Raw genomic sequence first — 55,338 nt, 5'->3', positions numbered from 1 at the left:
CGACCGGCTGAACTGGGAGTTCAGCGGGCCGCACTTCCGAATGAACGCGATCTACTCCGTTTCCGTCGACCGCCGCGACGGCCGGGTCAGACTGCTGGTCGGTGCCGACAGCAGCCACTGGGGCCCGTCGGTCTGGCGCTCGGACGACCTCGGCGCGAGCTGGTTCGAGCCACCGAAACCCGCGATCCGCTTCCCCGAGCACACCGGCGCCTCGCTCACCCGGGTCTGGCAGCTCCAGCCGGCCGGCGCCGAGGCACCCGGCGTGGTCTACGCGGGCACCGAACCAGCCGCGCTGTTCCGCTCCGAGGACGGCGGTGAGAGCTTCGAACTGGTCGAATCACTCTGGTCCCACCCGCAGCGGGCCCAGTGGGGCGCCGGCTACGGCGGCCAGGGCCTGCACACCGTCCTCACCGACCCGCGCGACCCCGAACGGCTGCTGGTCGCCGTCTCCAGCGGGGGCGTCTACCGCAGCAAGGACGGCGGCGACAGCTGGCAGCCGTCCAACACCGGCCTGCGCGCCGAGTTCTTCCCGGAGGAGAGTCAGTACCCCGAGTTCGGCCAGTGCGTGCACAAGATCGCCCGGGACGCCGTCAACCCCGACCGCCTCTACCTGCAGAACCACGGCGGCGTCTACCGCAGCGACGACGCGGGTGCGAACTGGCGGTTCATCGCCGACGGCCTGCCCGCCAACTTCGGCTTCGCCGTCGCCGCCCACCCGCGCCGCGCCGACACCGCGTACCTGTTCCCGCTCGGCGGCGCCGACGACCGGATCCCGCCCGGCCGCCGCTGCCGCGTCTTCCGCACCGAGGACGGCGGCGGCAGCTGGCAGTCCCTCGCCAACGGCCTGCCCGGCGAGGACCACTACGGCATCGTCCTGCGCGACGCCCTGCGCACCGACGACGCCGAACCGGCCGGCATCTACTTCGGCAACCGCACCGGCGATGTCTACGGCAGCCACGACGAGGGCGAGAACTGGTCGCTGCTCGTCTCCCACCTGCCGGACGTGCTCTGCGTACGGGCCGCGGTGGTCGCGGGCTGAGGACAGCGGAGCCGCGGTGGTGACGGAGGTCGATCCGGGGTGTCAGGCCCGGGTGGGCAGAACGCGCTTCCCACTTCTCGCGGGTCCTTGCGAGAATCCTCGGTGTGGCCCAGTTCTCCGTAGACCGCGACAGCGGTGACCATCCTTTCTCCGAGATCGGCGATCCCGTCCTGGCCGTCGCCGACAAGCAGCGTGGCCTGCTTGCGGTGGCGGGCGCGCACGAGTACGACGAAGCGAAGACGATCGGCGTCTTCAGCGTCACCGACCGCGCTCGCCGCCGCTGGCTCCTGCGCTCCGACTTCCCTGTGCACGCGATGGCTTTCCACCCGTCCCTTTCCCTGCTCGCTGTGGGGTCCGGCGAGTACGACGGTGGCTACCACTTCGAGGGGGAGCTCCTTCTCGTCCACCTGGAGACCGGCACCGTGCTGTCGCTGATCGAGCACGACTTCGGCCGGCAGGTCCTCGGGCTGGAATGGCTGAACGACCGGGACCTTCGCGTCCTGATGGCGCCTCCCGACGACTGGGAGGACGAAGAAGCCCACGTGGAAGGCCACGTCGCCGTGGTGAGCCGCGTCGACTGGACCACTGTCGGCGCCAAGTCCCTCACTGGCCGGGACCTGGCAGGCCCGCGGGTGCCGGTGCCCCGCCCGGACGGCCGTACGGCTGCCCGGCACGTGGTCGCCGGGCTGATGTCGCCGCAGAAGCGGCGACATCACGCGATCTGAGCGGGAGCACCGTTCCAGTGGGCTCGAATACGCTCAACAGCCGGGCGCCGCAAGCGGCTCAGGTGTCGTACTCGCCGTCCCACGGGGCGTGGAAGCCGAGGCCGTCCGGGTAGAGCTCCGCCCAGTCGTCCTCGCCCTCGGCTTCGCCCTCGCTGTCGCCCGCGCCGTGCTGTTCCACGACCAGGCCGAAGAGGCACCCCTCCTCGTGCACGGCGAAGGGCGCGATCGCGATGTCGCCGTACGTGCGATCCGGCAGTTCGTCCAGCCACTGGTCCAGCAGCTCGCAAGCGACGTCGATCACCTGCCGCTCGCCGTCCGCCGTCGTGCCCGTGCACCGTATCCGGGAGCCCAGGTGCTGCCCGGCCTCGTCGAACCGGTGCAGCACGGCGAACCAGCGCTTGTTCTCCGGCCAGTCCTTGCCGGACCACCCTTCGGGGAAGGCGGCCGTGACCGAACCGAAGAACTGCCCGCCCAGGCAGTGGCCGATGGTACTGGTCCGGTAGTCGGGCTCGTACTTGACCGGGATCACGGAAGGGACGCTCATGGCACGAAGCTATGAGGCCCCTCTGACAATCGGGCCGTGCCCTGCCCTGGTCAGCACAGGGCGCGGAAGAACGTCCGGATGTCGGCGACGAGCAGGTCCGGAGCCTGGAGGGAGGCGAAGTGGCCGCCGGTGTCGTACGCGGACCAGTGGGTGATGGTGTTCGACAGCTCCGCCAGGCCCCGGACGGCCCGGTCACCGAGAAACGTCGCCACCCCGGTCGGCACGCCGGACGGTGCCGACCGGCCCCAGCCGTCGGCGGCGATCTCCCGGTAGAGACGGGCGGCGGAGCCTGCGGTGCCGGTGACCCAGAAGGCGGTCACATTGGTCAGCACGGCGTCGCGGGCGGGCAGCGGCTGTCCGGTCGCGGTCGGGTCATGGTCGACGAACCATTCGAGGTTCCAGGCCAGTTGGCCGACAGGTGAGTCGTTCAGCGCGTAGGCCACGGTCTGCGGGCGGGTGCCCATCTGGGTGGCGTAGCCGGAGTGGGCGTACCACCACCGCTGGTTACGCCGCGCCTGCTCGCGCTCGTCGTCGGTGAGCAGGTCGAGTTCGGCCGGGTCCACCGGAGACGAGGCGTTGGGCGGCCCGTTGAGGTGGACGCCGAGGACGTTCTCCGGCGCGAGGCGGGCGAGTTCGGGCGAGACGATGGCGCCGAAGTCGCCGCCCTGGGCACCGTAGCGGTCGTAGCCGAGGCGGCTCATCAGCTCCGCCCAGGCGCGGGCGATCCGCCGGGTGCCCCAGCCGGTCTCCCCGGTCGGCCCGGAGTAGGCGAAGCCGGGGAGCGACGGCGCCACGACGTGGAAGGCGTCCGCCGGATCCCCGCCGTGCGCCCGGGGGTCCGTGAGCGGGCCGATGATGCCGGCGAAGTCGTGCACGGTGCTCGGCCAGCCGTGCGTGATGATCAGCGGCGTCGCCTCCGGCTCCGGCGAACGGACGTGCAGGAAGTGCACGTTCTGGCCGTCGATGCCGGTGGTGAACTGCGGGAACGCGTTGAGCCTGGCCTCGTGCACCCGCCAGTCGTAACCGTCCGCCCAGTACCCGGCGAGTTCCCTCAGATACGGCAGCGCGACGCCGTAGTCCCAGCCCACACCGGGCAGTTCGTCCGGCCAGCGGGTACGGGCGAGGCGCAGACGCAGCTCGTCGAGCTCGGCCTGCGGGACGTCGATCCGGAAGGGGGTGATGTGCATGCGGCCACCGTAGGGATCATGTAGGTCGGCCGGTGACCGCCATACGGGACGGCCAGGTCGGCCTCCTCGCACCACTCCGTGATGATCTCCAGGCTTTCCCGCGCCCCCTGCACCCAGGTGCCCTCGAAGCCGGGCACCGGCCCGCCGAAGCCGAGGAAATCGCTGAGCACAAAGGGCGGATAGAGCTCGCAAAGGAGCTTGTAGTCGGTCGGCAGGGCCGTTCCGAGCTCCGTCTCCAGTGCGGGCCAGTTGACGTCTTTGCGACCCGGCAGGCGCAGGGCGGTCAGACCCGGCACCACGCGCTCCAGCTCCGCGATGGCTTCCTCGGGGTCGGTCAGACGGCGGACTGGTGACTGGGTACCGGCGAGACCGTCCATCGGCTCAGATTGCCAGAACGGCACCCCATGTACCCCAAGCCTCAGATCCGCTCCAGCAGGGTCCGGAAAATCTCCTCGGCGTGCGTCCAGAGCAGGGCGCCGCCGGCCCCGGGGACGGTGTGGCGGGTGGCCGTCGGGAGGCGGGATGACAGGGTGGCGCCCTGGTCGGGTGAGTGGGTGGTGTCCAGCTCGCCGTACCAGACGTCGACCGGGACGGTGACGGCGGAGAAGTCGATGCCCCAGCGGCCCATGGCGAGGGCGGTGTCGCGGGCGTAGCCGGCCGGGCCCTGGGCGAAGGCGGTGTCGAGGGCTCGGCGGTACGCGGCGGCGAAGGCGGGTGACCGGTAGACGGCCAGGTCCGGGGCCGGGCTGCCCGCCATCACCATGTCCCACATCGCCTGTGGGGTGAACCCGGCGAACAGTTCCTCGGCGGCCTGCGGGTCGGCCACGGCGAGGTCGATCAGTCGGCGCAGCTCGGCGGGGAACGGGTCGGCGGGGAACGGGTCAGCGGGGAACGGGTCAGCGGGGAACGGGTCGGCGCGAGGCGGTTCGGCGCGAGGCGGTTCGGCGGCGCGGCTGGTGACCGCAGCGGCATCGGCCGGGCCCGGGGCGGCGAAGTGCGGGGCCGCCACCTCGTCCGCCGCCGAGACCAGGGCGAGCGCGCCGACCGTGCCCGCGGCGGCGCAGGCCAGGGCGAACGGCGCGCCCTGGGAGTTGCCGAGCATGGCTGGACGGCCCAGTCCGCGCTGCTCGGCGAAGGCGCGGATGTCGGCCGCGAAATCGGCGAAGGTCCGCCCGGGCGCGGGGGTGGAGGAGCCGAGTCCCGGCCGGTCGAGGCTGATCAGGCGGACGCCGAGCGCGTCCACTGCGTCGGCACCGAAGCCGAGTGCCCGGGTGGTGGCCGCGCCGGGGGAATGGAGGACGGGCGTTCCATCCACCGGACCCCACTCCGCCCAGGCCAGCAGGCGGCCGCCGGGCAGGCGCTCCTCGCCGAGGCGGTCGGCGGCAGTGATGTGCACGTTCATGATCTCCAGCATGGTCGGCGCGGCCGCTCGGCGCCGCTGAATTTCGCGGCACCGGAGCCGGATGTCGTTTTCTGACACAACTGTGTCGTTGCCGTCGGTCGGTGCGGGTACGGATCATAGGCTCATGAGTCACAGCCATACCCGCCGCATCGCCATCGCCGTGTTCGAAGGGGTGGAACTGCTCGACGTCACCGGACCCGCCCAGGTGTTCTCCGCCGCCACCCGGCTGCTCGGCGAGGCGGCGCGGACGGGGGCCGGGGCGGGGGTTTCGGCAGGGGCGGGCCCTGGCGCGGACGCAGGCGCGAGCGTGGGCGCGTACGGGCGCGGACATGCGCGTGGCTACACCGTCGAGCTGGTCGGCCCCCGCCGTGGCGAGGTGGAGTGCGCGGGCGGGCTGCGGTTGTCGGCGGACCGGGCGTTCGGCGAGATCGACGGCAGCGGCATCGACACCCTGATCATCCCCGGGGCACTGCAGCTGGGCCCGGACGGCTTCGAGCCCGCGGTGGACCCCGAGGTGGTCCGCTGGGTACGGGAGACCTCACCTCGGACACGGCGCGTGGCGTCCGTCTGCACCGGCGCGCACATCCTGGCGGAGGCCGGTCTGCTCGCCGGGCGCCGGGCGACCACGCACTGGGCCACCGCCGACCGGCTCGCCGCGCAGTACCCCGACATCACCGTGGACGCGGACGCCGTGTACGTCCGCGCCGACCCGGTGTGGACCGGCGCCGGCGTGAGCGCCGGAATCGACATGTCCCTCGCGCTCGTTGCCGACGACCACGGGCGCAGGCTCGCCCTGGCGACCGCCCAGTGGATGGTGATGTACCTCCAACGGCCCGGAGGGCAGAGCCAGTTCAGCGCGCCGCTGGAGCGGCAGCGGACCGCCCGGGCCGACATCGCGGAGCTGCTCGCCTGGATCGACGCCCACCTCGACCAACGGCTGACGCTGCCCGTACTGGCCGAGCGGGCCGGGCTGAGCGACCGCCAGTTCATCCGGGTGTTCACCCGCGAGACCGGCAGCACGCCCGCCGCGTACGTCGAGGCCCAGCGGGTCGAGGCCGCGCGCAGGCTGCTCCAGGAGAGCGACCTCACCATCGCCGCCGTCGCCGGCCGCTGTGGCTTCGGCTCCACCGAGACCTTCCACCGCACCTTCCGACAGCACACTTCCGTCACCCCTCATGCGTACCGACAGCGCTTCTGCGCCCCCGACCGGTCCAGCCGCCCGTCCCCGGCTGCCGACAGACCGACCGGCAGCCCGCGCAACGAGCTCGACACCTCCGTTCCAGAGGAGACTTCGTGACCTCCCTTCCGTCTCTCGCCCCACGGCCGGACACCGCCCTGGTCGAAACCGCCGAGCGCATGCTGCGCGCCGCCTCACCGGACGCACTGGTCGCGCACTGTCACCGCACATACGCCTTCGCCGAGGCGATCCTGGCCCGCCGCGGCCTCGCTCCGGACCGCGAGGCCCTGTACCTCGGAGCCGTCTTCCACGACCTCGGGCTCACCCCGGACTGGGACGACCAGGTCACGCCGTTCGAGGAGCGCGGCGCCCTGGTGGCCCGCGAGACGCTGCTGCGGGAGGGCGCGGACCCCGAGTTGGCGGAACTGGTCGGTGACGCCGTCCGCCTGCACATGGAGCTGACCACCGGCGACGACCCGCGCCCCGAGGTCGCCGGCATTCACCTCGGCTCCGCCGCCGACGTCCTCGGCCTGCGCCTGGAGGAGATCCCGCCGGACGCCGTCGACGCCGTTCTGGAGGCCTACCCCCGCCAGGGGCTCACCGCGTTTCTGCGCGAGGCCTTCGCCTCCGAGGCCCGCCGGAAGCCGAACTGCGCCACCGCGGCGTTCGTCCGCGACTTCGGATTCCTTGAACTGCTCGACGGAGGACCGGGCGAGTAACCCACTTGTCCCCGGGCCGGGCTCTGGCCGACGATGGCCGGACAAGAAACGTTCTCGGAGATCGGGTGGGCTGCGTGGCTGGAACGGAAGAAGACTGGGAGATCGGGCGAAGCGTCGATGGCCTTCCGGTCGTGCGGTATCTACGTGGCGAGCGGGTGGGGCGGCCGTGGGCCGACCTGTTGGAGGTGCTGGACGCCGACGGCATCGCCGCTGCGGCCGCCGGCCCCACTGGTACGGCCGTCGACGCCACCGGTGCGGCCGTCGGCCCCGTTGATCCCGTCGAGTTCGTGCTGTCGGACATGTCCGGCTGGGTGGTCTCCGGCCCTGTCGGGCTCGGCGAGCAGTTGCTTCACCGCGGCGCGACCGTCCTCCGGCACGCTCACACCATGGAGTTGGATCTGATCGCTTGTCCTCCTTCCGCTGACTGGGCACAGACCCCGCTGCGAAGCGGGTTCCGCACCGTTCCGTGCGACCGCGACGCCGAGGAGCTGTTCCCGGCAAAACGCGCCGCGTTCGCCCCCGGCCACCCCGACCACTCCCCCGAGCTCGACGACCAGTCCAGGATGGAGCGGCTGGCGGCCCTGCTCGCCGGGAAGGACATCGGCCCCGTACTGCCGTGCAGCAGGCTGGTGGTCGACGACGCCGACCAGGTCGTGGCCGGAGCCATCCTCACCAACCGCGACGGCCTGCCCTGGATCGCCAGCGTCTTCCGCCACCCCGACCTGGGCTACCCCGGCCTCGGCGGCGACCTGCTGCGCCTGGTCCTGGCCGACGTGGCCGACCGCGGACTCACCGAGGTGGGCCTTGCCGTGAGCGAGGGGAACCAGGCGCAACGGCTGTACGAGAAGCTGGGGTTCCGGCTCACCAACACCTCGCTCACGGTCATCGTGCCCTGACCGCCGACCGTCGACCGCCGGCTTGGGGCTGGTGGCCTTTCACGGGCGGGTCCTCCTGACGGGCGGGCCTCCCTCGTGGGCGGAACGCCTCAGGAACCCCCGCCTCAGGAACCCCATTGACTCTCAGGGACTCTGATGGTCTCTCAGGGGCGGGCGAACTCCAGGACGGCGATCCCGGCCAGGACAGTGGCGCTGGCCGCCATCCGCAGCCGCCCGAGGCGTTCGCGGAAGACCACCGTGGCCAGCAGCGCGGCTATGACGATGCTCGTCTCGCGCAGGGCGGCGATGGTCGCCAGGTTGCCTCGGGACTGCGCCCAGACCACCAGTCCGTAGGCGGTCAGGGAGAGCACGCCACCGGCGATGCCCACCGGCACCACCGGCCGGATCCCCTCGACGAGGGAACGACCACGCCGGGCCCAGGCGATCAGCGCCAACGCCGGGCCCTGAAGCAGGAAGAGCCAGGCGATGTAGCCGCCGACGGTACCGGAGTGCCGTACGCCGCTGCCGTCCAGCACGGTGTAAGCGGCGATCATCACCCCGGTACCGGCGGCCGCCCCGAGAGCGGGCAGCTGCGCCCGCCCGGGTATCCCCTTGGCGAGGGCGAGCCCGATCAGGCCGCAGGAGATCACCAGCACGCCGAGCAGTTCCCCGCCACCGAGAGCCTGGCCCAGCACCGTCGCGGACAGCAGGGCCACCAGCAGCGGCGCCGACCCGCGGGCGATCGGGTACATCTGCCCGAAGTCCCCCAGCTGGTAGGCCCGGAGCAGAAGTATCTGGGACGTCACCTGCATCACCACGGAGGCGAGAAGGTAGGGCCAGGCCGCGGCGGCCGGCAGCGGGTTGAACGCGACCAGCACGACGGCGCAGGCGGCATAGGTGAGGTTGATCAGGGCGAAGCCGACGAGCTTGTCCGGGATCCGATGCGCCAGCCCGTTCCAGACGGCGTGCAGGACCGCCGCGGCCAGGACGGCCACGGGCACGGCCGCCGTACCGCTCGGCAGCACGGATGCGAGTGCGGGCATGGCGAAACTCACCTCCAATGGGCTTGGAACTGAATTCCACGCTACCCTAGATCCATGGAAGAGCGTTCCGAATTTTCTGTTCTGGAATCCCAGCTGGCCGCGCACATCCGCGCCCACCTCGGCGACCTGCGCGGCACCGAGGCACGCGTCGCCCAGGTCGTCCTCGACCGGGGCGTCGACCTGGTGCACCTGAGCGTCAGCGACGTCGCCGCACTGGCCGGCACCGCGCCGTCGTCCGTGGTCCGGGCGTGCCAGCGGCTCGGGTTCCGGGGCTACCAGGAGCTGAAGATCGCCGCCGTCCGCCAGGCGCCGAACCCGGCCCCCACCCCGTCCGACGACCAGGACCCGGCCGCCCGCGCACTCGCCAGCACCATCCACGCCGCCCGGGAAACGCTCGACGGAATGACCACCACCCTCACGGCGGACGACCTGCGGGAGGCGGCACAGGTGCTGGACGCCGCGAGCCACGTCGTGGTCGTCGGCGCCGGGCTCTCCGGCGCGGTCGCCCTCGACGCCGCCTACCGCCTCCGCGCCCTCGGCATCCTCGTCGACGCCCCCGCCGACCCCCTCACCGCACAACTCGCCGCCGCACAACTCCCGCCCACCGCAGTCTGCCTGGCCATCAGCCACACCGGCGCGACACAAACGGTCGTCGACACCGCCCGCCGCGCCCGCACCGCCGGCGCGAACGTCATCGCCCTCACCAGCTACGCCCGCTCCCCCCTGAGCGACGCCGCCACCCACACCCTCGTCGCCGGCGGCCAGGACCTCGTCTTCGGCCTCGAAACCACCGCCAGCCGCATCGCCCACCTCACCGCCATCGACGCCCTCACCCTCACCCTGCTCGCCCTCCGGGGCCCGACGGCCGAGCACGCGCTGAACCTCTCGGCGGACGTGACGGCGGATCACGCGTATTGATGGGCGGTAGTCGTCGCTCGGGGGCGAACCTGTTGGACAATCGTTCAGCCGAACCGGCCTCGCGGATCGCCAGTAGGCTGGTACTGCCCGGCAGTTCCGCCGCCAGGTGGTGCGGGCGCGGCATGCAAACCTAGATGGGGCGGTATGTCCGTTTCGATGAAACTAGCAAGAACTGGCCACCTGGCAAGGTAAACCCGCAGGTCACCAAGACCGCTCCCCGCGCGTGCGGGGTTGGTCCCCCGGTTAGGAGCCGGAAGCGATGCACGGAGGCCCGCTCCCCGCGCGTGCGGGGTTGGTCCCGTCACCAGGGCGGCGACGATGGTGGACCGGCCCCGCTCCCCGCGCGTGCGGGGTTGGTCCCTCCCCGGTGGGGCAGATCCTTTCAGGTGGTCTCCGCTCCCCGCGCGTGCGGGGTTGGCCCCAAACCTGACGGCGCCTGGCGCGTGGCCCGGCTGCACCTGGCGTGGCCGAGCCTTACCGGGCTGGTCTCTTCAATCCGAGGGACATGCCGAACAGCCCTCCTGCGACTGTGCCGAGCCATGGCCCGAGGTAAGCCAGGAGGGGTATATCAATGTCCCAGACACGGATGGTCGTGATGATCAGGCCGAAAAGGACGAACTGCGCGATCAGATAGATCAGGATCTTTCGCCGCGTGCTCCACGCTCGTATGCGCTCCACAAAGTCCTGCCTCATCACGCCCCCTGACCGTCGTTATGACACGCCCGATGGTAGAGCTCGGAGAACACAGGCGGCGCGCGCCCCCTTCGCCCAAGGTCGAGAACAGACCTTCAGCCACAGGAAATCAGCCGGCCCCGGCGGACTCTTCGGCTCGGGCACGGGTGCCGGCAAGGCGGTAGGAACCGGTACCGGTTCCGATGACGGTGCCGTTGAAGGTGCGGCGGTCGACGACGGCCACGCGCCTCGCCGTCACCGCCTGCTTCTGCACCCGGGTCACCCACGGCGACCCGCGATTCGCCCCATACCCTCCCGAAGCCCGACACGATCCCGCACGCCGAGGCTGCGAGAACGCGTATCGGTGAGATGACCGATGTGCGGGGAGCGGGGGCGTAGCCATAGTCCTCGGGAGATCGTTCGCGGGTGGCCGTGGTGCGCCCGGTTTTCGAAAGGACCTTCTGTGGACACGTATGCGGATCTGGTCGCGGACGATCGCGGTGAGCGCGTGGAGCTCGGCCGGCCCGGCTTCTGGACCGAGCGGTGGGCACGGCCCTTACGGGCGAGGGTCGGTGGTCGTCGGTCGCGGCGCGCTCGGTCTCGGCGGCGGCGGCGATGGAGGCGACGACCTGGCGCAGCAGGGCGGCCGCGACGGCGCGGTCCAGGGTGGCCTGGAGGGTGGGCAGGTCGGTCGGGTCGGTGTCCTCGGTGATGCCTTCGTCTGCGAGCAACGGGGCGACAAGGTCCCCCGGCAGTGGTTCTCCTCGTCCTTCAGACGCACGCCCGAGTCGCTCTGAAGGGTCATCGTGAACTCGTTGGCCGCTAGGAGGTCCAGGCACCGACCATCGAGGTCACATAGTCGGGGTCTCCCAGCGGGGCGCGAATCAGTTCGGTCGGCACGGACATCACGTCGACCACCTGGGGTGCTTGATCGTGGAGCCTGCGGCAGAGGCGGTCGATGAGTTCGGGCAGGGCGCGGGCGTGCGACGGTGTCAGATAGCCTTCGACGAGGTACCAGGCGAGGTCGGCGGCGATGTGTTCGAGTCGCAGAAGCTGGTACAGGTCCTGCACAAGAGGTTCCCCGGCATCGGGGCAGGTGCGCAGTGCTTCGGACAGCATTCGGGTGCTGTGGGCCAGGGCGAGTTGTTCGGCATGGGAGGACAGGTTGTTCCATGCCTCGTCCGGTGTGAGGCCTGCCGCCGTCGCGGCGGCGAACCGCTGGGCGAGTTCAGTGTGCAGCCGACCCTCGCGTCTGCGGAAGAGACGGGTGAGGGTGAGGGGGTTCTCCAGGTCGGAGAGCTCGGGGCCGGGTTCTTCCGCGGGCGGCTCGTACTCCACTCCCTGAACCATCGACCAGGCCGCGTCGAGCAGGATGAGGCGGTTGTCGCCACCGGCGGACCGAAAGGCCATCGTCAGGGCCTGATAGTCGATCAGCCGGTTCTCCGAGAAGAATCCGAGTGCGCCTGCCGTTTGGCGGCAGCGGTCGACGGCGCTGTCCGAGAGCCGATCGACGGTGACCTTCGCCAGTCCGAGGCCGCGTATGACCGAGGGCGTGGCTCCGGGAGCGCTGCTGCCGCTGTCCGGCGGGATGTGCCAGCTCGGGTGGGTGGCCTGCCGGGCCAGGGCAGTGGCTGCCTTCGCTCTGGCCGCGGCACCGAACAGAAGCCGCTGCTGGTGCAGATGGTCGAGCGCGGGCCGCCTGATGTGCCATCGGTCGACGGTCTGTCGCCGAGCCGCGTGCGGCAGGGCGATCGCCACTGCTGCACGGGCGGCCGCCGCGAGTCCTGCGGTAACCGCTCCCCAGGCGAATCTCCCCACGGTCAGGCTGCGGCGGGTCCGTTCGTCGGCACTGCCCAGTGGATCGTGGAACGAGCCGTCCGCTGTGATGGTCGCGCCGTCGGCGAGCCAGCGTTCGTCGGGGACCCGGACGTTGTCGAATCGGACAGTTGCGTAGTCCAGCGGGAGAAGCGCTGTCGGGGACAGCGGGCGGATGGCGATGCCGCCGCAGGGTCCGGTTTCGTCGCGGAGGGGGACGAGGAAGAAGAACGTGCCGCGGTCCGTCCCTGCCATGTCCAAGCGGGCACTGACCACCGCGAGTCGCTCCACGCCGTCCTGGGCGACGTTCACAGGGAACTTGGCGGCGGCCGCGTCCGGGGTGTGCAGAACGAATGTCCGCGTTGACGGCTCCCAGCGGGCGCGGGTCCGGGTATGCGCGATGCTGCTCCCCCGGCCGATTTCCGTTATCAGGGCCGCGCCGACCGCGCGGGCCGTCGTCAATGTGGTGATGTCCTCGGGTGTGGCTCCGCAGACGAGGGCCGGCCCGATGGTCATGCAGTGGTGCAGGAACATCACGTGGAACAGTCGGGGGTCGGCCATGGCAGTCAGTTCGAGCAAGGAGCGCAGACGGTCATGGTCGGCGAGCAGCGGCGTGTTCGAGGGCAGCGCGGCGGTGATCCGGAGCAGTGCCTCGTAGGGGACGCCGCCGGACGCCTGGGTTGCGGTGCCGATCAGTTTGACCAGGTCGGGGTCGTAGGTGTGGGTCATCGCGGTGCTCCAGGGCTGTCGGGCGAAGGGGATTGAGGACGCCTTCGGTGCCGGAGGGCTGACTGCCCCGCTCAGAGGACGGTTGTGGGGAGCCATTGCTGGATGGTGTCCGCCTGGTGGGAGGCGTACTGGGTGATCATGGTGAAGTGGTCGCCGGTGGCTTGGCGCAGTGTGTGGGGTACCGGCCAGGACAGGCTGGGGGTCGCCCGGAGGTAGAGCGTCGGGGTGTCGATGGGGGTCGGTGTCCAGTGGGCCATGAGTTGGACGTAGGCCGCTGTTGCGGTGAGTGCGGCGGTGCCGTAGAAGCCGCCGGCGACGGCTTGGGCGAGACGGCCGGCCGATGCCTCGTAGATTTCGTGCCGGGTGTCGGCTGCGGGGATGGTGTCGAGGAGGATCAGGCCGCTCGCCGGGTGACGGTGTTCTTCGAGGCGCTGCGCGAGTGTGTGTGCTATCCAGCCGCCGGAGGAGTGTCCGAGGAGAACGAAGGGCTTGTTTTTCGCGGTGATCTGCGCGGTGGCATCAACGAGGATGTCGAGAAGGGTGGTGAGTGATTCCGGGAGGCCCTGCCCCGGGTGGTAGCCCGGATAGTGGAGGGACCACATCTCGTGGTTGCCCAGGTGCGCTGCCAGCTGCGCGTACTCCGGCCGCTGCGGGGTCGAGGGAAGTGAGGGGAGGCAGACCAGCGCGGGGGCCTGCGTACCGTGGGACAGCTGGTCCGGGGGTGTCAGGTCGGAGGGTTCGGGGGTGGTGAAGGTGGGGCGCAGGCGGGCGGCGGCGCGGAGCAGGCGCATTCCGGTCTCGGTGTCTCCGCTCTCGACGGCGGTGGTGAACTCCGTGATGAGGACTGTGTCCTCCTGGTCTTGCGTGGGGGGAGTGGTAGCGGTGCCCTGCTCGGAGGCGAGTTGTTCTTCGAGGTGACGGGCGAGGGCGAGTGGGTCGGGGTATTCGAAGACCGCGGACGGGGCGAGTCGCAGCCCGGTGGTGTTGGCCAGGAGTGTGCGCAGTTCCACGGAGGACAGTGAGTCGAATCCACTGTCGCGGAACGAGCGCCCGCTGGGGATGTCCTGGAGGTCGGGGTGGCCCAGGACGTCGGCCGCGAGGGCGCGTACCAGGGTCGTCAGTTCCTCAAGACGCTCCTCGTGCGGGAGGTCGCGGACCCGCTGTGGCCACGACAGGTCCTTCTCCTCCGTGGTCCGGCGGACAGCAGGAGCGCGGGTGAGGTCACGCAGCAACGGGGCGAGCGATCCTTCTTCGGCCTGGGCCTGGAGGGTTTGCTGTTTGAAGGAAGCCGCGAGCAGGTAGGGGCTCTGGACGGCCAGTGCCGTGTCGAAGAGGGCGAGTCCGTCGTCGGCCGACAGGGGGCGGTAGACGGTCCGTGAGGCGCGGTCCGTCGAGCTGTCCTTGGTGAACATGTGGCTGGTCATGGCGCTGCTGTCGGCCCACAGTCCCCAGGCGATGGAGATGGCGGGCAGGCCGCGTGCGCGGCGGTGGTGGGCCAAGGCGTCGAGGTAGGCGTTGGCGGCGGCGTAGCCGGCCTGGCCGGCCTGGCCGATGGCGGTCGAGGCGGAGGAGTAGAGGACGAAGGCTGCCAGGTCGGCGTCCTGGGTGAGTTCGTGCAGGTGGTTGACGGCGATGGCTTTGGGGCGCAGTGCCCTGTCCAGTTGTCGGCTGGTCAGGGACTGGAAAACGGCGTCGTCCAGGGCGCCGGCCGTGTGGATGACGGCGGTGAGGGGGTGTTCGGCAGGGACGGTGGCGAGGACGGCGGCCAGGGCGTCGCGGTCCGCGGCGTCGCAGGAGACGATGTCGACCGTCGCGCCTTCGGCGGAGAGCTCCTGGGCCAGTGCGGGGGCTCCGGGCGCTTTCCCGCCCTGTCGGCTGGTCAGGAGCAGGTGCCTGGCCTGGTGGGTGGCTACGAGGTGCCGGGCGAGAAGGGATCCGAGTCTGCCGGTACCGCCGGTGATCAGCACGGTGCCGTTCGGGTCGATGGTGCGGGGGATGGTGAGGACCAGTTTGCCGGTGTGCCGTGCCTGGCTGAGGGTCTGGAACGCCGACCGGGCGTGGGGCAGGTCCCAGACCCTCGTGGGCAGGGGCGTCAGGTCGCCGGCGCGGAAGTGCTCCGTGAGACGGCCGAGTACGGTGCGCAGTTCGTCCAGCCTGATGTCGAGAAGGTCGGAGGCCAGGTAATTGACACCTGGGTGCCGGAAGGCGACGTCCGTTGCGTCGCGCAGATCTGTGACGCCCATTTCGATGAAGTGGCCTCCGCGCGGGAGCAGTCGCAGGGAGGCGTCGATGAACTCTCCGGACAGGCTGTTGAGCACGGTGTCCATGCCCTGCCCGTCGGTGGCGGTGAGGAAGGCCTGCTCGAACTCCAGGGTGCGGGAGGAGGCGATGTGGTCGAGAGGGATGCCCATACTTTGCAGGGTGTCCCATTTGGCGGGGCTGGCCGTGGCGAAGACCTCGGCACCCAGATGCTTGGCGAGCTGGACCGCCGCCATCCCCAGCCCGCCGGTGGCCGCGTGGATGAGGACACGCTGGCCCGGTTTCAGAGCGGCCAGGAATTCGAACACGTATGAGGCGGTGGCGAAGGCCACCGAAGCCCCGGCCGCCTGGGTGAACGTCCAGCCGTCCGGGATCGGGGACACCGCCCGGTGGTCTGCCACGACCACGGGTCCGAAAGCACTGGCTGTGCGGTCACGGCCCACCAATAGCACCATGACGCGGTCGCCGGGCGCACATGAATCCACGGCGGATCCGACTTCTGTGACCACTCCCGCCGCTTCACGCCCGAGGCTGGCTCCGGGGTCGACCACGCCCAGCGCCACCAGCACATCGCGGAAGTTGAGGCCCGCCGCCCTGACATCGACGCGGACCTGTTCGGGTGAGAGCGGTACGGCTGCTTCCGGTGCCTCCCGCAGACGCAGGCTCTCAAGGGTGTTGCCTTCCCCCGGGGCGAGCTGCCAGGACGTCGCGCCCGGTGGCGGGGTGAGCAGGGCGGCCGGGTCCAGCGTGGCCAGGCGGGGCACGAAGGCGAGCCCTTTACGCAGCGCGATCTGGGGCTCGCCCGAGGCCAGCGCGAGGTGGAGGGCCTCCTGGGAGGCCTCTGTGTCGTCGAGATCGACGAGGGTGATGTGGCCGGGGTGCTCGCTCTGCGCGGTACGGACCAGTCCCCACACGGCGGCAGCACCGAGGTCGCCGATGTCCTCCCCTTCCTGTACTGCCACGGCCTGGCGGGTGATGACGACCGGGGAACTCCCGTCCGCGAGGTGTGTCCTGACTCCCACGAGAACGGCGAACAACCGCTCCGTGAGCGTGGGCAGGACCGGGACCTCAAGGACGTCCACGTCCGGCCGGCTCCGTACCGCTGCCTGCGCGGGCAGCGGCAGCGGCCGCCATACCTGGGTGAACGCGTTGTCGCGGCGGCTGAGCCGCTGCTCTCCCACGGGGCGCAGGGTGAGATCCTTCAGTGATGCGACCGTCTTGCCCGCGGTATCCGTGACCGTGACCGACGCCGGACCGCCGGCGGAGGCGGAGATGCGGGCTCGCAGCTCGGTGGCACCCGAGGCGTACAGGTGCAGCCGGCCGACGCTGAAGGGCAGTTCCACTCGCTGGGGATCGCGCAGGTTCAACAGCAGCGGATGCATGGCCGCGTCCAGCAGGGCGGGATGCAGGGCGAACCTGTGGGCCGTGTCGTGCTGTTCCTCCGGGAGCCGTACTTCGGCGTAGAGGTGGTCGCCGTGGCGCCACAGGGCCCGTAGCCCCCGGAACACCGGTCCGTACTCGTACCCGACGGCTTCCAGCCGCTCGTAGAAGCCGTCGAGCGCCACGGGCTCCGCGTCGTGGGGAGGCCATGGTGCCGTCGTCTCCGGAGCGCTTTCCCCGCCGGGTGCCAGGATCCATTGCGCGTGCCGGTCCCAGGCGAGGTCGGCGGGAGCGTCCGCTCCGCGGGTGTAGACAGTGGCCGTGCGCTGCTCCGCCGTGTCCGCCGGGCCTACGACGATCTGGAGCAGCAGGTCCTGCGTCGGGTGGAGGACGATCGGTGTGAGGAGGGTGAGATCACTGACCTGTGCGTGGCCGATCTGCTGTGCGGCCTGCAGGGCGAGTTCCATGACCGCGGTGCCGGGCAGGATCACGCTGCCCTTGACCGCGTGGTCGGCCAGCCAGGGATGAGCATGCAGGGAGAGCCTGCCGGTCAGGATCCGGCCGCCGTCCTGGGCGGTGTCGATCTCGAGTTCGAGGAACGGGTGCTCCACTGTACGCAGTCCCGCCGTCGCGGCAGTGGCCGCTTTCTTCGGCGGAGTCAGCCAGAAGCGCTTGTGCTGGAACGCGTAGGTCGGCAGGTCGGTGTCCTCGCCCCCGGACGTCGCCCAGCTCCAGTCGGCGCGCACACCATGGCAGTGGGCCTCGGCCAGCGCGGTGAGGAACCGGGGCATCCCCCCGTCGTCGCGCCGCAGCGTGGTGAGGACCGTCGCGTCGCCAGCGGCGCCGTCCACGGTCTCGTGGATCCCCGGCGCCAGGAGGGGGTGGGGGCTGATTTCCAGGAAGAGACGGTGCCCGGCCGCGAGGGCCGCTCCGATCGTCTCGTCGAAGCGCACGGTCTGCCGCAGATTGCGGTACCAGTAGTCCGCGTCCAGCAGCGCATCGCCGATGTCGTTTCCGGTCGTGGCCGACAGGAAGGGGGTCTCGGGCGCGTGGGGCCGAAGCGCGGCCAGATCCGCCAGGATCCGTCCGCGGACCGCCTCGACAGCGGAAGAGTGCGAGGCGTAGTCGACATTGACGCGTCGCGCCTCGATACCGTCGGCCTCGGCCTGGGCGAGGAGTTCTTCGATGGCGTCCCTGCCACCGGCCAGCACCACGCTGCCGGGCCCGTTGACGGCGGCGACCTCCAGTTGCCCTCCCCACCGTGCCGCGTACCGGCGCAGTGCGTCCACGCCGCTACCCGTGCAGGAGACCATGCCGCCCTCGCCGGCGATGGCCACCAGCGCACGGCTGCGCAACGCGGCGACACGGGCGGCGTCGGACAGGCTCAGCGCACCGGCCACATGCGCGGCGGCGATCTCGCCCTGGCTGTGTCCGATGACCGCGGCCGGGCTCACACCGTAGGACTGCCACAGTTTGGCCAGGGAGACGGAGACGGCGAACAGCAGCGGTTGGAGAAGATCCACACGCTCGGGAACATCCATGTCGCGGGCGACCTTCATGAAGTCGCACTCCACGAATTCGCCCAGCGCCTCGGCACACTCCTGCATCGAACGGGCGAACACCGGTGAAGTAGCGAGCAGTTCATGCGCCATACCAGGCCACTGCGCGCCCTGGCCCGGAAACACGAAGACCGCACCGGGCTCGTCACGGCGGACCCCGGTCACCACACGGGGATCCCTCTCTCCCCTGCCCAGCACGTCCAGGGCGGCGAGGAAGGACTCCGGATCCGTCCCCACCACCGCCGCCCGGTGGTCGAAGGACGTCCGGGTGGTGATCAGCGACCGCCCCAGACTCCGGGCGTTCGGGGACGGGGAACCGCGTACTGCGGAAGCCAGCCTCCGGGCCTGCTCCCGGAGCGCTTCGGGACCGTCAGCGGACAGAAGCCACACCCCTGGATCCGCCTCCACCCCGGACCGGGGCTGCGGCCGGCCCGGAGCCGACGGAACACCTTCGAGGATCACATGCGCGTTCGTACCGCTGATCCCGTACCCGAGAACCCCCGCCCGGCGGGGCCGCCCCGTCCGCGGCCAGGGCCGCTGCTCGTTCAGCAGGCGCATCCCACCGGCCGTCCAGTCGACTCCGGAGTGAGGATCGGCCGCGTGCAATGTCCTGGGCAGAATGCCATGCCGCATGGCCATCACCATCTTGATCACTCCGGCGACACCCGAAGCGGCCAGGGAATGGCCGATGTTGGACTTCACCGACCCCACCCACACAGGGTGGTCCACCGGGCGCCCGGCGCCGTAGGTCGCGGCGATCGATGAGGCCTCGATCGGATCGCCCACCGCTGTACCGGTGCCATGGGCCTCCACCGCATCCACATCTGCGGATACGAGCCCGGAGTCGGCCAGAGCCAGTGCGATGACCTCCCGCTGTGAGGGCCCACTCGGAACGGTCAGTGCCTGACTCGCACCGTCCTCGTTGAGCGCGGATCCACGGACCATCGCCAGTACGGGCAGCCCCAGCCGCTCCGCCTCAAGCGGTGTGGCCAGCAAGAGGGTCCCCACCCCCTCGGCCAGAGCGAATCCGTCGGCGTCCGCGGCGAAGGCCTTCGAGCGCCCATCGGCAGCGAGTGCCTGCTGACGGCTGAACTCCAGCAGGTACTGAGGCCCGGCACCCACCGTCACCCCGGCGGCGAGCGCCATGGAGCACTCGCCCGCCCGAAGAGCACGCACCGCGAGATGCAGAGCCGCCAACGACGACGAACACGCCGTATCGACCGTCAGAGTCGGACCGGTAAGACCCAGAACGTAGGCGATGCGGCCGGCAGCCACACTCAGAGTGCTGCCCGTCACCAGGTACCCATCGGCCTCGGTACCACCCCGCTCCGCCCAGGCCGCGTAGCCGCTCTCGGTGGCACCGACATAGACCCCGGTCCTTGTCCCCCGCAGTACCCGCGGGTCCAGACGCGCCCGCTCGCACGCCTCCCACGCACACTCCAGCAGCAGACGCTGCTGAGGATCCATCCCCAGGGCCTCCCTCGGACTGATACCGAAGAAATCAGCGTCGAACCCGGCCACATCCGTCAGGAAGGCACCACTACGAACATAGGTTTTCCCGCCCGCTCCGCGGTCCGAATCGAACAACTGCTCCGGATCCCACCCTCTGTCCCGAGGCAACGGTTCCGACACGCAAGTCTCATCGGTGACAAGGCGCCAGAGATCCTCCGGTGATTCGACCCCGCCCGGAAACCGGCAAGCCATTCCCACGATCGCAATCGGCTTACGCTCCGTGAACATGTTGCTCATCCTTCCTATCCAGGGCGACGCCGGCCATCAACAGCTGGCCGTTCACCCTCTGGCAGACCCTGGGTTCCGGGCCGGTACGCACAGACCCAGGACAGCGGTGACTCGTACGCTCGGAGAACGGGCCGGACACGGCAGCCCGCGGGAACTCCGGAGCCGACGACGCCTCACAGATCCGCCTCACCGCCTCCGCGGGGGCCTGCGACTCCAATCGCCCGGCCGGACGATACGGATGTCTCCCGCAGGCTCACCGGCGACAGAGCGGTAAGCACGGCGGGGCCTACTCGGTGATGCGGGTGCAGTAGAACCACTCGTACCGGTGCACCCGCACCCGGCCACCCCGCGCCGGAAGCTGCTCAGGTCCGTCGTGCAGGCGGATACGGACAATGCCCATACGGACCTCCCGTGGTGAAACCGGAAGCACTCCCGCAAGGAGCGCGCGGCCAGGCGAAACAGCGCACAACAGCCCAGGCCCACCCCCCGGACACCCAGCCCCGATGGCCGGGCCCCAGAGTCCCGATACGGCCGTGCCTTCCCTTAAACCGTACCCGCACCAACCCCGCGCAGCACCCGGCGGCCGCGGACCTGTTGAACCCCGACCGGTGAACACCTGACCGCTGCCCCGCCCGCGCGCTGCTGGGCAGGCCGCCCGTGGGATCGAGCTGCATGTCGGCGGCGGGTGAAACGAGGTGCTGGATCACTCTCCGTGCCGGAGTCACGGAGCGTCACCGGAACCGCGATTCACCCGCCGCCGAGAGTCCCATGGAACCAGCAGATCAGAGGGCCGCAGCCGAGCTGCTCCCCGCGCGTGCGGGGTTGGTCCCAGTAGCTCGAAGGGCTTGGCCTCCACGGCCGGCTCCTCCCGAACAGTTCGAGAAGTCGACGAAGTTCGTGGAAGCGGTGCGCAAGTGCACCTGCCCGACCTGCTGAGCACCGACGACGAACTCCCGACTTCAATCGCCCGGCCGCCGTAACGCGCTCAGCAGGCAGGTCCGTTACTCGCATCGGACCGGGTGAGGATGCGCCGAAGCCAGCGGTAACGGGCGTTGCGGGCGTCCTGGGTGAGGGCCGCCTGTGGCGCACAGGTGTCGAAGCCGTGGAAGGCTCCGGGCCATACGTGCAGTTCGGCCTGGCCACCGGCCTGCCAGATCGCGTTGGCGTAGGCCACGTCCTCGTCCCTGAAGGTCTCGGCCGATCCGACCTCGATGTAGGCCGGGGGCAGCCTGGACAGATCCGTGGCGCGGGCGGGGGCGGCGTAGGGCGACAGGTCCGCCGCACCGTACTGGTCGCCCAGCAGCGCCCGCCACGCGGTTGCGTTGGAGGTTCGGTCCCAGGTGTCGACGCCGGCCATCTGGCGGCTGGAGAAGGTGCTGTTGCGGTCGTCGAGCATGGGGCACAGGAGCAGTTGCCCGATCGGCGTGGGCCCGCCCCGGTCACGGGTGAGCAGGGCGAGTGCCGTGGCGAGTCCGCCGCCGGCACTCTTCCCTCCGACAATGATGCGGTCCGCGTCGACGCCCAGTTCGGCCGCGTGCGCGGCCGCCCAGACGAATCCGGCGTAACAGTCCTCCACCGGCCCGGGGTACTGCGCCTGCGGTGCCAACCGGTACTCGACCGAGATGACGGCCAACTCCAGCGTGAGAGCCCATTCGTGGAGCAGCTGCGGAAGTACGGACCACGCATTGCCCATGACCATTCCGCCGCCGTGCATGTAGTACAGCAGCGGCAACGGCCCGGCGATCCCGGCGGGCCGCGCACTCACGAGCGTGACGTCCTGCCCGTCCGACGTTCCTGGCACGCGCAGTTCGTCCACCTCGAAGCGGCCGCCGGCCCGGAGATCCCGGACCGTCGGCCTGGGCCGGGCCGCAACATCCCGCTCCTGCCGGGCCGCGAGGTTCTCCGGGGTGAGCGGCTCCCTTGCCGCGTCTCCCAAAGCCGCCAGCGCCGCACTCAGTTCGGGGTCGAAAGGTGGCGCCTCCCAGGCCTTCGGGACAGGGCCGGGCTCCGGCGACATGCCACCGATGCTCATGCCAGGCCATCCTGTCGGGCGAGGGAATACCGGCCGACATCCCGGCCGGAACAGCTCGTCAGCACGTCCGTGCATGCGGGGAACGCTCGCGCGAGGTCCATGCGGTGCAGTCAATCACCTGCCGGGCGAAGGTCACAGGTCGAGGTCGTCGGCCCGGAGCTGAACTGCATTACCAGGTCTCGGCGTTGTCCCGTGCCGGCTGACGAGAAGGGGCGATGGCCATGGCCGACGACTGGCGTCTTCCGAGGAGCGTGGGTCGCCGGGGTGAAGCGGCACTTTCCCGGGAAGTCGAAGCCGGGACACATCGTTCAGCGGGAGGAGACGCCGGATTGAGAACGTCGTTCCGCGGCGGCGGTGTTCGGGAAGGTGCGGGACTTCGCGAAGGTGCGTGGCGACACGACGGCCGGGCTCACACGCGAGCAGAAGGGACGCTTCGTCGCGCTCTGCGGGCTCGCCCGGATCCACAAGTACATCGAGGACCCGAAGCCGAGCTACGTGGCGGACTGGGACGCACTGCCAAAGTCGCAGAAGGAGACCGACGCCGACATCTTCGAGGCGGTCGAACGGACGGCCTGACGCCTCACCGCCCGGGATTCGCCGCCAAGGTGTCCGCCCGACGCTGCGAGCGGCCGGAACCGGTGGCACGCGGGATAGGCTGCCGCGCGGCCCGTGCCTGCTGGCACAACCCGGCTCGGGCAGCAAAGTTGGCGTTGCTGCCGACCCACGGAAAGGAATGGTCGATATGTCCGTTTCACTGAAAGTTGCACAGATCGGGCAGTCGGCCAGCTAAAGTCCCAGGTCAGCAAGACTGCTCCCCGCGCGTGCGGGGTTGGTCCCCTCCCGGCGGCCCTTCAACGCGACGACCTCGGCCTGCTCCCCGCGCGTGCGGGGTTGGCCTCACCGGTTCGGGTCCGGTTCCGGGCACCAATCTTCATATAGGTCCTGACCTGCTGGAACGGCCTGAGGTTCGCGGGACGTGTTCCCGCCGCGGGAACACGGCGGGAACACGCGCGTCCCGTCATGGCGAGCGTTCACCCAAGGAAAGAACCGGGCCTGCGAGATCACCGGCTACCAGGTGAAACGGTGCCTCGGCTGGCTCGGCGGCCCGGACCTTCCTGCGGAAGGTCCGGGCCGCGCTGCGTGCAGTCAGCGGAGCGTGCGCACCATGACGGCGTACCGGGGCGAGTCCGCGAAGGGCTGCCGGAAGCCGACCGGCTTGTAGCCCCAGGACTCGTACAGCTTCTGCACCTTGGGGTGGTCGGGGTCGACGAGGAGCACCGCCAGGGCCTCGGGCCGGTCGTCGATCAGTGCCGACTGGAGCTGCTCGGAGACTCCGGCCTTGCGCCAGTTCGGGCGGACCATCACCGAGACGGTCGCGGACGATCGCGGTGAGCGCATGGAGCTCGGCCGGCCCATAGAACGCGAACCAAGACGGTCGTGCTTCGCTGTTGCGGGCGCCGAACGTCCCAGCGGGCAGCGCCCGCCCGCTCAGGGAGTGATCGGGCGCCACATGGAGACGTAGCGGGGAGAGTCCGGGTACGGCTGCATGATCCCCATCTCGGTGTAGCCCCACCGCTCGTAGAGGGCCCGGACCTTCGGGTGTTCCTCATCGACCAGGAGGTTCGAGCGCTCCTCGACCCGGTGGGAGAGCAGTTCCCCGTGCAGCGTGCGGGCGGTGCCGGTGCCGCGGAAGTCCGCACGAACCATCACCTCGCACAGCGCGAAGGTGCGGGTGTCGTGCTCTGTGAGGTCGACGCCCGGGACCGTGCTGACGAGTCCGGCCCACCGGTATTCGGCGGTCCGGGCGAAGCCGTAGGCGTAGCCGATGGGGGCGCCGTCGACTTCCCCGAGCGCGCAGCCCCAGCGTGGGGCGTCGGCGTGGCGGTGGAGGCGGTCGGTGAACCGCTCGACGGAGAAGAACGGATCGGTGGCGGCCTCGGCGGCGTAGATCTCGGCGTAGAGGTCGAGCAGCAGCGACTCGATGGCCGGCAGGCTCTCGGCGGTGTGGTAGCTGACGGTCAGGGTCTTGGGCTCGGCGGTCACAGTGCTGCTCCTGTTCCTTATGAGGCGGCGGTGACGGTGTCGTAGCGTTCCACGAAAGCGGCGACGTCGGGAAGGTCAACCTCGGCCACCTTCTCCTTGACCTGGCCGAGGTGGACGGCCCAGCGCGGGCAGTTCACCGACGGGTAGAGGTCCAGTGCCTCGCCCGCCATGCTGACGGCCTGCTCGACCTGGCCGTCGGCGAGGTAGCACTCCGAGAGGTGGACCGCGGTCGCGAATTTGTTCCTCCGGAACCCGGGGTCGAGGAGCTTCATTGCCTGCTCCTCCTGGTGCGCTGCGCGGTCCGGCTGTTTCAGGTCCATATACGACATCGCTGCCGCGGCCATCACTTCCCCCGGGCCGACGAAGGCGAGCCAGGCGTCGGCCGGCGCGGTGCCGATCCGGTCGAGGGCGGTCTCGGCGCGGGCAAGGGCGGTGCCGCACTGGGCACCTTGCCGGGAGGCGGCGTGGCCGAGCGCCAGGCGGCCGTGCAGGAGGGCGCTGAGGCGGTGGTCCCGCGCGTTGCGGGTGGCGTCGAGGGCGAGGCGCGCGATGGTGATGGTCTCGGTCGCCCTGCCGAGCGCCCATGACTGCCGGGACATGTACGCCCAGATGCGGGCCTGGAGCTGCTTGTCGTCAGCGAGGAGGGCGACGCGAAGGCCGCTGTCGAAGTTCTTGCCGGCGCGGTCCTGGTCGCCGCTGTCGAAGGCGAACCATCCGGCCGAGGCCCGGAGTTGGCCGATGACTTGGTACAGGGCTTTCTCGACGCGGGGCCCGTACAGGCAGTTGCCCATGGCGTCTTCGATCTGCTTGACGAACGACTCCGCGATGCCGGCCAGTTGCTCACCGCCGTAGAGGTCGTCTACGGCGTGCAGCTGGTCGATGCTCTCCCGGATGCGTTCGACGTCGCTCGCTCCTATGCGCCCGGACGTTGGGAGCGGGGCGAAGGCGAAGCTGAGCAGGTTGCCGGTGGCGGCGATCATGAAGGAGCGACGGAGCACGTGGTCCTCCTCAACGGTGTTCTCTACCAGCAGCGTAGAGCCTGAATCGAACCCGGCAAGCTGCTGTGATCTTTTATCCGAAAGAGTGAAGCCGAGCTGACCGCCGTCCAGCTTGAAGACGTCCATGAGGCCGACGAGGTAGTGGGTGTGCGGCTGAGTGGTCTCGCCGGACAGCCACCGGCGGACGTGCCTACCGGTGGCGCTGCCCGGCCGCCCGAACCGCTTTTCCCCGGCGGCGTTGACGGCCTTCGCCAGGTCCTCCGCCGACAGCTCCGCCTGCTTCATGAGGGCCTTGAGCGCGTAGTTCGGTCGGAAGGTTGCCATCGGCGCTCCTCGGTCCGGTGAGGCGACCCTTCTCGCCCCCGCTGGCCGTCAACCCCTCGGAAATGTCCGGGGTGCATGAAGACGACGGCCACAGAATGGCCTATCCCAGCTTGTGTGACCACCGGTTCACTGAATGTCAGCACCCGGTGGACCGCGGGAGTTTGGCTCTCTCGGCGAACCGGACTGCTGCTCCGCGCCTCCGCGACGATGCGGCGGTGCGGGCCTGCGCCCCATCACGGAGTCCTGACGGACTCTGCGGCGGCGCAACCACACACCGACGCTGCCGGCTCCGGCAGCAGCCACCCAGGAGGGACAGCCCATGAGCGACGGCAACAACAACCACGCCACCGACGGCGACGACAGCGGCAACCACGACGAGAACAACAGCGGCGACGAGTAGCCGAGCCGAACACAGGGGCTCCCGGGCACACAACCCCTTCACCGGTGCCCGGGAGCCCTGCCTCCCTCGCGGAAGAGTCAGCGCCACAGCGCCGGCGCGCGTCCCCCGACGTGATCGACCGGCAGCTCCGGGCAGGCGGCCCGCTTGAGCGTCACCGCGGCCCGGACTTCACAGCGGCGCATCCGAGCTCTACCGAGCTGCCGCCGGCCCTGATTCCCCCGACGGGCCGGGCGCGGCGTCCGACTGTCGTCCACAGGAGCACCCCCATGCGCACCCCCGCCGTCATCTACCTGTGTTCCAGCGAAGACCTCACCCGCCGCCTCGCCGCAGGGAGGCCGTGATGAAGCCCGCCCGCGGTCTCGTCGAGCGGGTGACGATCGACGCGACCGCCTCCGAACTGGAGAAGCGACTGAGCAGCATCCCCGTCGTGCGCCGCATGCTGCGCGCCGCCCTGGTGCGCTGGGGCGTAGGAGACGACGACCGCGATGACGTGCTGTACGTGGCGGTCGAGCTGGTGGCCAACGCGGTGCGGCACAGCCCGCCGGGCATGCACCACGTCTCCCTTTACCTGTCGTCGAACGGGGGCCGCCTCGTCGTGACGGTGCCCGCGCCGCGCTGAAGCGGGCCGACGCGATCATGGATGACGCCCAGGTGTGCTGGCCGCCGGATGAGCAGACCCTCAGCGTGCTCACCGACCTCGCCGAGGAACTGTTCGGCCACCTCCTGCTGCTCGTCGCCGCCGTCGACGCGGACTATGTGCCGCTGCCGTCGGGTGCGCGGCTGCGGCTGATCGTCGACGGGTCGGCGCGCGTCGCCGGCGCCCTGCCGGCCCGCCCCGCCCCTCCTCCTGACCCCCTTAGGCCGTGTCGTGATCGTGGGGCTGTCCGTGCTTCTCGCTCTTCCCAAGCCGCACCAAAGAAGTGGAGTTCAGTGTGATCGCACCCACCGTGTTCCCCTCGTTCCAGCATGCCTACGTCTCCGCCCTGCGGCACGTCACCGGGACCTACGAGTTCGTCAACTCGGCTCGGGGCAACGACAGCCACGAGATCATCGGTGCGAGCTTCCGGCTCACCGACCCCCGCCAGCGCGCCCTGTACCTGACGAGCCGGCCCGTCAACCCCGTGTACCACTACGCGGAAGCGCTCTGGTACCTGGGCGGCATGCGGAACCTCGACCTGATCGGGCACTACGCGAACCGTCGCCGGGCCGACTCGCGTGACGGCGTGACCATCGGCGGCTCGTCCTACGGGGCGCGGATCTTCGCTCCCCGGCCGGACGGTGCGCCTTCCGCCTTTGACCAGGCGCTGGAGCTGCTGAAGGCCGAGAAGGACAGCAAGCGGGCCTACATGCCCATCTTCGAGGCCCGGGACCTGGACGGGATCGGCCACCCCGACCTGCCTTGCCTGGTCGGCCTTCACCTGCTGGCCCGTGAGGGCTACCTGCACATGGTCACCTACATGCGCGCCAACGACGCCAACCGCGGCATGGTCTGCGACGTCTACTCCTTCACCCTGATCCAGGAGTTCGCCGCCGCCCTGCTCGGGCTGCGCCTGGGCTCCTACACGCACCACGTGGGCTCGATGCACGTCGGCATCCGGGACCTGGAGCGCGCGGGCAAGGTGCTGGACGAGACGGCGGCAGCGAGCCCCGACACGATGCCCCGCTTCGCGGCCCCGGTGATGCCCGCCGACACCACGTGGAAGCACATCCGGACCGTCTTGGAGCACGAGGAGTTGTTGCGTACCAACCAGGTCCAGTACACCCCCGGGGACGTCGCCGGCCTGGACCTGCCACTGTACTGGCAGCGGGTACTGCTGCTCTTCGAGGCGCACCGGCAGGTGGTCAACTGCCCCACGGACCAAGTCGATCAGGGCCTGCTCGACGCGCTGGATCCGGGTGTCCGCTGGCAGTTCGAACGGCGCTGGCCGACCCGCGTTGCGGCCGGGGAGATCGCGTGACGCAGCAGGCCGAGCAGCAGAACCCGCTGCGGGGTATGGACTGGTCCCGCTGGAGCGTGGTGCTCCTCAAGCCGGACTGCGTGCGCCGAGGTCTGGGTGACCAGGTGCTGGCCCGGCTGGAGCCGGCCGCGCGGATCGTCCACCGGCGGCAGGTCATCGTGGAGGACTGGCAGATCTTCGTCCACTACTGGGACCTGCTGGTCACGCGGGACCGCTTCGAGGTGGACGTGCCCCGCTGCCTGCGCAGCACCTACGTGGGGCAGCCGGTGGAAGTGGCGCTCGCCTACGGCGAGCCGGGCACCCCCGAGAGGCTGCGCGACCTGCTCGGGCACTTCGACCCCCGCCAGGCCGAGCCGGGCACCATCCGCGCCGATCTGGGCACCGACAGCCTCACGGCCGCCCGGGCGCAGCACCGCCTGGTGGAGAACCTGATCCACACCTCCGACGACCGGCGCGCCGCGCGGCGGGACTTCGGGACGTGGTTCGGCACCGGCCAGCACCAGTTACTGGAGATCAAGGAGGATCACCAATGACGACCGCCACCCCGAGGGCCCAGCGCCCGCTGCCCCTGCTGACCCCCGAGCAGATCGCGGGACTCAAGCCGGAACTCGCCGAGGTCATCGAGTACCGCAAGTCAGGCCTGTCCCTCAACCACGTCGTCGGCTGCCCGCTGGACTGCGGCTACTGCGTGCGGCACCTGTTCGACAACTTCGAGCTCAAGACGCCCCGCGCCCTGATGAGCGACGAGGCCGCGGTGGAGCTGCTGACCAGGCACAAGTACTTCCGGCCCCACCGCACGCCGATCCAGATCTTCAACCGGGCGACGGAGCCGATGCTGCCGATCGTCAAGCCGCACACGTTCAACACGCTGCGGCTGCTGGACGAGCAGGGCCTGACCAACCACGTTCTGGTCATCACCCGCTGGCGTGTCGACCCCGAGGACTGCGCGGTGCTGAACAGCTACCGCAACATCCGGCTGACGATGCTGGTCACCCACTCCGACATCCAGCACCCGGGCATCGAGCCCGTTGACTCGACGATCGCCGCCGCCAGCCTCCAGACGCTCCACCGGCACGCCGAGCACTACCGCACGGTGCTGTACTGGCGGCCGATCGTGCCGGGCCTCAACGACTCCGACGATCACATCCAGCGGGCCCTGGAACTGTCGAGGCACGCCGACGCGACGGTGTTCACCGGGCTGTTCTTCCGCAAGGAGATCGCCGCGTACTACGCCGACCACGGCCTGCCGATGCCGTACGAGGACATCGCCCGCCGCAAGATCATGCCGGAGGAGTCCGAGCAGCGCATCCTCGCCGCCTTCCGCCGGCCCGACGACCGGGGCGAGCCGTACGGGCCCCTCTTCAGGAAGACCAGCTGCGGGGTCGCCTACGCCCACAAGGTGCCCGACTACAACGGGCACTACGGCATCCAGGAGTTGTGCGACATCTGCCCGGTGGCGCAGCTGGGCCTGTGCCGCGACGCCTGGCAGGCCCCCAGCCTGGAGGCGGCCACCGAACAGGCCCGTGCTCTCGGGGCGACCGGTGACGTTGAGGTGAACGAACGCGCCATCATCGTCGAGGGCTTGAGCGAACCGCCGCGCTACTACATGCAGCACGGCTTCAGCTACCAGGTCCACGACCGTGACAAGCCGCACCACCACCGTCGGCACGGCCGAGCCGAGATCGGCTGGACCGACCCGAAGTAAGGAGACCGTGATGGACTACGGCACCTGGCCCCGAGTCTTCGTCGTGGACGTCGAAGGCAACGGAGGACAGCCACCGGACCTGGTGGAGGTAGCCGCGATCCCCGTGGTGAACGGGAGCCCGGTGCCGTCGTCCACACGCTCCACCCTGCTCCGCCCGCCGAACCCCATCACCAGGTTCGCCACCCGGGTGCACCACATCACCAACCAGGACGTGGCCGCAGCGCCGACCTGGGAGCAGGTCCGCCCCCAGGTGCACGCGGACCTGGAGGGCGCATGGATCGCCGCGCACAACGCCCACGTGGACTACCGCGTGCTGCTGCGGCACATGCCCCACTGGAAGCCCGCCGGGGTGCTGGACACCCTGCGGCTCGCCCGCGCGACCTACCCGAAGGCCGGCGGGTACAGCCTCGACGCGCTGATCGAGCTGACCGCCATCGACCTGGCGTCCGTTGCCGGCCAGCGCCACCGGGCCGCCTACGACGCCCACGCGACCGCACTGCTGCTGATCGCCCTCGCCGGGCACTACGACACCTGGGACGCGCTGCTCACCGCCGGCGTCCCGCCCGGGATGCCCGGCGCCCCCCTGCCCGCCGCCCCCAGCTCAGAGGAACAAACACTGTGGTGACCCCGCTTCGCCTCTGCATCGCCGGAACGCACTCGACCGGCAAGACCACCCTCGCCAGGCGCATCGAGATGGAGTTGCGCGCCACCGGCATCACCGTCGCCCGCACCGGCGGCTTCGCCAGGCGGGCCGCCGAACTCGGCTTCGGGAAGATGACGCGCCACACCGCCCAGTCCACCGCCTGGATCATCAACGCCACCTCCAACGCCACCCTGGAAGCCGAACTCACCGCCGACGTCGTGATCGTGGACCGCACCCCCTACGACGCCCTCGCGTACTACCTGGCCGCGGTCCAGCACCGGGACGAGCAGCCCGACCCCGAAGCGCTGTCCCGCCTGACCGGCCTGGCGCAGCTGGCCTGCCCCCGCCCGCCGGTGTTCCTCGCCACCCTCCTCGACACCGCACTGCCGCTGGCCGAGCACCCGGGCAAGGACCCCGACTGGACGGACGCCGCGTTCCGCGAGGCCGTGGACGCGCAGCTGCACCGGGCCCTGGGCGCCTACGCGGTGCCTCACCTCCCGGTGCCCAGCGACGGGCACGCCGCCGCCGTCGAAGTAGCGGTCGAGACGATCACCGCTGCCTGGGCGGCTGCCGCGTGAACACGATCACGATCGCGGGCAAGCAGGTCCCCCGCCTGGGCCTGGGCACCATGCGCCTGACCGGCCCCGGTACCTGGGGCGAGCCGGCCGACATGGTCGGCGGCGCCGCGCTGCTGCGCGAGGCCGTTCACGACCTCGGCATCCTGCACATCGACACCGCCGACGCCTACGGTCCGCATACCGTCGAAGAGCTGATCCGCCGCGCGCTGCACCCCTACCCCGAGCAGCTGCTGCTGGCCACGAAGGTCGGCATGGTGCGGCCCGCGCCGAACGTCTGGCGCCCGCTGGGCCGCCCCGAGTACCTGCGCGCCGCCGTCGAGGCGTCCCTGCGCCGCCTGGGAATCGAGCGGATCGACCTGTGCTACCTGCATCGGGTGGACCCCGCGGTGCCGCTGGCCGATCAGGTCGGCGAGCTTGAGGACCTGAGGACCGAAGGCAAGATCGGCGCCATCGGCCTGTCCAAGGTGACCCCCGAGCAGATCCGCGAGGCCGCCGGCCTGGTGACGGTCGCCGCCGTGCAGAACTGCCTGAACGCCGCCGGGCCGGACGATCCGGCGCTCGCGTACTGCCTGGCCAACGACATCCCGTACGTGCCGTACCGGCCGCTGAACGCCGGGCTGCTGCCCGATCCGGCGGCGGCCCTGCGGTGGCTGCTGGACCTCGGCCCGCTGGTGGCACCGATCCCCGGCACCGCCAACCCCGCCCATCTGCGCGTGCTCTTCGCGCCCGCGACCTGAGGCGGGTGCACCACGATGGCGCAGACCTGGATTCCCCGCGAGGAGTTCGTCAAGACGCTGCCCTGTGCCCTGCACGGCTGCGGCGTGCTGCTCTTCGACCCGGACGGGAAGCTGCTGCTCCTGCACGACTCCTACAGCGCGGGCCGGGCCGCCAAGGGCTGGCCGCAGCGCTGGTGGGCGCCGGGCGGCCTCCTCGAAGACGGCGAGGCCCCCGAGCAGGCGGCGCGCCGGGAAGTCCTGGAGGAGACGGGCCTCAAGCTGGACGGCCCGCTCTGCCCGGTCGGCGTGGACTTCCTCCCGCCGGCCGAGGGCTGGCCGCCCGTCAGCACCTACTTCTTCTCCACCGGTCCCCTCACCTGGGAGCAGGCCGACTCGGTCACGCTGTCCGAGGCGCACGACGAGCACCGGTTCCTTCAACTCGCCGACTGGGAAGACGAGGTGTCTGCCACCATGCACGCGCGCCTGACCGCGCTGGTCACCGTCTTCGCGACCGAACGCCAGGTCGTCCTGCACTGCGGCAGGCCGATGTGATCTGGAAGCAGCACGGCCGCGAGACGGTGTTCACCGCGCCCCGCCTGGCCGTCCACCTGGACCAGGTCACCCGGCCGGACGGGCAGCCGGGAGAGGTGTGGGTCACCGAGCATCCGGACGGCGCCCTGATCGTCCCCCTGGACGACCGCGGCCGGGTCGGCATGGTGCGCTCCGTCACGTACGTTCACGGCGAGGTCGTCACCCCACCGGGAGGGACCGTCGAGCCCGGCGAGAGCCCCGAGGACGCCGGGCGGCGGGAACTCCGCGAAGAGGCCGGGATCACCGCCCGGGAGTGGACGCCGCTGGGCAACGTCGCCCTGATGACCCGCAACACCGCCCGGCTGCACTTCTTCCTTGCACGCGGCCTCACCCTCGGCGAGCAGCAGCTGACCAGCTCGGAGGTCGGCATGACCCTGGAGTGGTGGGACCTGCCGGAGGCGGTCGAGGCGGCCTGCGACGGTCGACCGGCCCTGTCCGGCGCCTCGTTGGGGATCTTGATGGCAGCCCGCTATCTGGACGACGGCCGACAGCAGTAGGGGGACCGCTGTGTGCACGGCGTTCGTCAGCTTCAACCCGGGCTCGGTGGTGCCGGTTCTCCTGCTCGCCGTCCGGGACGAGTACACCGACCGCAGGTGGCTGCCGCCCGGCCGCCACTGGCCGAACCAGCCCGACGTCACCGGCGGCCTGGACCTGGACGCGGGCGGCACCTGGCTCGCCGTCGCACCCGGCGCCGGGCCGGTGGCGGCCTGCCTGCTCAACGGCTTCGGCCACACCGCTCTCCCGCAGCAGCGGCTCTCCCGGGGTGGGCTGCCGCTCACCGCCGTCAGTGGCCAGCCAGTCGCCGGTCTCCAGCTGGAGTGCTTCGACCCGTTCCACCTGATCGTCGCCAGGCCCTCCGGGGTGCGGGTGGCCAGTTGGAGCGGCAGCAGCCTGGAAGACCACGAGCTGCCCGCCGGTCTGAGCGTCGTGCTCAACGACGGCGTGGAGGGTCGGACGGGCGCTCAGCCCTGCCCACCGCGCATCCGCGCGACGATGGCCGCCCGGCTGGCGCACTTCCGGGCACGGCTGCAAGCCGTTGCGCGACCCGAGCCGGTAGCCAGGTCGCCGGAAGACGCGTGGGGCGAGTGGTTGCCGATCGCGCGCGGCGACGGGCTACCACCCGACGACCCGGCAGCCCTGATACGCCGCCTGGTGTCACCGAGCGGACGCGCCTGGGGCTCCGTGTCGCTCTCCATGGTCGCCCTCGCACACGAGCAGGTGCGCTACGACTTCGGCGCTGTCTCCGGCTCCGGTCCTTCGCCCCGGATCGTTCTGGAGCCGGTGGCGATGCCTACGGTGAGGACGGCTACCACGGGCTGAGCACAGCACTTGCAGCGGCACCGGCGGTCCTCGCCGGTGCCGCGGTGCTGCCCGACCGGGGCCGGTCTCCTCCCGCTACCGGCATAGGTGATTTCCAGCAACATCTGGAGAGGGCGTCCGAAATCTGCCATGCAGGCCATGCGCGGGAGGCTGGGTGGGAAGGGTGATGCCCCGTAGACCCAGGTCAACAGGCGGTGTCCGTTCCGGCTGGACGAAGACGTTCACCGACCCGCGTCTGTGCTCGGTCATCATCGACCGGCTCACCTTCAACGGCTCGATCATCGAGACCGGCACCGACTCCTACCGCCTGGCCCACACCAAAGCCAGGCAGAACACCAAGCCGGTGAAATAGCCAAGCGCCGCTATGGCGTCCAGTTCGCGGTAACCCGGTCCGCCACCGGGAAGACGGTCCCGCAGTCCGGGCAGGCCGCCCGGCCGAACAGATACGGCAGGCGACGCGCCACCAACTGCTGCCCGTCAGCGAGGGTCCGGTCATGCAGGCGCTTCGCCAGACCCTCCAGATCCTCCGACGCCGTCGGCTGAAGAGGCACTTTCTCCACCTCCCGCAACGAATAGTCGTCACTGGCGGAGAAGCACTCGTCCTCGCCGATCACGATGAACATATTGACGCCGCAGTGGGGGCATTCGACTTCGTACTCCCCGGTCCGCAGACCTTCCAGGCATCGGTCCCAGATCTCGACGCCCTCGAACGACAGCAACGACTGCAGCAGATAGACGTAGTTCTCCGCGTCCCCGATTTCACGCAAGAACTGGTCCGTGACCCGGTGCAGATGTGCGATCGGCGCCGAGAAGACCTTGAACACGTCATCGCCGCTGGGGGCGCAGGCCATGATCGCTCCTGCCGCCAGAAGCACCCACCGGCGGTCCTGCGGACCGCAGCTCGATGCGAGTGCGGCCAACCGGGGAAGCGCCGCGAAGCTCGCCGAGAAGGCAGTGTCCAGCTGCGGGCACAGATGATCCATCAGTTCCGGACCAGACGCCCCTCGGATCGGCGTCGAACTGGTCCAGCAGAGCCGGGACATGTCCCGCGGAGCCGCACGCGTCGCTGAGCGTCGACCAATCCGCCATGCGCCGATTCAACCAGGCTACCCGCAACCGCACAGGGTGGGGCCAGCTACACCGCCATAGCCACTCCGAACTGCACCACCAAATCTCGGCGCTGTCCCGCGCCGCCTGACGACGAGAACAACGGCAATGACCAACAACAGCCGGATCTTCCGCGAAGCGTGGATCGCCGGGGCGAAGCGGCACTTCCCCGGGGAACCGAAGCCGGAGTACATCGCCCCATGGGAGGAGACGCCGGACTGGGAACGCCGTTCTGCGGCGGCGGTGTTCGGCCAGGTACGGAACTTCGTGCACGTGAGCGGTGGCACGACGGCCAGACTCACACGCGAGCGAAAGGAGCGCTTCGTCGCGCTCTGCGGCTCGCCCGGATCCACAAGGACATCGAGGACCCGAAGCCGGGATACGTGGCGGACTGGGACGCACTGCCGGAGTGGCAGAAGGAGACCGACGCCGACATCTTCGAGGCGGTCGAACGGACGGCCTGACGCGTCGCCGCCCGGGATTCGCCGCCAAGGTGTCCGCCCGGCGCTGCGAGCGGCCGGAACCGGTGGCACGCGGGGTAAGCTGCCGCACGGCCCGGGCCTGCTGGCACAATCCGGCTCGGGCACCGAAGTTAATGTTGCCGCTGGCTCGCGTAAAGGAATGGGCGGTATGTCCGTTTCGCTGAAAGTTGCACGGCCCGGGCAGTCGGCCAGCTAAAGTCCCAGGTCAGCAAGACTGCTCCCCGCGCGTGCGGGGTTGGTCCCATCATCGCCGGCCTCGTCGTGATGGCCCTGGCCTGCTTCCCCGCCCCGGCGGGGCTCCTCCGGCCCGTTATGGACAGCGAATCGGCCTGTCAGGGGTGGTGTGTAGGCTCGCGGGCATGGCGAGGGTGACGCGGGACGATGTGGCGAGGGTGGCGGGGACGTCTACCGCGGTTGTGAGTTATGTGATCAACAATGGGCCGCGGCCCGTCGCTGCCGCGACGCGGGCGCGGGTGCTGGCGGCGGTCGAGGAGTTGGGGTACCGGCCGAACGGGGTCGCGCAGGCGATGGCGCGGCGGCGGACGAACCTGATCGGGATGGTGGTGCCGGATGCGCGGCAGCCGTTCTTCGCCGGGCTGGCGCACATGGTGGAGCAGGCGGCCGCGGCGCGGGGGCGGTTGTTGCTAATCGGGAACTCGGACTATGTGGACGAGCGGGAGGCGCACTACATCCGGGCGTTCCTCGGTATGCAGGTGGACGGGCTGATCCTGGTCACGCAGGATCCGGCGGTGCCCGGGGTGGCCGGGCTCGGGGCGGGGAACGAAACTCCGGTGGTGCTGCTGCATCACCGGGCGGAGACCGAGAGCGGCGTTGCCGTGGTGGCGGACGACGAGGGCGGGGCCCGGGAGGTCGTGCGGCATCTGCTGGGGCACGGGCACGCGGAGGTGCACTGCTTCGGCGGGACGTTGGCGCTGAGCCCGAACGATCCGGTGACCGGCCGGACCGCCGGGTGGGCGGCGGCGCTCGCGGAGGCCGGGCTGGCGACGGAGGGGCGGCTGACGTCGGCGCCGTTCGACCGGGTGCGGGCCCATGCCGAGGCGCTGGTGCTGCTGGCGCGGCCCGACCGGCCGTCCGCCGTGTTCTGCGCGACGGACGACCAGGCGATCGGGTTGCTGCGGGCCGCCGACGATCTGGGGATCCGGGTGCCGGAGGATCTGGCGGTGGCCGGGTTCGACGACATCGCGGAGGCCGTCATCGCGGGGCCGGCGCTGACCACCGTCGCCACCGCGCAGGACGAGATGGCGCGGGCCGCCGTCGATCTGGTGCTGGGCAAGGAGCCGCAGGAGGGTCAGGCGGGTGCGCGGATGTTCCCGGCGCGCCTGGTGGTCCGGCGGTCCTGCGGCTGCTGAACGAGACGAGCAGCTGAACGAGCCGAGCAGGACAAGAGGAACGAGAAGAAGAAGGAGCCCCCCATGACGGCTCTGGCCGGTTTCGCGCTCTTCGCGTTGCTGATCACGATCGCCCCCGGCCCGGACACCCTGCTGGTGCTGCGCAACTGCATGCGCGGTGGCCGGGCCTCCGGTGCCGCGACCGCCCTCGGCTCGGCGGCCGGGTCGCTGGTCTGGGCGATGTTCGCCGCACTGGGGCTGGCCGCGGTGCTGCAGCGGTGGGACACCGCGTTCACCGTGGTCCGGTTGGCCGGGGCGGCGTATCTGGTGTTCCTGGGGGCGCAGGCGCTCTGGCGGTACCGGCCGGGGAAGAGCACGGACGGGACACCGGCGGACGCCGCGCCCACGTCAGCGCCTACCCCGGCACCCACCGCCGCGCGGGCGTTCCGGCAGGGGCTGCTGAGCTGTCTCCTCAACCCCAAGGTCGGCGTGTTCTTCGTCGCCGTGGTGCCGCAGTTCCTGTCGGACGGGAACGCCGGGTTCGCCACCACGATGCTGTTCGGCGTGGTGGACGCCGTGATCGCCGGGGCGTGGCTGCTGACGGTGGCGGTCGTCACCACCCGGGCGCTCACCTGGCTGCGGCGTCCGCGCGTGCACCGGGCGCTCGAACGGACCACGGGCGGCGTGCTGTTGGCGCTCGGGATCGGCACAGCGGTCGAAAGCGCGTAGAGGTGCAGTGGTGTAGAGGCGAGGAATAAGAACCGCCAACTCCCACCTCTCAGTGCTCTGTTACACGCTCGGCTTCACCGGAGCCGCCTGCCCGGGCACCGTCCACTCACGGACGGGGTTCATCGACGAGCTCGTCGGCCAGCAGGTCCATCAGCAGATTGTCGTGCCACGTCCCGTCCGGGCCGCGTTCGTACTGGCGCATCGTGCCCACCGGGCGGAAGCCGACCTTCGCGTAGCAGCGGATCGCGGCCTGGTTGTCGGCGGCCGGGTCGATGATCAGGCGGTGGTAGTGGAGGTCGTCCACCAGGTGGCGGGCGAGGGTGCGGACGGCGTCGGCACCGAGGCCGCGGCCGTGGGTGGCCGGGTCGAGGTAGATGTCCATGCCCGCGTGGCGGTACTCGTCGTCGTTGTTGGCGTACCACTGGATGGCGCCGACGACGCGGCCGTCGAGCTCGATCGCGAGGCTCTCGGTGTCGCTCTCCTGGAGGTCCGAGGCGACGGCGTCCGCGAGGTCGTCGCCCCCGCGCCAGCGCTCGTAGACCTCGGGTGCGGCGCGGATGGCCGCGAGGGCCGGAATGTCGTCCGTGGTGGCCGGACGGAGAGTGACGCGGGCGCCGTGCAGAATCGTCCCCATATAGGGCATGTTTCCACGGAAAAGGCCGTCGGGCGAGTCGTTTTTACGTTGCCCTCACCCCTTCCGACCAGGGATGATGCTTCCTCGTGACACATCTTCTGGTCCTTCTCGTGGCCGTTCTCGTCTTCTTCGCGCTCAAGAAAACCCGTCAGTCCAAGGCGGCGGACTGGGCGCAGACCCAGTTCGACGCGGCCGCGTACGGGCTGGCCCCGCGCGAACGGCTCGACCCGCGCCGGGCCGGGCCGCCGCTGCCCGTTCACCGCCGCAAGGAGTCGCAGGCGATAGCCGACGCGGCCTGGGGCGGGGACTGGCGGCCGGCCGCCGCGTTCGTCGAGGCCGCGGGGCGGGACTGGGACGAGCGGTGGTCGCGGCTGGAGCTGCTCGGGGCGATCGCCAAGGAGGACGACGCCTGGCTGACGGCCTGGCGCTCGGCCGACCCGGGCAACTGCGACGCCGCCACCGTGGAGGCCAGCCACCTGGTGCACACCGCGTGGGCGATCCGGGGCTCCGCGTACGCCCACGAGGTGCCCGCGGCGGACATGGCGAAGTTCCGGGAGCTGCTGCCCGCCGCGATCGAGGCGGCGCGCCGGGCCACGCTGCTGGCTCCGGAGAACCCGGGTCCGTGGGTGGTCATGGTGACGGCGGCGCGCGGCGCGCGGTACCAGCCGGAGCAGTTCGAGCCGCTCTGGAGCGGGCTGGTCGAGCGGGCCCCGCACCACTACCAGGGGCACTGGCAGGCCATGCAGTACTGGTGCGCCAAGTGGTTCGGTTCCGACAAGCAGATGATGGCCTTCGCCGAGCGCGCCATGGACGGGGCGCCGGAGGGCAGTCCGCTGGCCGGGATCTATCTGCACGCGCTCGCCGAGCGGGAGGAGCGCAAGACCGTCGGTTCGATGCTGACCGCCGAGTCGACGCAGCGGCGGCTGAGGGCGGTCGCGGGCGCGCTGGCGCTGGTCCCGGCGGACGACGAGCGGCTGCCGGCGCTCCGGCACCTGCTCGCGCACTACAGCGGCAAGGCCGAACTGTACGACGTGGCGCTGGAGCAGTTCCGGGCGATCGGCCCGTGGTGCGGCTGCCATCCGTGGGCGGAGGAGAACGACCCGGTGGCGGCGTTCGACCTGGCACGCGGGACGGCGGTGAAGCTGTCGAAGGCGGAGCCGCTGGCGCCGGAGCTGCGGCCGGTCAAGGACACAAATCATCACCACAGCGGGTAATCGTTTCAATGCGCAGCGTGTTGACGGGGCGTCATTTGGGTGTACCGTGACCGCCAGAAACGGGTCGCCCCCGAAGAATGGGGCGAGCCCGGCCACGTGTTAGCGCACCTGGCCGGGCTCTTCATCCGCCAAGTGGGAAAAGGCCACTGACGATGCTGTTGCATGCTATCGCGCCGTCGCGCGACTTCACGCAGATTGCCAACGCGCTGGTGTGGGACGAGGAGTTGTCGGACTCCGCGTTTCGACTGCTTGTCCGAGCACTGGCGTTGGGTTCGGCGAAAGCCCGGACCACGACGGTGACGGCGCTGACCGCCGGCCTCACCGGCGGGCGCATCACCTCGGACCGGGCGCGCCGCCAACTCGCCCGCGCCGGACTGCTGCACACCACCAAGTGGCGCGACCCGGCCGGGCAGATGCGGACCGAATCGCTGGTGTCGAGCGTGCCGTTGAGCGCGGCGGAGGCGCAGCGGCTGTTCGGCGAGCACTTCCACGACCGCCGCGACCGGCGCCCGGGTGCCGGGAAACGAACGTGCGGCGCGGCGGACGGTCGGGCCTCCGGCACCGACCTCCCTGAGGTAACACCCGGGGAGAACACTTCCCCCCTCCCGGTCCCGTCCGAAACCACCGGCACGGAGGAGGAGTTGGAGCGCACGGCGACCCCTACGGCCACGGCGCCGAAGCTGGCGGCGGCCGAACGGGTGCTGCTGGAGCTGCGGCGCAGCGATCCCCGCCTGCTGCTCGGGGCGCGCGAGGCGCGGACGTTGGCGCCACTGGCGGCCGAGTGGCTGGCCAGGGGCGTGAGTTCGGCCGCGCTGCACGAAGCGCTCACGGCCGGGCTCCCTGCGCGGGTCAAGTCACCTGCGGCGCTGCTGCGGTGGCGGCTGGAGGGCAAGATGCCCGGGGAGCCGGCCGCTCCCGCCGAGCCGCCGACGGGGCTGGCCACCTGTCACGGCTGCGAGCGGGCCTTCCGCCCCGTGAGCGGCGAACGGCGGTGCCGGGCCTGCCGCACCGAGGCGGCCACCACCCGCGCGGCCGCACGGACCGCCGCCCGAACGGACAGCCGCGCGGACCGCGCCACGGCCGACGGAACGCCCCGACGGGTGGACTGGCGCGCCCTGGTGGCCGAGGTCCGCACGGCGACTGCGGGCTGACCCGGAACACCCCCGCAGCGAGCCCGGTCAGGCCTCCGGTCCGTAGGCGCCGAGGCCCCGGCAGACCAGTCCGTCCCGGAAGGTCAGCACCTCGGCAACCGCCTGGCCGCGCTCGTTGCGGTAGTTGATCACGACGGTGTCGACCGAGGCCCGGACGTCCTCCAGGGTGAAGTGGAGGTCGGGCAGGAGTTCCAGGCCCTTGGCCCAGTACGCGCGAAGGGCGTCCTTGCCGCGCACCTCACCCGAGGCATCGCCGATGAACTGGACGATCCTGGGCGAGGCGAAGACCACGTCGTCGGTGTAGTGGGCGAGGATGCGCTCCAGGTCGCGGGAGTTCCAGTCGGCGGCCCACTCCCGGGCGAAGCGCTGCGCGAAGGCGAGATCGATGCTCATGGGGCCCATCTTCCCCGAGTCGCCGTCAGGCGCCACGCCGGGGTCGCGCACAAGCGGCGGGCGGCAGAGCCCAGTTGGGGGGTGCCGTACAGGACCCGCACGGCGCGGGCCCCGGGGGCGCGTGTCAGCCGGACGCGGGCCCGGCGATCACGCCCGGTTCGCCGAGCGGGCCGAGCGGGTCGAGCGGGCCGAGCCAGACGGCGGTGACCCCGCTGACGTAGCGGGCGCCGCAGCGGTCGGCCGGGACGACCAGCTGCGGGCCGGAGGTGTCCAGTGGGGTGCCGTCCATGCTGGTGGCCAGCAGGATACGCTGGCCACCGAAGTCCGGGTCGATCTCGGCCCAGGAGACGACGGCACGGTGGCCGTCCGCGCCGCTGACCGCCAGCAGGTAGCGGAGCCGCTGTTTGCGGCCGGTGAAGTCGATCCGGGGGCCGGCGGCGCGCAGGACGTCCCAGAGGGCGGGACCTTCGTAGCCGTGGCGCTGCTCGCCCCCGGTCAGGCAGTCGAAAACGACCTCGACCCGGTGCGCGGGCAGGGCGCGCAGCTGGTCGACGGTCAGGTCGGCGGGCCGGTCGAGGTGACCGTGCAGCCGGACGGTGGCGGGCGGCCCGCCCCGACCGGGGACCGGCGGCGGGCTCGACACGGGGCTCGACTGGGACCTCGGCAGGGGGCTCGACTGGCGGCTCATACGGCGCGCTCCTCCCGGGCCGCGCCGGTGCGACCCGGGAGAGTGACTACCCGAGGGCGAGCAGCAGCATTCGCAGATGCGACCTCAAGGGCACTCTTTCAGCAGTATGCGCGATGACAGATCGCCCGCCCGCCCAGCAGGTGCGAGATCAATGATCCACCGAACCCGCCTCCGAGGGCTTCTCGGACGTACGCCATGTGCTCCGGGGCGCAGACGATCAGGACCTCCGCCCCGCCGTCCCGGCACTCGGCGACCTCGAAGTACGGCCGGATGCCTCGCGGATCCGACTTCTGCCGACGGCGCACCCTGACCAGCTCCAGCCGGTCCAGCGGCAGGGGCCGGCGCAGCGTCTCGACCTCCTTGGTGGGCGAGGTGCAGAGCGAGGTGCGGGAGGCGTGCAGAAAGCCGTAGGACGGACGGCAGTACGGCGACTCACCGATGACAAGGCCCTCGAACGTCACCGTCTCCCCCTTGTGGAAGGCCACCCTGTCCCGCTCGCGCTTACGTCGTCCGCCGCCCAGATTCGGAACGAACAGAGCCGTCACCAGCTCAAACAGAATCTCGCCGAACACTCCCCCACCCCTCCGGCCCCAGGCCGTCACGCTGTTCGGCGATATTCGATCACGGTCGGGGTGGCCGGGCGACAGAGGGGCCGGAAGCCTCCCGAAAGGAATTCGGGGCGGCCGCCACCCGGCCGCGGGCCCGGTCACGCCCGGTCGTCGAGCCGTAGACGGGCGCTGACCTCGCCCAGCCCCTCGGCCAGGACGGCGAGTTGCTCACGGCTGAGCACGTCGATCAGCAGTTCGCGAACCAGGGCGACATGCCCGGGCGCGGCCTGCCGCAGCGCCTCCCGGCCCTGGTCGGTCAGCTCGGCGAAGACACCGCGCACGTCGCTCGGACAGGACCGGCGGCCGACCAGGCCCATCCGCTCCAGCTGGGTGACCTGGTAGGTCAGGCCGCTCTTGGAGGTGATCAGCTTCTCCGCCAGCTCGGTCATCCGCAGCGAACCGGCCGGGGCTCCGGACAGGTGCACCAGGATCTCGTACTGGGTGTGGGAGAGGCCGGAGTCCTCCTTGAGCTGGCGTTCCAGCCGGCGGTTGAGGAGGTTGCTCGCGGCGACGAAGCCCCGCCAGGCGGCCATCTCGTCCTGGTCCAGCCAGCGGGGTTCGTTCAAGGAGGGCATGGAGGAAGCGTACTCCTGTTGTTCAAATTCGAACGAAGGTGTACGGTCGACGTGTCGAGGTTCAAAATTGAACTACTTTGGGATTGCCCGCTTCACGGGGTCCACCCGTCGACACCAGGACCAACCTGAGGAACCAGAGGAAGACGCCCATGAGCACCGCGGCCCCCGAGCGCATGCCCGCCCTCTACCTCTCGCACGGCGCGCCGCCACTCGCCGACGACCCGATCTGGCCCGGCGAGCTGGCCACCTGGTCCGCCGAACTGCCGCGCCCGAAGGCGATCCTGATGGTCTCCGCGCACTGGGAGGAGGCGCCGCTCGCGCTCGGCGCCGTCACCACCGTGCCGCTGGTCTACGACTTCTGGGGCTTCCCCGAGCACTACTACCGGGTCCAGTACGCCGCCCCCGGCGCACCGGAGCTCGCCGAACGCGTGCGCAAGCTGCTGCGCGCCCCCGGCACGCCCGTCCAGGACATCCCGGACCGCGGCCTGGACCACGGCGCGTACGTCCCGCTGGTGGAGATGTTCCCGGAGGCGGACGTCCCCGTCCTCCAGGTCTCCCTGCCCACCCTTGACCCGCAGCGACTGATGGAGATCGGCCGCCTGCTCGCCCCGCTGCGCGACGAGGGCGTGCTGATCGTCGGCAGCGGCTTCTTCACCCACAACCTGCGGGCGCTCAGCTCCGACGGCCGGGTGACCTCGGTGATGGCCGAGTTCGACGACTGGGGCCGGCGCGCCCTGGAGGCCCAGGACCTGGACGCGCTGCTCGACTTCGAGCAGAAGGCCCCGGCCGGGCGGCTCGCCCACCCCCGCACCGAGCACTTCGCGCCGCTGTTCGTCACCCTCGGCGCCGGCGAGGCCGACCTCGGCAGCCAGCGCAGCGTGATCGACGGGTTCTGGATGGGGCTCGCGAAGCGCTCGGTCCAGCTGGGCTGAGGCCGGCCGGGGGCGGGCCGCGGTGTTCGGACGACGCAGCGGGCGTTCAGCCGCGGGCGTTCAGCTTCGTGCGCTCAGCTTCGTGCGCTCAGCCGTGGCCGGCGGCGCTCACGCGGCACAGCAGGTGAAGCGCTCGCCGATGTGCTCGGGCTGCTCGATCTCGTCGACCAGGGCGGCCGCATAGTCCGGCACCGAGATCCAGCTCTTGCCGTCGGAGTCGGTGAGCAGCTGGTCCAGGCCGGTGTGGTAGCGGCCGCTCCGCTCGCCCGGCCCGATCTCGGCGGCCGGGCTGAGCGTGGTCCAGCGGACGTCCGAGACGCCCGAGAAGTACTCCTGGGCCGCGCCGTGGGCGTGCATGATCTGCAGCAGCCAGTCCGGCAGGCCGGGGGCGTCCCAGACCTTGACGCCCGGCGCGGTCTCCAGGCTGCCCGCGCCGCCGACCGCGATCAGCCTGGGCGCCTCGCCGCCGAGCGCCCGCAGGCCCTCGACCAGCGCCCGGGCGGCCGGCTCGACCAGCGCCACGTGGCCCGGACCGTCGCCGCCGCCGACGGCGCTCACCAGGACGTCCTGGCCGGCCGCGACCCGGGCCACGTCCTCGGGCTTCAGGACGTCGCCCTGGACGACCGCCCTCGCCGTGCCCTGGTAGCGGGCCGGGTCGCGGACGACGGCCGTCACCTGGTGTCCGCGCGCGACCGCCTCCGCGACGATGGCGCTGCCGATGGTGCCGTTGGCGCCGATCACGGCGATTCTGGCCATGGGATACCTGCCTTCTCGGGTGGTTCCGGGGATACCCACCAGCAGTAGCACCCGGCGCGCGGCCGGACGGAGTGGACACGCGGGCGGCGGTCGTGCACGGACTCCCCTCCACCCCTTCGGAACTGATGTGGAATCAGCTACCTTGTGTCAGACTGACGATAAGCAGTAGGGGCAACCGCCGCAGGCGACCGGCTCATCGCGCGGTGCGCCCGGACGGAGTCCCCACGTCGTCCGGGCGGAAGAAGAGAGTTCGGAAATGGCTGGACATGCTTTTGTCTCGTATGTCAGCGAGGATTCACCAACGGTGAACAGGCTTGTCGCCGCCGTACGGCAGAGCGGCGTCGAGGTGTGGCTGGACCGTGACTCCATCCGGCCCGGCGCGCGGTGGCGCAACTCGATCAGGTCGGCCATCGAGCAGGGGGCGTTCTTCCTGGCGTGCTTCTCCTCCCACTATGCCGAGCGGTCGAAGTCGTACATGAACGAAGAGCTGGTGCTCGCCATCGACGAGTTGCGGAAGTATCCGGCCGACCGGGCCTGGTTCATTCCGCTGAAGCTCTCCGCCCATGACATCCCCGACCGGACGATCGGGGGCGGGGAAACCCTCCGCGACCTCCAGTGGCTGGACCTCTCCGCCGACTGGGACAACGGGGTGTCGACCCTGGTCGGCCTGCTCTCCGGAATCAGGAAGCCCCCGCCACAGAGCGGGAATCCGGTCGTCATGGACACCTCGCGCCCGTTCGGGGAGCGCGTCGGACAGCTGGCCCGGGCCTGGGAGAAGAGCGGCCGGGGTGCGGACTGGCTGGTCAACGGGAAGGTCTTCTTCGCGCTCTACTGCTGGTTCCTGACCCCGCTGGACCGGCACCGGGGAGCCAAACGGCGAAGCGATCTGCAGGACGCGGTCGTCGCCGAGTACGTGGCCTGGTGCTACGCGGCCATCGGCGGAGATGCCGGTTGGGACGCCTGGCTCCGCGAAAGGACGCTCTGCTCCTGCCACCGCGAGAGCTGGTCGATGGAGAACCTCAGGATCTGCACCGGCTGTCTGCGGTACAGGTGCGTCGACCACCTCGGGCGCTGCGGGTCCGACTGCGACGGGGAGATCGTGGGGTAGCGCCGAACCGGGATCGCCCGCATGATGCGGGCCGCCCTGGGCAGAGGAGCGATGTGATGAACGGTGACGATGTACGCGCGGCCCTGGCCGAACTGCTACGGACCCTCGGCCCGCACACCGCCGGGCCGGGCTGGGAGGCCCCGGCCGGACTGCTGGAGTGGAGCTGCCGGGAGACGGCCGCCCATGTCGCGCACGACCTGCTCGCCTACGCCGGCCAGCTCGCCGCGCGGCCCACCGACCGGTATCTGCCGTTCGACCTCACCGTCCGCGAACAGGCCGACCCCGGCGAGGTGCTGGCGGTCGTCACGGCCTGCGCCCACCTGCTGGCCACCGCCCTGGACGCGGCCCCGCCCGGGCTGCGGGCCTGGCACCACGGCCCCTGCGACCCGCCCGGCTTCGCCGCGATGGGCGTGGCCGAGACCCTGCTGCACACCCACGACATCACCCTCGGCCTCGGCCTGCCCTGGCAGCCGCCGGCCGGGCTCTGCGCCGCGGTGCTGGCCCGGCTGTTCCCCGACGCGCCGCCGGGCGAACCGGCCGACGTCCTGCTCTGGTGCACCGGGCGGGGAGAGCTGAACGGCCGCCCGCGCAAGGCCTCGTGGACCTGGCGGGTGGCCTTGGTCTCCTAGTGACCGGGGGCGGGGCGGGGTTTCAGAGTGCCGTCGCCGGGAGGCTGGTCCGGGCCGCCTCGGCCAGCAGTGAGATCTCGGCCGCGAGCGCCTCCGGGTCGGCCGCGACGGTGACCTGCGCGACCTCGTCCAGACCCGGGTGCGAGCCGACGCGCACTGCCCGCTCCGCGTTCCGCAGGAGATCGAAGTCGTTGATGTCGTTGCCGAACGCGACGTACTCGCTGAGCCCCATCCACTTCAGGGCTTCCCACTTCGTCGTCGAACCCGGCGCGAAGTCGATGATCCCCTCATCGAGGTGATGGTTGACCGTCAGCCCCAGCCCTCGGCCGGCCTCGGCGAGTTCCGCCATGTCCGCCGTGTCCGCCGTGTCCGCCGTGCCGACAACGAGGAACTTCACGACCTCGGGAAGCTCGGCGATGTCCACCCTGTTCGCGAGGTTTCCCTGATCGACACGGCCCCGGATCGGGTGGTCCGCCGGCCCGGTGTACGCGTAGTCCCAGGGCCCGTCCGCGAGGTAGGTCGCTCCGTACCGCTCGACCGCGTCCATCAGCGCGCCGAGCGTGGCGGAATCGAACGCGGCCCGAGCCCGGACCTGACCGTCGACCGAGACGAGACTTCCGTTCCCGCCGATCAGCGTCGCGGACGGGAAGGCCCCGTCGAGCACGGGCAGAAGATCCCGGACCGGCCGGGCGGACGCGAAAACCGCGTGAAAGCCGGCCTGCCGGCACTCGTCGATCGCCGCGAGAATCCGGTCATCGATCGTCCGTCCGTCGAAGCAGAGTGTGCCGTCGATATCGAAAACCACGGTGCGCGCGCGAAGGTTGAACATCGCAGGATCCTATACAACGACCGTGTACGCCCGAAGGCAGAGGTGTCCGATCCGCGGCAACGGCAACGAACGGTGGCAGACCGCGGAAGCGGTGTCGGGGTCATCGTCGGTTCATCACCCCAGGATGCCCGTCCGGGGCGCCCGGTGAGGTGGGCTTTCACCTGCCGCGACTACCAGGCGGGTCCAAGGTATCGACATGGTCGCTCAGATGGGACGGCGGTCGGCGGTGGGTGCCAGCGTTCGTGCCCTCTCGCCCAGCGCGCGGGCGATCCTGTTGCCGCGGTGCTGGGCAGCACAGTGCCGCAGGGAGGCGAAGTGGTCGTCGCAGCGCGCGGAGCTGACGTGCTGGTAGTCGTCGAGGAAGGTGTTCCAGGTGGCGCAGGCGGCTTCGAGGTGGCCGAAGGCAAACTGGCGTTCCGCGAGGAGGGCGGTGGAGAGGGCTCGTGCGCGGCGTTCGGTGGGCGGGCGGTGGCGGTTGGACTCCTGCATCGCGATGATGGAGCCGCCGAGGTCGCGCAGCTCGAACAGGACATGGCTGGCGTGGTAGTGCAGGGCTGCAGGGTGGTAGCCGGCGACGTACACCGATCCCGACGTTGCCTTGTCGAGCGCTGACTCCGCTTCGGCGAGTTGACGCAGGGCGGTGTGCTGCTCACCGACGGCGGCTGAGGCGTGGGCCTGCTGGCCGACGAGGAAGGCCCGCATTCTCGGGCCGGCCGCCGGGGCGGCCTCCGCTGCGGCGTCGGCGTACTGCTGGGCTTTGCGGCCGTGTCCCAGTCCGACCGCCTGGACGCTCATGCCGCGCAGTGCCGTGCAATACGTCAGGTGATCCTCGGCGGCTCCGGCGAGGTTCAGCGCCTGGGTGTAGTACTGCTGGGCGAGCCCGTGTTGGCCTTCGTCGACGGCCATCCAGCCGGTCAGGTAGGCCAGGTCGGCGGCGGCCGAGCACATCGCCTTCTTCGTGGCCTCGGAGGCGTCGCACTCCAGATAGCGGGCGACGGTGCTGCCCAGGAACGCGGCTGCGAGCGGGCGGGCCAGGCGGCCCCCGAACTCGTCGTCCATCTGGGAGAGGCGCTCGGACATGGCGGTGACGGTGGCAACCTCGTTCGCCCCGATACGGGTCCTGGCCTGGCGAGCGTGCCGGGCACGGCCTATGACGTCCTGCCAGCCGGGGACGGCCAGGGCAACCGAGTAGAGGCCGACGGCGCCGAGCACCGTCCTGCGGGAGGGGTCCATGTCTGCTCTCCAGAGCTCAATGAGGGCGGTCGAGGTATCCGGCTGGCCAGCCGCCACCAGGGTGGTCGGTCTGAAGCCCGCGACGGAGCTGGTGATGGTCCGGTCGAGCTTGCGGCTGAGGGCTTCGAGGATCGCCGGCTGGACCCTGGCCCGCGGGGTGGTGCCGGTCAGCCAGTGGCAGACCGCGGTGTCGTCGTACTTGAGCCCCAGGTGCATCTCGGTGCCCACCGCGTTGACCGCGCGGGCGAACTGGCCGTTGTTCCAGCCGGTCTCACGGATGAGGTTCTGGAGGGCTGTGTTGCGGGCGCGGTCGGACATGAGTCGCCTTCCCCCGGAATTCAAGGATTTCAACCGTAGCCCCCGCGCGAGCCGTAGATGCGGGTCGTGACCGGCTGTTGACTCATCGTCAGCTGCACGGGGCGATCGGGAATCGCCGGGCCCCTGCCTGGCCGAGGCACCGGGCGGCTGTCCGAGACGAGAGATCCGGAGGGGACGATGGACACCGAAGCGCTCGCGGAACGGCTCCCGGCTCGCGCGGCCTGGGAGGAGAACGGGACGGCCCTGCTGCCCGGCGTGCTGGCGCCGGACCGCTTCCAGGCCCTGTTCGAGGAGTCGCGCGGGCGCCTAGAACTGGTCACCCCGCACGTGCACGACCACACCAGCTCGCACCGGGACGGCTCGTTCGCCTCGCCGGTCCACTGCGGCTTCGTCCCGCCCGGGCCGGTGCTGGAGGCCCTGGCCTACGACAAGGTGCTGCTGGCCCGGCTGCGCGAGGCGACCGGCATCGCGCGCCTGGTGCCGCGCGGCGGCGCGGTGGTCCTCTACCGGGAGGGCGACTTCCAGGGCATCCACACCGACTCGGTGAAGTCCACGGTGACGGTGGGGATCGCGCTCACCGAGGACCTGCCGGCAATGGGCTGGGCGCCGCACCTGCGCAACGCGCACCCGGACTTCCTGGGGGAGGTCGTCGCCGAGCACGGCATCTTCCCCGAGGGGGAGGGCTTCCAGGCGCTCGCGCACCCGTACGGCAACGGCAGCGTGCGGGCGTTCGCCGGCTACCACGTCCCGCACTGGCGTCCGCGGCTCAGGCTGCCGATGGGCCTGCTGGTCACCATGTCGTTCATGGACCTGTGATGGCGGTGACGTTACGTCAGACCTGGCTGGCGGAAGGCCGGGCCCCGGTGCCGAGCGACATCCTGGACGCGGGCCTGTGGGAGGAGATCGCGGCCGAGGCCGAGCGGTGCGAGCCGTACGCGGTGGTGCGTCACAACCAACGCCCCGGGCTGCTGGCGATGCGGGATGGCTCGATCACCTCCCCGCAGCGCTGCAGGGTCCACACCGGCGGTGCCGCGCTCAGCTCGCTGGCGATGTCGAAGGCGCTGGCGGACGTGGCTGGCGAGGCGACCGGTCACCGGCGGATGACTCCGATCCGCTTCGGCCTGAAGTACTACGCGCCCGGCGACTACATGCACGTCCACCGGGACGACGGGAAGTGCGAGATCACTTTCAGCTGCGGCCTCACCCCGGGTCTCGGCGCGATGGGTTGGCTGCCCAACCTGCGGTATCTGACCACCGAGCAGGTCGCCGGCCGCCTCGCCGACACCCCCTACCCAGACGGCGGCGGGCTGTTCCCGATCCGCCAACGGGTGCTGACCGGATTCGACGGCAGTCGGATCCCCCACTGGCGTACCCCGCTCGATACCGCGTCGCGCGAGGTACTGATCACCATCTGCTTCACCAACCTCTCGGTGTAGCAGCCCGTCCAGCTCAAGGAGGAACGCACATGCCCGACATCACCACCCCCGGGGTCGTCGTCGACCCGGCGGACTTCGTGGCCGAGCTCCACGCCGAGGGCAACATGCCGCAGAACTCCGGCGGCGACCCGGCCGTGCCCGACTCCGCCTTCCCCGACACCCACACCTACGAGCTGCCCACCGTCTGAGGCGGCCGGCAGCCGGTAGTTGAGTAGCTGATCGCCCGGCCGCCGGGCACCGCCCATGACCTGGGTGTCCGGCGGCCGGGCTTCGCCATCCTGAGGAGGAAGGGCAGCAGCATGCGCAAGGCGTTCTTCGACGGCACCCACCGCACCCGCCACCCCGCACAGACCTGGACCCGAATCCGCCCGCTGCTGACGACGTACGGGATCACCCGCGTCGCCGACGTGACCGGCCTGGACGACCTCGCCATCCCGGTGACCATGGCGGTGCGGCCCCTGGCCCGGACCCTCTCGGTCGCCCAGGGCAAGGGCGCCACGCTGGACGCGGCCCGGGTGTCCGGGGCGATGGAGGCGATCGAGGCATGGCACGGCGAACGCACCGTTCCCGCCCCGTCGGTGCGCGCGCCGGCCCGGGAGATGGGCCTGCCCTACCCGGTCACCGCTCTGGAGTCGCACCCCGGCTCGCTGCTGACATCCCGCACCGTCCTGGACTGGATCACCGCCCGCTCGGCCGTCGACGACACCCCCGTGCCGGTGCCGGCCGCGTGCGTGGGCCTGGGCCGGGAGGTCCACGACCAGTGGCGTCTGCACCTGCCCAGCGCCTCGACCAACGGCCTGGCCTCCGGCAACACCCGCGCCGAGGCCGTCGTGCACGGCCTGTGCGAGGTGATCGAGCGCGACACGATCAGCGACCTCACCAGCCCCGGCCGGCCGTGGCCCGCTCAGCTGATCGACCCGGCGACCGTCGAGGACCCGCACTGCGCGGACCTGATCGCCCGGGTGCGGGCGGCCCGGGTCTGGCTGGAGCTGTGGCATCTGCCCAACCGGTTCGGCGTCCCGGTCATGGCCTGCTACCTGTGGCGCGAGGACCAGCCCGCGCTGCTGGTCTCCGGATCCGGCGCCCATCTGGACCCGCATGTCGCCCTGTCGCGGGCGATCACGGAGGCCGCACAGTCGAGGCTCACACAGATCACCGGCAGCCGCGAGGACATCCACCCGGCTGCCTACCGCGCCACCGGGCACCGCGGCCCCACCCCCACCCCGGGACCAGTCACCAACTGGGCGACGGTCGCCTGCCGCTACGTCGTCGGCTTCGCCACCGACGACGGCGAGGCGGGACACCTGGCCACGCTCGTCGCCCACACCACCGGCGTTCACCCCCTGGTCGTCGACCTGACCTGGGGCCCGCACGAGCGCGAGGAGTTCGCGGTGGTCAAGGTCCTGGCGCCTCACCTGCGCTACGACGCCCGGCACATCATCCCCCGCCCGGCTTCGGAGGTCGCCACGTGAGAGTCCACGTCTTCGCCGGCCCCACCCTGCCGGCCGCCCGCGTCCGCGAACTCGTCCCGGGCGCGGCGTGCCATCCGCCGGTTCGGCACGGCGACCTGCTGCGGCTCGACGCCGGCCACGGCGACATTGTCCTGATCATCGACGGGCTGTGGCACCAGAGCGCGCCCGTGCGGCACAAGGAGATCCTGCTGCTGCTGGCCGAGGGCGTGCGCGTGGTCGGCGCCGCGAGCATGGGCGCTCTTCGCGCCGCCGAGCTTGCCCCCTACGGCATGACCGGCGTCGGCACCGTCTTCGACCAGCTGCGAGCCGGGGTCCTGGACGCCGACGACGAGGTGGCCGTCCTGCACACCCCCGACGGCCGACCGCTCGCCGAGGCGCTGGTGAACCTGCGGACCGCGTTCACCCGCTGCTCGCAGGCCGGTCTGATCAGTACGGACGACGCGCGCACCCTCGAAGGCCTCGCCCGGGCCCTGCCCTACACCCGCCGCTCGTGGCCGGCCCTGGGCCACGGTGCCCGCGCGGCTGGCGCCACCAAGGCGTTCGAGAGGGTGGAGGTCTGGCGCCGCACCCACCCGTACGACCTCAAACGGGAGGACGCCGAGCGCGCGCTCGCCCTGGTCGCGGCTGGCCTCCCGCCGGTGACCGGCGCCGGGGCGTGGGTCGAGGAGCCGTGGCGGACCAGCTTCGTGCGGTACTGGGCCGCGACCTTCCGCCCCGGCAAGGACACCGGCACGGCGCCGTTCCTCGCGGTGCTCCAGCACCAGCAGCTGTACGACCCGCACTTCGCGGGCCGGTGGCGGGCGCGGGTCCTGGCCGCCGTCGCCCGGCGGAACGCGACCGGGGCGGCGGATCTGGAAAGCGCCGCGCTGCGGGTCGCCGCCGCCGAGGGAGTGGACACCGCGGGGATGTCGCGGCAGCAGCTGGCGTTCTGGCTCACCCCCGAGGAGATCCGGGGCCTGGAGCCCGGCGAGGTGCTGCTTCGCCTGATGGTGCGCTCGGCCCGCCTGGACGGCGCCTGGTCGCTGTGGCCGTCCACCCGCGCCGAGGCCGGAGAGCTGATCGACGCGGGCCTGCCGACCACCTCAGCGGTCGCCGCCGCGTTCGCGCTGAACGCGGCCGTCGAAGCCGGAGATGCCCGCCGCAGCCCCGCCCACCTGGACCCGGACCGGATCGGCCGGCACCTGGCGGCCCGCTGGAACCTGGAGGCGGACGCCGAGCGGGAGGTGCTGGACGCGGCGGCCCGCGACCGAGCGTTCCGGGACTTCGCGGGCGCCATCGAGGTCGCCCGTGCCTTCTACCTCGGCGCCCGGGCCGCGGGGACGAGCTCACCGCCCGCTGCCGTCACCTCGTCGGCGGCGGCCAGCGAGAGCCGGCGCACCTGACGGAGCGCCAGCGGCACGACGGCGGCCGCCGCGATCACCAGGGCGCCGGCGGCGAGGGTGGAGCGGACTCCGAAGGCGTGGGAGGCCGGCCCCGCGAGGAGGTACCCGAGGGGAACCGGCAGGATCTGGCCGAGCGTCGAGTACGACGTGGTCCGGCTCAGCCGGTCCGCCGGGATGCGCTCCTGCACCAGGGACGCCCACACGGTCATGCTGATCGCCAGCCCCGTACCGGCCACCGCGGTCGCCAGGACAAGAACCGGCAACGGGGCGGCGAGCGCCATCGCGGCCAGCGGAAGCGCCATCGTCCCGGTGCCCAGGCACACCATCCGCCCGACCAGACGGGGCTTCCACATCAGCGCGACGGCGGCGCCGGCCACCAGCCCGGCGGTGAACCCGGACACAACCGTGCCCCAGGGCGCCGCACCGCCCAGGAACCGGGCCCCGTAGACCGGGCCGAGCAGCTGATAGCCGGCCAACCACACCGGCACGACCAGAGCGGACTGGCTGACCATCACCCACAGCCAGCGCCGGGAACGGAAGTCGTCCCAGCCCTCGCGCAGGTCGGCGGTGAAGCGGGCCTTCAGCTTCACCGGACCCGCGCTGAGGTCGATCCGCGCGAAGAGCACCGCCGAGGCTGCGAAGGTGAGCGCGTCCCACCCGATCACCCAGCTCGGCCCGAAGGCCGCGACCATCACACCACCCAGCGCGGGTCCCGCCACCTTCACCGTGTTCTGCCCGATCTTGAGCAGCGCGTTCGCCGCGTGCCGCATCTCGGCGGGCACGACCTCCACCACGATGCCGCCGGCCGCCGGATTGAAAAACGCCGACGCGGCCCCGCAAGCCGCCGACATCGCGACCAGGTGCCACACCCGGGCGGCCCCGGCCCACAGCAGCACGACGGCCAGCGCTTCCGCCACTGCGCAGACGATGTTGGACCACACCATGACCCGGGCCCGGGAGAGCCGGTCCGCCACGACGCCACCCACCAGCAGCAGCAGGATCTGCGGCGCAACGCCGGCCGCCAGCACCAGCCCGAGCGCGCTGGCGCCCCCGTCGATGTGCAGCACCGCGAACGCCAGGCCGATCGGCGAGACCGCCGACCCGGTCCACGACAGCAAACGGGCGGTGAAGTGCAGCCGGTAAGGCCTGATCGCCAGCGGCGCCCCTGCCCCCCGGACGCGGGCCCCCCAGCCGATCCGTGGGACAGATCCCAGCGCTTCCCGGTCCGGCAGACGCACGTTTCGCAAGATCCAACTCCGCCCAGAGAACACGAAATCCCGGCAGCGGGGGGCGCCACCGGGAAGCTCGCACCGACTCTAGAGCAACCAGAAGATCGTCTGTCGCCGACGCACCAGGACGCACCTCGAAGCGATAACTTCCCCACCGCGAACAGCCGTTGAGATGGCACCATCCGGCACGCACCCACCCTGTGCGGCCGTGCCACTCGACAGCCGGACACCCGGCCGCGCGGACGCCAGGGGCTACAGGAGCCGGAGGTGGTCCAGGGCGAGGTAGGCCGCGGCGGTGTCGGTCATCTCGCCCATGCGGAGCACGCGGGTGCGGAACTCCTCCAGGCCGACGGTGACGACGTCGATGAACTCGGTGCGTTCGGGGGTCGGCTCGGCGACCTTGGTGCAGCCGATGGCGACGAAGGCGAACCGGCGGGTGTCGGAGTACGCGTCGTGCCAGTACGGCCCGACCGCCCGGACCTCGCCCTGGTAGCCGGTCTCCTCCAGCAGTTCCCGGGCGACGGCGTCGGCCGCCTGCTCCCCGGGTTCGAGGAAGCCGCCGGGCAGCTCGGACAGGACGCGGCTGGGGCCGGGCCGGTACTGGCGGGCGAGGATGACGCGTTGATCGGTGGTGAGGGCGAGCACCGCTCCGGCCGGGCGCTCGCTCTTCAGGTAGAACTCCTCCGTCCTGCCGTCGGGCAGTTCGAAGACGACGCGGTCGACGGACCGGCCGAACTTGCTGAAGACGGTGGTGCGTTCGATCTCGCGCCACGACGCGGCGGTGGTGTCGGTCGTCATGGCCAGGACTGTACGGCCCCCGGCCTGGGCGGGGGCGCCCGCCACGGGACCGAGCTTCTTGCGGTTGCGGTGTCGGTGGTCACGCCTTTCCCCACGATCTACATGATCAGCATTACGTGATTCCCCACCCGCACGGTCACGGTCCTCACGGGGATGGCGGTTGCGAGTGGGTGCCCAAGGGCGGGAGGGGCCTGACCTCGCCTCGCCCTGCCGTTCCCATGAACAGCGGCTCGGCCGGCCATGGGTAGCCCAGTTCCTCGGGCTGCGAAGCTCCCCAGACCTCGGCGGTGGCACGGGGATCGCCTACGGTCAGCCACGCTTCAAGGTGCTCGGCCTGGTCCGACGGGTCGTCCGCGGAGATCGGGAGGGTCGTCCCGAACTGGATCCAGGGCAGATCCGTATCGGCCCGGTTACGGGGGTGCCTCAGAACGAGGTGGATTCGATCGGGTTCCTCGCGGGAGGTCCAGACGGCTTCCAACTCGCAGTCCCACCTGACGAGCCAGTCCTCGCGGTCCCTCAGCCCCGCCTCAAGCAGCGTCGCAACCGTTCCTGCCGGCCACTCCCAGCTGCGGTCCTCTTCGGCTCGCAGGACCGCGGCCTCGTACTGGCCCGCGGTGAACCGGAGTTCCGGCAGGCCGAGGTCCTGATTGGCCGGGTCGCGCCAGCCTGCCCAGACGACGTGCTCCTCGTCGCACCTGACCGTCACGTACAGAGCACCACAGCAGCACTCCAGGCCGCACCCGGATCGAGCGAGGAGAACCTCGTGGGGCGTCGCAGTGGTATGCAACGGCCTGGCCGGGCCCAACAGACGCCGGGGGCTTCCTCCCACGTACCAGGGGCCTCCTTCCCCGCCACGGGGGGATATGTCGGCCAGGAGATCCCGGCCATTGACGATCGGGCGGACCTCCACACCGCCCTCGCCGGGCGGTGGGCAGATGATGCTCAGGCTGAGAATGTCCGGTTCTGTGGCCATCGGTCAATGATCGCGGAGCCGGCCGCAGCTGTCATGTGAATTCGCGTGGCCTCCGCTCAGGGCGGTAGTTCGGGCCGCTTTAGGCACGCCGGCCTCCGGACACCCCTCCGGAACGACGGGATGACAGCCTGGGGAATTACGGGCTCTGGCGCTGATCTTGTGATCGAGCCGGTGATGTCAGTGGCGGGTGTCATCGTATCCCGGGTGTACTTCGGGGAGTTT

Annotated in this window: 53 protein-coding genes, 4 pseudogenes and 1 CRISPR repeat array (1 of these 58 only partly in view); of the genes and pseudogenes, 33 read left to right on the top strand and 24 right to left on the bottom strand. The window is 71.0% G+C overall.

Features of this window, described 5'->3' with window-relative positions:
- Positions 1-1,039: the 3' portion of an exo-alpha-sialidase gene (locus ACIQIB_RS34255; RefSeq protein ID WP_363614353.1), read on the top strand. The gene continues 59 nt to the left of window position 1, outside the view; only the last 1,039 of its 1,098 coding nucleotides appear in the window; the start codon falls outside the window, past its left edge; its stop codon occupies positions 1,037-1,039.
- Positions 1,040-1,143: 104 nt separating this feature from the next.
- On the top strand, positions 1,144-1,764 hold the full coding sequence (locus ACIQIB_RS34250; protein WP_400762807.1) for a hypothetical protein: 621 nt from the start codon (positions 1,144-1,146) through the stop codon (positions 1,762-1,764).
- A gap of 58 nt (positions 1,765-1,822) precedes the next feature.
- Here the strand turns inward: ACIQIB_RS34250 and ACIQIB_RS34245 are convergent, their stop codons facing one another.
- The 4 genes from ACIQIB_RS34245 to ACIQIB_RS34230 are packed head-to-tail and all read right to left on the bottom strand — an operon-like array spanning position 1,823 to position 4,897.
- Positions 1,823-2,308, bottom strand: a complete 486-nt coding sequence (locus tag ACIQIB_RS34245) for a hypothetical protein (RefSeq protein ID WP_400762805.1) — start codon at positions 2,306-2,308, stop codon at positions 1,823-1,825.
- Positions 2,309-2,358: 50 nt separating this feature from the next.
- Complete coding sequence (locus ACIQIB_RS34240; RefSeq protein ID WP_400762813.1) at positions 2,359-3,438, bottom strand: epoxide hydrolase family protein; 1,080 nt, start codon at positions 3,436-3,438, stop codon at positions 2,359-2,361.
- Complete coding sequence (locus ACIQIB_RS34235; protein WP_400762803.1) at positions 3,360-3,872, bottom strand: SMI1/KNR4 family protein; 513 nt, start codon at positions 3,870-3,872, stop codon at positions 3,360-3,362. The genes ACIQIB_RS34240 and ACIQIB_RS34235 overlap by 79 nt, the downstream gene beginning before the upstream one ends.
- Positions 3,873-3,913: 41 nt before the next feature.
- Complete coding sequence (locus ACIQIB_RS34230; RefSeq protein WP_400762801.1) at positions 3,914-4,897, bottom strand: alpha/beta fold hydrolase; 984 nt, start codon at positions 4,895-4,897, stop codon at positions 3,914-3,916.
- Positions 4,898-5,021: 124 nt separating this feature from the next.
- On the opposite strand from ACIQIB_RS34230, the gene ACIQIB_RS34225 reads away from it, so the two are divergent.
- The 3 genes from ACIQIB_RS34225 (at position 5,022) to ACIQIB_RS34215 (ending at position 7,689) form a co-directional block, all read left to right on the top strand.
- Positions 5,022-6,194, top strand: coding sequence for a GlxA family transcriptional regulator (locus ACIQIB_RS34225; protein WP_400762799.1), 1,173 nt, complete (start codon positions 5,022-5,024; stop codon positions 6,192-6,194).
- Positions 6,191-6,793 carry an HD domain-containing protein gene (locus tag ACIQIB_RS34220; protein ID WP_363614341.1) on the top strand — a complete coding sequence of 201 codons (603 nt, stop codon included), beginning with the start codon at positions 6,191-6,193 and terminating at the stop codon, positions 6,791-6,793. The genes ACIQIB_RS34225 and ACIQIB_RS34220 overlap by 4 nt, the downstream gene beginning before the upstream one ends.
- Positions 6,794-6,924: 131 nt before the next feature.
- Positions 6,925-7,689 (top strand): GNAT family N-acetyltransferase, encoded by a 765-nt coding sequence (locus tag ACIQIB_RS34215; protein WP_400762797.1) that lies wholly within the window; start codon positions 6,925-6,927, stop codon positions 7,687-7,689.
- A gap of 143 nt (positions 7,690-7,832) precedes the next feature.
- Here the strand turns inward: ACIQIB_RS34215 and ACIQIB_RS34210 are convergent, their stop codons facing one another.
- Positions 7,833-8,711 (bottom strand): EamA family transporter, encoded by an 879-nt coding sequence (locus ACIQIB_RS34210; protein ID WP_400762795.1) that lies wholly within the window; start codon positions 8,709-8,711, stop codon positions 7,833-7,835.
- A gap of 54 nt (positions 8,712-8,765) precedes the next feature.
- On the opposite strand from ACIQIB_RS34210, the gene ACIQIB_RS34205 reads away from it, so the two are divergent.
- Positions 8,766-9,629 (top strand): MurR/RpiR family transcriptional regulator, encoded by an 864-nt coding sequence (locus ACIQIB_RS34205; RefSeq protein WP_400762793.1) that lies wholly within the window; start codon positions 8,766-8,768, stop codon positions 9,627-9,629.
- A 210-nt stretch (positions 9,630-9,839) separates the two neighbouring features.
- Positions 9,840-10,051: a CRISPR direct-repeat array (repeat unit 29 nt; unit sequence CCGCTCCCCGCGCGTGCGGGGTTGGTCCC).
- Positions 10,052-10,431: 380 nt separating this feature from the next.
- Here ACIQIB_RS34205 and ACIQIB_RS34200 read toward each other — a convergent pair.
- Positions 10,432-10,542, bottom strand: a pseudogene (locus ACIQIB_RS34200) (AAA family ATPase); the annotation flags it as partial.
- A gap of 331 nt (positions 10,543-10,873) precedes the next feature.
- Here ACIQIB_RS34200 and ACIQIB_RS34195 point away from each other — a divergent pair.
- Positions 10,874-11,098, top strand: a complete 225-nt coding sequence (locus ACIQIB_RS34195) for a hypothetical protein (protein WP_400762791.1) — start codon at positions 10,874-10,876, stop codon at positions 11,096-11,098.
- A gap of 25 nt (positions 11,099-11,123) precedes the next feature.
- Here the strand turns inward: ACIQIB_RS34195 and ACIQIB_RS34190 are convergent, their stop codons facing one another.
- The 3 genes from ACIQIB_RS34190 to ACIQIB_RS34180 all read right to left on the bottom strand — a co-directional run bounded on the left by ACIQIB_RS34190 (position 11,124) and on the right by ACIQIB_RS34180 (position 21,815).
- Positions 11,124-12,845: an acyl-CoA dehydrogenase gene (locus tag ACIQIB_RS34190; RefSeq protein ID WP_400762789.1), complete on the bottom strand. Its 1,722-nt coding sequence runs from the start codon at positions 12,843-12,845 to the stop codon at positions 11,124-11,126.
- A 71-nt stretch (positions 12,846-12,916) separates the two neighbouring features.
- On the bottom strand, positions 12,917-19,783 hold the full coding sequence (locus tag ACIQIB_RS34185; RefSeq protein ID WP_400762788.1) for an SDR family NAD(P)-dependent oxidoreductase: 6,867 nt from the start codon (positions 19,781-19,783) through the stop codon (positions 12,917-12,919).
- Between the two features lie 985 nt (positions 19,784-20,768).
- On the bottom strand, positions 20,769-21,815 hold the full coding sequence (locus ACIQIB_RS34180) for an alpha/beta hydrolase (protein WP_400762786.1): 1,047 nt from the start codon (positions 21,813-21,815) through the stop codon (positions 20,769-20,771).
- Positions 21,816-22,007: 192 nt separating this feature from the next.
- Here ACIQIB_RS34180 and ACIQIB_RS34175 point away from each other — a divergent pair.
- Positions 22,008-22,391: pseudogene (locus ACIQIB_RS34175) on the top strand (hypothetical protein).
- Positions 22,392-22,961: 570 nt separating this feature from the next.
- Here ACIQIB_RS34175 and ACIQIB_RS34170 read toward each other — a convergent pair.
- From ACIQIB_RS34170 to ACIQIB_RS34160, 3 genes are all read right to left on the bottom strand, one after another.
- Positions 22,962-23,177: a GNAT family N-acetyltransferase gene (locus ACIQIB_RS34170; RefSeq protein WP_400762784.1), complete on the bottom strand. Its 216-nt coding sequence runs from the start codon at positions 23,175-23,177 to the stop codon at positions 22,962-22,964.
- 126 nt (positions 23,178-23,303) lie between these two features.
- Complete coding sequence (locus ACIQIB_RS34165) at positions 23,304-23,858, bottom strand: GNAT family N-acetyltransferase (protein WP_363614939.1); 555 nt, start codon at positions 23,856-23,858, stop codon at positions 23,304-23,306.
- A 17-nt stretch (positions 23,859-23,875) separates the two neighbouring features.
- Positions 23,876-25,180, bottom strand: coding sequence for a hypothetical protein (locus ACIQIB_RS34160; protein ID WP_400762782.1), 1,305 nt, complete (start codon positions 25,178-25,180; stop codon positions 23,876-23,878).
- 740 nt (positions 25,181-25,920) lie between these two features.
- On the opposite strand from ACIQIB_RS34160, the gene ACIQIB_RS34155 reads away from it, so the two are divergent.
- The 12 genes and pseudogenes from ACIQIB_RS34155 to ACIQIB_RS34100 all read left to right on the top strand — a co-directional run.
- Complete coding sequence (locus tag ACIQIB_RS34155) at positions 25,921-26,199, top strand: ATP-binding protein (protein ID WP_363614942.1); 279 nt, start codon at positions 25,921-25,923, stop codon at positions 26,197-26,199.
- Positions 26,200-26,216: 17 nt separating this feature from the next.
- The gene (locus tag ACIQIB_RS34150) at positions 26,217-26,516 is read left to right on the top strand and encodes a hypothetical protein (protein WP_363614944.1); all 300 of its coding nucleotides are present in this window, start codon (positions 26,217-26,219) and stop codon (positions 26,514-26,516) included.
- Positions 26,513-27,538, top strand: coding sequence for a thymidylate synthase (locus ACIQIB_RS34145; RefSeq protein ID WP_400762779.1), 1,026 nt, complete (start codon positions 26,513-26,515; stop codon positions 27,536-27,538). The genes ACIQIB_RS34150 and ACIQIB_RS34145 overlap by 4 nt, the downstream gene beginning before the upstream one ends.
- Entirely contained in the window at positions 27,535-28,071 is a 537-nt protein-coding gene (locus tag ACIQIB_RS34140; RefSeq protein WP_363614947.1) for a nucleoside-diphosphate kinase, read from the top strand. Before ACIQIB_RS34145 ends, ACIQIB_RS34140 begins: the two co-directional genes overlap by 4 nt.
- The gene (locus ACIQIB_RS34135) at positions 28,068-29,243 is read left to right on the top strand and encodes a radical SAM protein (protein ID WP_363614949.1); all 1,176 of its coding nucleotides are present in this window, start codon (positions 28,068-28,070) and stop codon (positions 29,241-29,243) included. Before ACIQIB_RS34140 ends, ACIQIB_RS34135 begins: the two co-directional genes overlap by 4 nt.
- A gap of 10 nt (positions 29,244-29,253) precedes the next feature.
- Complete coding sequence (locus tag ACIQIB_RS34130) at positions 29,254-29,868, top strand: 3'-5' exonuclease (RefSeq protein ID WP_363614951.1); 615 nt, start codon at positions 29,254-29,256, stop codon at positions 29,866-29,868.
- On the top strand, positions 29,865-30,464 hold the full coding sequence (locus ACIQIB_RS34125) for an AAA family ATPase (RefSeq protein ID WP_363614953.1): 600 nt from the start codon (positions 29,865-29,867) through the stop codon (positions 30,462-30,464). Before ACIQIB_RS34130 ends, ACIQIB_RS34125 begins: the two co-directional genes overlap by 4 nt.
- Positions 30,461-31,201: an aldo/keto reductase gene (locus ACIQIB_RS34120; RefSeq protein ID WP_363614955.1), complete on the top strand. Its 741-nt coding sequence runs from the start codon at positions 30,461-30,463 to the stop codon at positions 31,199-31,201. Before ACIQIB_RS34125 ends, ACIQIB_RS34120 begins: the two co-directional genes overlap by 4 nt.
- A gap of 15 nt (positions 31,202-31,216) precedes the next feature.
- A complete protein-coding gene (locus tag ACIQIB_RS34115) occupies positions 31,217-31,732 on the top strand; it encodes an NUDIX hydrolase (RefSeq protein ID WP_363614957.1) in 516 nt (171 codons plus the stop codon).
- Positions 31,729-32,268, top strand: coding sequence for an NUDIX hydrolase (locus ACIQIB_RS34110; RefSeq protein ID WP_363614959.1), 540 nt, complete (start codon positions 31,729-31,731; stop codon positions 32,266-32,268). The genes ACIQIB_RS34115 and ACIQIB_RS34110 overlap by 4 nt, the downstream gene beginning before the upstream one ends.
- Before the next feature lie 10 nt (positions 32,269-32,278).
- Entirely contained in the window at positions 32,279-33,091 is an 813-nt protein-coding gene (locus ACIQIB_RS34105; protein ID WP_400762776.1) for an NRDE family protein, read from the top strand.
- A 205-nt stretch (positions 33,092-33,296) separates the two neighbouring features.
- Positions 33,297-33,443: pseudogene (locus tag ACIQIB_RS34100) on the top strand (ATP-binding protein); the annotation flags it as partial.
- Positions 33,444-33,453: 10 nt separating this feature from the next.
- Here ACIQIB_RS34100 and ACIQIB_RS34095 read toward each other — a convergent pair.
- Positions 33,454-34,074, bottom strand: a complete 621-nt coding sequence (locus ACIQIB_RS34095) for a hypothetical protein (RefSeq protein WP_400762774.1) — start codon at positions 34,072-34,074, stop codon at positions 33,454-33,456.
- 232 nt (positions 34,075-34,306) lie between these two features.
- On the opposite strand from ACIQIB_RS34095, the pseudogene ACIQIB_RS34090 reads away from it, so the two are divergent.
- The 3 genes and pseudogenes from ACIQIB_RS34090 (at position 34,307) to ACIQIB_RS34080 (ending at position 36,758) form a co-directional block, all read left to right on the top strand.
- Positions 34,307-34,662, top strand: a pseudogene (locus tag ACIQIB_RS34090) (hypothetical protein).
- Positions 34,663-35,039: 377 nt separating this feature from the next.
- Positions 35,040-36,050 carry a LacI family DNA-binding transcriptional regulator gene (locus tag ACIQIB_RS34085; protein WP_363614715.1) on the top strand — a complete coding sequence of 337 codons (1,011 nt, stop codon included), beginning with the start codon at positions 35,040-35,042 and terminating at the stop codon, positions 36,048-36,050.
- Positions 36,051-36,113: 63 nt separating this feature from the next.
- The gene (locus ACIQIB_RS34080) at positions 36,114-36,758 is read left to right on the top strand and encodes a LysE family translocator (protein ID WP_400762772.1); all 645 of its coding nucleotides are present in this window, start codon (positions 36,114-36,116) and stop codon (positions 36,756-36,758) included.
- Positions 36,759-36,864: 106 nt separating this feature from the next.
- Here the strand turns inward: ACIQIB_RS34080 and ACIQIB_RS34075 are convergent, their stop codons facing one another.
- Positions 36,865-37,392: a GNAT family protein gene (locus tag ACIQIB_RS34075; RefSeq protein WP_363614719.1), complete on the bottom strand. Its 528-nt coding sequence runs from the start codon at positions 37,390-37,392 to the stop codon at positions 36,865-36,867.
- Between the two features lie 86 nt (positions 37,393-37,478).
- On the opposite strand from ACIQIB_RS34075, the gene ACIQIB_RS34070 reads away from it, so the two are divergent.
- A complete protein-coding gene (locus tag ACIQIB_RS34070) occupies positions 37,479-38,606 on the top strand; it encodes a hypothetical protein (protein ID WP_400762770.1) in 1,128 nt (375 codons plus the stop codon).
- Between the two features lie 152 nt (positions 38,607-38,758).
- Positions 38,759-39,757, top strand: a complete 999-nt coding sequence (locus ACIQIB_RS34065) for a hypothetical protein (RefSeq protein ID WP_400762768.1) — start codon at positions 38,759-38,761, stop codon at positions 39,755-39,757.
- 27 nt (positions 39,758-39,784) lie between these two features.
- On the opposite strand, the gene ACIQIB_RS34060 is transcribed toward ACIQIB_RS34065, so the two are convergent.
- From ACIQIB_RS34060 to ACIQIB_RS34045, 4 genes are all read right to left on the bottom strand, one after another.
- Complete coding sequence (locus tag ACIQIB_RS34060) at positions 39,785-40,150, bottom strand: nuclear transport factor 2 family protein (protein ID WP_363614725.1); 366 nt, start codon at positions 40,148-40,150, stop codon at positions 39,785-39,787.
- A 124-nt stretch (positions 40,151-40,274) separates the two neighbouring features.
- Positions 40,275-40,838, bottom strand: coding sequence for a molybdopterin-dependent oxidoreductase (locus ACIQIB_RS34055; protein ID WP_400762766.1), 564 nt, complete (start codon positions 40,836-40,838; stop codon positions 40,275-40,277).
- Positions 40,839-40,936: 98 nt separating this feature from the next.
- Positions 40,937-41,383 carry a hypothetical protein gene (locus ACIQIB_RS34050; protein ID WP_400762765.1) on the bottom strand — a complete coding sequence of 149 codons (447 nt, stop codon included), beginning with the start codon at positions 41,381-41,383 and terminating at the stop codon, positions 40,937-40,939.
- Positions 41,384-41,544: 161 nt separating this feature from the next.
- Positions 41,545-42,012 carry a MarR family transcriptional regulator gene (locus ACIQIB_RS34045; RefSeq protein ID WP_363614758.1) on the bottom strand — a complete coding sequence of 156 codons (468 nt, stop codon included), beginning with the start codon at positions 42,010-42,012 and terminating at the stop codon, positions 41,545-41,547.
- 158 nt (positions 42,013-42,170) lie between these two features.
- Between ACIQIB_RS34045 and ACIQIB_RS34040 the strand changes: the two genes are divergently transcribed.
- Positions 42,171-42,953: a dioxygenase gene (locus ACIQIB_RS34040; RefSeq protein ID WP_400762763.1), complete on the top strand. Its 783-nt coding sequence runs from the start codon at positions 42,171-42,173 to the stop codon at positions 42,951-42,953.
- A 108-nt stretch (positions 42,954-43,061) separates the two neighbouring features.
- Here ACIQIB_RS34040 and ACIQIB_RS34035 read toward each other — a convergent pair whose 3' ends face one another.
- A complete protein-coding gene (locus tag ACIQIB_RS34035; protein WP_363614733.1) occupies positions 43,062-43,709 on the bottom strand; it encodes an NAD(P)H-binding protein in 648 nt (215 codons plus the stop codon).
- Positions 43,710-43,965: 256 nt separating this feature from the next.
- Here ACIQIB_RS34035 and ACIQIB_RS34030 point away from each other — a divergent pair, with 256 nt between their 5' ends.
- Both ACIQIB_RS34030 and ACIQIB_RS34025 read left to right on the top strand, forming a co-directional pair.
- Positions 43,966-44,817 carry a toll/interleukin-1 receptor domain-containing protein gene (locus ACIQIB_RS34030; protein WP_400762761.1) on the top strand — a complete coding sequence of 284 codons (852 nt, stop codon included), beginning with the start codon at positions 43,966-43,968 and terminating at the stop codon, positions 44,815-44,817.
- A 56-nt stretch (positions 44,818-44,873) separates the two neighbouring features.
- A complete protein-coding gene (locus ACIQIB_RS34025; RefSeq protein WP_400762759.1) occupies positions 44,874-45,446 on the top strand; it encodes a maleylpyruvate isomerase N-terminal domain-containing protein in 573 nt (190 codons plus the stop codon).
- A 22-nt stretch (positions 45,447-45,468) separates the two neighbouring features.
- Here ACIQIB_RS34025 and ACIQIB_RS34020 read toward each other — a convergent pair whose 3' ends face one another.
- Both ACIQIB_RS34020 and ACIQIB_RS34015 read right to left on the bottom strand, forming a co-directional pair.
- Positions 45,469-46,275, bottom strand: coding sequence for an HAD hydrolase family protein (locus ACIQIB_RS34020; protein WP_400762757.1), 807 nt, complete (start codon positions 46,273-46,275; stop codon positions 45,469-45,471).
- 204 nt (positions 46,276-46,479) lie between these two features.
- Positions 46,480-47,826, bottom strand: coding sequence for a tetratricopeptide repeat protein (locus ACIQIB_RS34015; RefSeq protein ID WP_400762755.1), 1,347 nt, complete (start codon positions 47,824-47,826; stop codon positions 46,480-46,482).
- A 177-nt stretch (positions 47,827-48,003) separates the two neighbouring features.
- Here ACIQIB_RS34015 and ACIQIB_RS34010 point away from each other — a divergent pair, with 177 nt between their 5' ends.
- The 5 genes from ACIQIB_RS34010 (at position 48,004) to ACIQIB_RS33990 (ending at position 52,116) form a co-directional block, all read left to right on the top strand.
- A complete protein-coding gene (locus ACIQIB_RS34010; protein ID WP_400762753.1) occupies positions 48,004-48,642 on the top strand; it encodes a hypothetical protein in 639 nt (212 codons plus the stop codon).
- Positions 48,642-49,262 carry a hypothetical protein gene (locus ACIQIB_RS34005; RefSeq protein ID WP_400762752.1) on the top strand — a complete coding sequence of 207 codons (621 nt, stop codon included), beginning with the start codon at positions 48,642-48,644 and terminating at the stop codon, positions 49,260-49,262. The genes ACIQIB_RS34010 and ACIQIB_RS34005 overlap by 1 nt, the downstream gene beginning before the upstream one ends.
- Before the next feature lie 29 nt (positions 49,263-49,291).
- Entirely contained in the window at positions 49,292-49,450 is a 159-nt protein-coding gene (locus ACIQIB_RS34000; protein ID WP_266328455.1) for a hypothetical protein, read from the top strand.
- A gap of 111 nt (positions 49,451-49,561) precedes the next feature.
- Positions 49,562-50,734, top strand: a complete 1,173-nt coding sequence (locus tag ACIQIB_RS33995; protein ID WP_400762750.1) for a YcaO-like family protein — start codon at positions 49,562-49,564, stop codon at positions 50,732-50,734.
- On the top strand, positions 50,731-52,116 hold the full coding sequence (locus ACIQIB_RS33990) for a TfuA-like protein (RefSeq protein ID WP_400762748.1): 1,386 nt from the start codon (positions 50,731-50,733) through the stop codon (positions 52,114-52,116). Before ACIQIB_RS33995 ends, ACIQIB_RS33990 begins: the two co-directional genes overlap by 4 nt.
- On the opposite strand, the gene ACIQIB_RS33985 is transcribed toward ACIQIB_RS33990, so the two are convergent.
- From ACIQIB_RS33985 to ACIQIB_RS33975, 3 genes are all read right to left on the bottom strand, one after another.
- Positions 52,029-53,234 (bottom strand): MFS transporter, encoded by a 1,206-nt coding sequence (locus tag ACIQIB_RS33985; RefSeq protein ID WP_400762746.1) that lies wholly within the window; start codon positions 53,232-53,234, stop codon positions 52,029-52,031. The genes ACIQIB_RS33990 and ACIQIB_RS33985 overlap by 88 nt on opposite strands.
- Positions 53,235-53,597: 363 nt before the next feature.
- Positions 53,598-54,143 (bottom strand): NUDIX hydrolase, encoded by a 546-nt coding sequence (locus ACIQIB_RS33980; protein WP_400762745.1) that lies wholly within the window; start codon positions 54,141-54,143, stop codon positions 53,598-53,600.
- A 145-nt stretch (positions 54,144-54,288) separates the two neighbouring features.
- On the bottom strand, positions 54,289-55,116 hold the full coding sequence (locus tag ACIQIB_RS33975; protein WP_400762743.1) for a hypothetical protein: 828 nt from the start codon (positions 55,114-55,116) through the stop codon (positions 54,289-54,291).
- Positions 55,117-55,338 lie beyond the last annotated feature (222 nt).

Source organism: Kitasatospora sp. NPDC092286, from assembly GCF_044755565.1.
GTDB lineage: Bacteria > Actinomycetota > Actinomycetes > Streptomycetales > Streptomycetaceae > Kitasatospora.
The sequence above is the reverse complement of the archived record's forward strand: the minus strand, read 5'-3'. Positions and strand labels throughout refer to the sequence as shown.

Excerpts from the sequence above, each read along its gene's own strand:
- ACIQIB_RS34055 (WP_400762766.1), bottom strand. The coding sequence starts at position 40,838 with ATGAGCCGCCAGTCGAGCCCCCTGCCGAGGTCCCAGTCGAGCCCCGTG.
- ACIQIB_RS34185 (WP_400762788.1), bottom strand. The coding sequence starts at position 19,783 with ATGTTCACGGAGCGTAAGCCGATTGCGATCGTGGGAATGGCTTGCCGG.
- ACIQIB_RS34180 (WP_400762786.1), bottom strand. The coding sequence starts at position 21,815 with ATGAGCATCGGTGGCATGTCGCCGGAGCCCGGCCCTGTCCCGAAGGCC.
- ACIQIB_RS34095 (WP_400762774.1), bottom strand. The coding sequence starts at position 34,074 with ATGGATCATCTGTGCCCGCAGCTGGACACTGCCTTCTCGGCGAGCTTC.
- ACIQIB_RS34030 (WP_400762761.1), top strand. The coding sequence starts at position 43,966 with ATGGCTGGACATGCTTTTGTCTCGTATGTCAGCGAGGATTCACCAACG.
- ACIQIB_RS33995 (WP_400762750.1), top strand. The coding sequence starts at position 49,562 with ATGCGCAAGGCGTTCTTCGACGGCACCCACCGCACCCGCCACCCCGCA.
- ACIQIB_RS34205 (WP_400762793.1), top strand. The coding sequence starts at position 8,766 with ATGGAAGAGCGTTCCGAATTTTCTGTTCTGGAATCCCAGCTGGCCGCG.
- ACIQIB_RS34130 (WP_363614951.1), top strand. The coding sequence starts at position 29,254 with ATGGACTACGGCACCTGGCCCCGAGTCTTCGTCGTGGACGTCGAAGGC.
- ACIQIB_RS34225 (WP_400762799.1), top strand. The coding sequence starts at position 5,022 with ATGAGTCACAGCCATACCCGCCGCATCGCCATCGCCGTGTTCGAAGGG.
- ACIQIB_RS34000 (WP_266328455.1), top strand. The coding sequence starts at position 49,292 with ATGCCCGACATCACCACCCCCGGGGTCGTCGTCGACCCGGCGGACTTC.
- ACIQIB_RS34075 (WP_363614719.1), bottom strand. The coding sequence starts at position 37,392 with ATGGGGACGATTCTGCACGGCGCCCGCGTCACTCTCCGTCCGGCCACC.
- ACIQIB_RS34060 (WP_363614725.1), bottom strand. The coding sequence starts at position 40,150 with ATGAGCATCGATCTCGCCTTCGCGCAGCGCTTCGCCCGGGAGTGGGCC.
- ACIQIB_RS34115 (WP_363614957.1), top strand. The coding sequence starts at position 31,217 with ATGGCGCAGACCTGGATTCCCCGCGAGGAGTTCGTCAAGACGCTGCCC.
- ACIQIB_RS34010 (WP_400762753.1), top strand. The coding sequence starts at position 48,004 with ATGGACACCGAAGCGCTCGCGGAACGGCTCCCGGCTCGCGCGGCCTGG.
- ACIQIB_RS33980 (WP_400762745.1), bottom strand. The coding sequence starts at position 54,143 with ATGACGACCGACACCACCGCCGCGTCGTGGCGCGAGATCGAACGCACC.
- ACIQIB_RS34040 (WP_400762763.1), top strand. The coding sequence starts at position 42,171 with ATGAGCACCGCGGCCCCCGAGCGCATGCCCGCCCTCTACCTCTCGCAC.
- ACIQIB_RS34135 (WP_363614949.1), top strand. The coding sequence starts at position 28,068 with ATGACGACCGCCACCCCGAGGGCCCAGCGCCCGCTGCCCCTGCTGACC.
- ACIQIB_RS34230 (WP_400762801.1), bottom strand. The coding sequence starts at position 4,897 with ATGAACGTGCACATCACTGCCGCCGACCGCCTCGGCGAGGAGCGCCTG.
- ACIQIB_RS34025 (WP_400762759.1), top strand. The coding sequence starts at position 44,874 with ATGAACGGTGACGATGTACGCGCGGCCCTGGCCGAACTGCTACGGACC.
- ACIQIB_RS33975 (WP_400762743.1), bottom strand. The coding sequence starts at position 55,116 with ATGGCCACAGAACCGGACATTCTCAGCCTGAGCATCATCTGCCCACCG.
- ACIQIB_RS34015 (WP_400762755.1), bottom strand. The coding sequence starts at position 47,826 with ATGTCCGACCGCGCCCGCAACACAGCCCTCCAGAACCTCATCCGTGAG.
- ACIQIB_RS34035 (WP_363614733.1), bottom strand. The coding sequence starts at position 43,709 with ATGGCCAGAATCGCCGTGATCGGCGCCAACGGCACCATCGGCAGCGCC.
- ACIQIB_RS34080 (WP_400762772.1), top strand. The coding sequence starts at position 36,114 with ATGACGGCTCTGGCCGGTTTCGCGCTCTTCGCGTTGCTGATCACGATC.
- ACIQIB_RS34085 (WP_363614715.1), top strand. The coding sequence starts at position 35,040 with ATGGCGAGGGTGACGCGGGACGATGTGGCGAGGGTGGCGGGGACGTCT.
- ACIQIB_RS34160 (WP_400762782.1), bottom strand. The coding sequence starts at position 25,180 with ATGGCAACCTTCCGACCGAACTACGCGCTCAAGGCCCTCATGAAGCAG.
- ACIQIB_RS34065 (WP_400762768.1), top strand. The coding sequence starts at position 38,759 with ATGCTGTTGCATGCTATCGCGCCGTCGCGCGACTTCACGCAGATTGCC.
- ACIQIB_RS34245 (WP_400762805.1), bottom strand. The coding sequence starts at position 2,308 with ATGAGCGTCCCTTCCGTGATCCCGGTCAAGTACGAGCCCGACTACCGG.
- ACIQIB_RS34170 (WP_400762784.1), bottom strand. The coding sequence starts at position 23,177 with ATGGTCCGCCCGAACTGGCGCAAGGCCGGAGTCTCCGAGCAGCTCCAG.
- ACIQIB_RS34005 (WP_400762752.1), top strand. The coding sequence starts at position 48,642 with ATGGCGGTGACGTTACGTCAGACCTGGCTGGCGGAAGGCCGGGCCCCG.
- ACIQIB_RS34020 (WP_400762757.1), bottom strand. The coding sequence starts at position 46,275 with ATGTTCAACCTTCGCGCGCGCACCGTGGTTTTCGATATCGACGGCACA.
- ACIQIB_RS34210 (WP_400762795.1), bottom strand. The coding sequence starts at position 8,711 with ATGCCCGCACTCGCATCCGTGCTGCCGAGCGGTACGGCGGCCGTGCCC.
- ACIQIB_RS34190 (WP_400762789.1), bottom strand. The coding sequence starts at position 12,845 with ATGACCCACACCTACGACCCCGACCTGGTCAAACTGATCGGCACCGCA.
- ACIQIB_RS34150 (WP_363614944.1), top strand. The coding sequence starts at position 26,217 with ATGGATGACGCCCAGGTGTGCTGGCCGCCGGATGAGCAGACCCTCAGC.
- ACIQIB_RS34155 (WP_363614942.1), top strand. The coding sequence starts at position 25,921 with ATGAAGCCCGCCCGCGGTCTCGTCGAGCGGGTGACGATCGACGCGACC.
- ACIQIB_RS34235 (WP_400762803.1), bottom strand. The coding sequence starts at position 3,872 with ATGGACGGTCTCGCCGGTACCCAGTCACCAGTCCGCCGTCTGACCGAC.